The organism is Paenibacillus sp. J53TS2 (assembly GCF_018403305.1).
GTDB classification, from domain to species: domain Bacteria; phylum Bacillota; class Bacilli; order Paenibacillales; family Paenibacillaceae; genus Fontibacillus; species Fontibacillus rhizolycopersici.
Map to the genome: position 1 here is coordinate 1 of NZ_BOSK01000005.1, position 57,671 is coordinate 57,671.

The 57,671-nt window shown below is 53.1% G+C and carries 55 protein-coding genes, 9 tRNA genes and 1 rRNA gene (1 of these 65 running past the window's edge); 49 read left to right on the plus strand and 16 right to left on the minus strand.

Features of this window, described 5'->3' with window-relative positions; all coding sequences use genetic code 11:
* From KJS42_RS12400 to KJS42_RS12470, 15 genes are all read left to right on the plus strand, one after another.
* Window positions 1-126 (plus strand): 23S ribosomal RNA (locus KJS42_RS12400); the annotation flags it as partial.
* A 64-nt stretch (window positions 127-190) separates the two neighbouring features.
* A tRNA-Ser gene (locus KJS42_RS12405) sits at window positions 191-282 on the plus strand.
* A 20-nt stretch (window positions 283-302) separates the two neighbouring features.
* A tRNA-Met gene (locus KJS42_RS12410) sits at window positions 303-379 on the plus strand.
* Window positions 380-388: 9 nt separating this feature from the next.
* Window positions 389-464: transfer RNA gene (locus KJS42_RS12415), tRNA-Val, on the plus strand.
* 37 nt (window positions 465-501) lie between these two features.
* A tRNA-Thr gene (locus tag KJS42_RS12420) sits at window positions 502-577 on the plus strand.
* 12 nt (window positions 578-589) lie between these two features.
* Window positions 590-666 (plus strand) — tRNA-Asp (locus tag KJS42_RS12425).
* Between the two features lie 83 nt (window positions 667-749).
* Window positions 750-822, plus strand: a tRNA-Phe gene (locus tag KJS42_RS12430).
* Window positions 823-873: 51 nt separating this feature from the next.
* Window positions 874-959 (plus strand) — tRNA-Tyr (locus KJS42_RS12435).
* A gap of 8 nt (window positions 960-967) precedes the next feature.
* Window positions 968-1,040: transfer RNA gene (locus KJS42_RS12440), tRNA-Lys, on the plus strand.
* Window positions 1,041-1,121: 81 nt separating this feature from the next.
* Window positions 1,122-2,267, plus strand: coding sequence for a PucR family transcriptional regulator (locus tag KJS42_RS12445; RefSeq protein WP_213623025.1), 1,146 nt, complete (start codon window positions 1,122-1,124; stop codon window positions 2,265-2,267).
* A gap of 127 nt (window positions 2,268-2,394) precedes the next feature.
* On the plus strand, window positions 2,395-3,516 hold the full coding sequence (locus KJS42_RS12450) for an ABC transporter ATP-binding protein (protein WP_155606901.1): 1,122 nt from the start codon (window positions 2,395-2,397) through the stop codon (window positions 3,514-3,516).
* A gap of 255 nt (window positions 3,517-3,771) precedes the next feature.
* A complete protein-coding gene (gene hprK / locus KJS42_RS12455) occupies window positions 3,772-4,713 on the plus strand; it encodes an HPr(Ser) kinase/phosphatase (RefSeq protein ID WP_155606902.1) in 942 nt (313 codons plus the stop codon).
* Between the two features lie 11 nt (window positions 4,714-4,724).
* Window positions 4,725-5,750: a prolipoprotein diacylglyceryl transferase gene (lgt, locus tag KJS42_RS12460; protein ID WP_213623026.1), complete on the plus strand. Its 1,026-nt coding sequence runs from the start codon at window positions 4,725-4,727 to the stop codon at window positions 5,748-5,750.
* 7 nt (window positions 5,751-5,757) lie between these two features.
* A complete protein-coding gene (gene ppaX / locus KJS42_RS12465; protein ID WP_213623027.1) occupies window positions 5,758-6,411 on the plus strand; it encodes a pyrophosphatase PpaX in 654 nt (217 codons plus the stop codon).
* Window positions 6,408-6,899: an acyltransferase gene (locus KJS42_RS12470; RefSeq protein WP_193417304.1), complete on the plus strand. Its 492-nt coding sequence runs from the start codon at window positions 6,408-6,410 to the stop codon at window positions 6,897-6,899. The genes ppaX and KJS42_RS12470 overlap by 4 nt, the downstream gene beginning before the upstream one ends.
* 371 nt (window positions 6,900-7,270) lie before the next feature.
* Here KJS42_RS12470 and KJS42_RS23160 read toward each other — a convergent pair whose 3' ends face one another.
* On the minus strand, window positions 7,271-7,747 hold the full coding sequence (locus tag KJS42_RS23160) for a sigma factor (RefSeq protein WP_244868468.1): 477 nt from the start codon (window positions 7,745-7,747) through the stop codon (window positions 7,271-7,273).
* A 217-nt stretch (window positions 7,748-7,964) separates the two neighbouring features.
* On the opposite strand from KJS42_RS23160, the gene KJS42_RS12480 reads away from it, so the two are divergent.
* The 6 genes from KJS42_RS12480 (at window position 7,965) to hisH (ending at window position 13,908) form a co-directional block, all read left to right on the plus strand.
* A complete protein-coding gene (locus KJS42_RS12480) occupies window positions 7,965-9,182 on the plus strand; it encodes an acyltransferase (protein WP_213623028.1) in 1,218 nt (405 codons plus the stop codon).
* A gap of 244 nt (window positions 9,183-9,426) precedes the next feature.
* Window positions 9,427-10,626 carry an ATP phosphoribosyltransferase regulatory subunit gene (locus KJS42_RS12485; RefSeq protein ID WP_213623029.1) on the plus strand — a complete coding sequence of 400 codons (1,200 nt, stop codon included), beginning with the start codon at window positions 9,427-9,429 and terminating at the stop codon, window positions 10,624-10,626.
* Window positions 10,627-10,689: 63 nt separating this feature from the next.
* Window positions 10,690-11,310, plus strand: coding sequence for an ATP phosphoribosyltransferase (hisG, locus tag KJS42_RS12490; protein ID WP_445259980.1), 621 nt, complete (start codon window positions 10,690-10,692; stop codon window positions 11,308-11,310).
* Between the two features lie 49 nt (window positions 11,311-11,359).
* Window positions 11,360-12,664 carry a histidinol dehydrogenase gene (gene hisD / locus KJS42_RS12495; RefSeq protein ID WP_213623222.1) on the plus strand — a complete coding sequence of 435 codons (1,305 nt, stop codon included), beginning with the start codon at window positions 11,360-11,362 and terminating at the stop codon, window positions 12,662-12,664.
* Window positions 12,657-13,271: an imidazoleglycerol-phosphate dehydratase HisB gene (gene hisB / locus KJS42_RS12500; protein WP_193417299.1), complete on the plus strand. Its 615-nt coding sequence runs from the start codon at window positions 12,657-12,659 to the stop codon at window positions 13,269-13,271. Before hisD ends, hisB begins: the two co-directional genes overlap by 8 nt.
* Window positions 13,272-13,275: 4 nt before the next feature.
* Window positions 13,276-13,908, plus strand: coding sequence for an imidazole glycerol phosphate synthase subunit HisH (gene hisH / locus KJS42_RS12505; RefSeq protein WP_193417298.1), 633 nt, complete (start codon window positions 13,276-13,278; stop codon window positions 13,906-13,908).
* A 25-nt stretch (window positions 13,909-13,933) separates the two neighbouring features.
* Here hisH and KJS42_RS12510 read toward each other — a convergent pair whose 3' ends face one another.
* Window positions 13,934-14,194 (minus strand): hypothetical protein, encoded by a 261-nt coding sequence (locus tag KJS42_RS12510; protein ID WP_213623031.1) that lies wholly within the window; start codon window positions 14,192-14,194, stop codon window positions 13,934-13,936.
* A gap of 55 nt (window positions 14,195-14,249) precedes the next feature.
* Here KJS42_RS12510 and hisA point away from each other — a divergent pair, with 55 nt between their 5' ends.
* Genes hisA through KJS42_RS12535 form a run of 5 tightly spaced genes read left to right on the plus strand, consistent with a single transcriptional unit; the run spans window position 14,250 to window position 18,313 of the window.
* A complete protein-coding gene (gene hisA, locus KJS42_RS12515) occupies window positions 14,250-15,005 on the plus strand; it encodes a 1-(5-phosphoribosyl)-5-[(5-phosphoribosylamino)methylideneamino]imidazole-4-carboxamide isomerase (protein WP_213623032.1) in 756 nt (251 codons plus the stop codon).
* Window positions 15,006-15,027: 22 nt separating this feature from the next.
* Complete coding sequence (gene hisF / locus KJS42_RS12520; protein ID WP_193417295.1) at window positions 15,028-15,786, plus strand: imidazole glycerol phosphate synthase subunit HisF; 759 nt, start codon at window positions 15,028-15,030, stop codon at window positions 15,784-15,786.
* Window positions 15,783-16,493, plus strand: a complete 711-nt coding sequence (hisIE, locus tag KJS42_RS12525) for a bifunctional phosphoribosyl-AMP cyclohydrolase/phosphoribosyl-ATP diphosphatase HisIE (protein ID WP_193417294.1) — start codon at window positions 15,783-15,785, stop codon at window positions 16,491-16,493. The genes hisF and hisIE overlap by 4 nt, the downstream gene beginning before the upstream one ends.
* Window positions 16,494-16,511: 18 nt before the next feature.
* A complete protein-coding gene (gene hisJ / locus KJS42_RS12530; RefSeq protein ID WP_213623033.1) occupies window positions 16,512-17,348 on the plus strand; it encodes a histidinol-phosphatase HisJ in 837 nt (278 codons plus the stop codon).
* A 17-nt stretch (window positions 17,349-17,365) separates the two neighbouring features.
* On the plus strand, window positions 17,366-18,313 hold the full coding sequence (locus KJS42_RS12535) for a ribose-phosphate diphosphokinase (RefSeq protein WP_155606916.1): 948 nt from the start codon (window positions 17,366-17,368) through the stop codon (window positions 18,311-18,313).
* Window positions 18,314-18,363: 50 nt separating this feature from the next.
* On the opposite strand, the gene KJS42_RS12540 is transcribed toward KJS42_RS12535, so the two are convergent.
* Window positions 18,364-18,756 (minus strand): iron chaperone, encoded by a 393-nt coding sequence (locus tag KJS42_RS12540; protein ID WP_213623034.1) that lies wholly within the window; start codon window positions 18,754-18,756, stop codon window positions 18,364-18,366.
* Window positions 18,757-19,111: 355 nt separating this feature from the next.
* On the opposite strand from KJS42_RS12540, the gene KJS42_RS12545 reads away from it, so the two are divergent.
* Together KJS42_RS12545 and trxB are read left to right on the plus strand one after the other, a co-directional pair.
* The gene (locus tag KJS42_RS12545) at window positions 19,112-20,848 is read left to right on the plus strand and encodes a tetratricopeptide repeat protein (protein ID WP_213623035.1); all 1,737 of its coding nucleotides are present in this window, start codon (window positions 19,112-19,114) and stop codon (window positions 20,846-20,848) included.
* A gap of 111 nt (window positions 20,849-20,959) precedes the next feature.
* A complete protein-coding gene (trxB, locus tag KJS42_RS12550) occupies window positions 20,960-21,916 on the plus strand; it encodes a thioredoxin-disulfide reductase (protein WP_155606919.1) in 957 nt (318 codons plus the stop codon).
* Window positions 21,917-22,203: 287 nt separating this feature from the next.
* On the opposite strand, the gene KJS42_RS12555 is transcribed toward trxB, so the two are convergent.
* The 4 genes from KJS42_RS12555 to KJS42_RS12570 are packed head-to-tail and all read right to left on the minus strand — an operon-like array spanning window position 22,204 to window position 25,684.
* The gene (locus KJS42_RS12555; protein WP_155606920.1) at window positions 22,204-22,806 is read right to left on the minus strand and encodes a response regulator transcription factor; all 603 of its coding nucleotides are present in this window, start codon (window positions 22,804-22,806) and stop codon (window positions 22,204-22,206) included.
* Entirely contained in the window at window positions 22,803-24,026 is a 1,224-nt protein-coding gene (locus KJS42_RS12560; protein WP_213623036.1) for a sensor histidine kinase, read from the minus strand. Before KJS42_RS12560 ends, KJS42_RS12555 begins: the two co-directional genes overlap by 4 nt.
* A 6-nt stretch (window positions 24,027-24,032) precedes the next feature.
* Window positions 24,033-24,770, minus strand: coding sequence for an ABC transporter permease (locus tag KJS42_RS12565; protein WP_213623037.1), 738 nt, complete (start codon window positions 24,768-24,770; stop codon window positions 24,033-24,035).
* A gap of 2 nt (window positions 24,771-24,772) precedes the next feature.
* Complete coding sequence (locus tag KJS42_RS12570) at window positions 24,773-25,684, minus strand: ABC transporter ATP-binding protein (protein ID WP_213623038.1); 912 nt, start codon at window positions 25,682-25,684, stop codon at window positions 24,773-24,775.
* 264 nt (window positions 25,685-25,948) lie between these two features.
* On the opposite strand from KJS42_RS12570, the gene KJS42_RS12575 reads away from it, so the two are divergent.
* The 3 genes from KJS42_RS12575 to KJS42_RS12585 all read left to right on the plus strand — a co-directional run bounded on the left by KJS42_RS12575 (window position 25,949) and on the right by KJS42_RS12585 (window position 29,263).
* A complete protein-coding gene (locus tag KJS42_RS12575; protein ID WP_239483722.1) occupies window positions 25,949-27,361 on the plus strand; it encodes an ABC transporter substrate-binding protein in 1,413 nt (470 codons plus the stop codon).
* A 75-nt stretch (window positions 27,362-27,436) separates the two neighbouring features.
* On the plus strand, window positions 27,437-28,405 hold the full coding sequence (locus KJS42_RS12580) for a carbohydrate ABC transporter permease (RefSeq protein WP_193417286.1): 969 nt from the start codon (window positions 27,437-27,439) through the stop codon (window positions 28,403-28,405).
* Between the two features lie 3 nt (window positions 28,406-28,408).
* A complete protein-coding gene (locus KJS42_RS12585) occupies window positions 28,409-29,263 on the plus strand; it encodes a carbohydrate ABC transporter permease (protein ID WP_193417285.1) in 855 nt (284 codons plus the stop codon).
* Window positions 29,264-29,377: 114 nt separating this feature from the next.
* Here KJS42_RS12585 and KJS42_RS12590 read toward each other — a convergent pair whose 3' ends face one another.
* The 5 genes from KJS42_RS12590 to KJS42_RS12610 all read right to left on the minus strand — a co-directional run bounded on the left by KJS42_RS12590 (window position 29,378) and on the right by KJS42_RS12610 (window position 34,086).
* Window positions 29,378-30,118, minus strand: a complete 741-nt coding sequence (locus KJS42_RS12590; RefSeq protein WP_213623039.1) for an ABC transporter permease — start codon at window positions 30,116-30,118, stop codon at window positions 29,378-29,380.
* Window position 30,119: 1 nt separating this feature from the next.
* Window positions 30,120-30,836 carry an ABC transporter permease gene (locus KJS42_RS12595; protein WP_213623040.1) on the minus strand — a complete coding sequence of 239 codons (717 nt, stop codon included), beginning with the start codon at window positions 30,834-30,836 and terminating at the stop codon, window positions 30,120-30,122.
* Window positions 30,833-31,747: an ABC transporter ATP-binding protein gene (locus KJS42_RS12600; RefSeq protein ID WP_213623041.1), complete on the minus strand. Its 915-nt coding sequence runs from the start codon at window positions 31,745-31,747 to the stop codon at window positions 30,833-30,835. Before KJS42_RS12600 ends, KJS42_RS12595 begins: the two co-directional genes overlap by 4 nt.
* 261 nt (window positions 31,748-32,008) lie before the next feature.
* A complete protein-coding gene (locus KJS42_RS12605; protein WP_213623042.1) occupies window positions 32,009-33,409 on the minus strand; it encodes a sensor histidine kinase in 1,401 nt (466 codons plus the stop codon).
* A complete protein-coding gene (locus KJS42_RS12610) occupies window positions 33,406-34,086 on the minus strand; it encodes a response regulator transcription factor (protein WP_213623043.1) in 681 nt (226 codons plus the stop codon). Before KJS42_RS12610 ends, KJS42_RS12605 begins: the two co-directional genes overlap by 4 nt.
* A gap of 195 nt (window positions 34,087-34,281) precedes the next feature.
* On the opposite strand from KJS42_RS12610, the gene KJS42_RS12615 reads away from it, so the two are divergent.
* The 15 genes from KJS42_RS12615 (at window position 34,282) to KJS42_RS12685 (ending at window position 50,734) form a co-directional block, all read left to right on the plus strand.
* Entirely contained in the window at window positions 34,282-35,568 is a 1,287-nt protein-coding gene (locus KJS42_RS12615; RefSeq protein WP_213623044.1) for a DUF438 domain-containing protein, read from the plus strand.
* Between the two features lie 351 nt (window positions 35,569-35,919).
* Window positions 35,920-36,870: an ROK family glucokinase gene (locus tag KJS42_RS12620; protein ID WP_155606931.1), complete on the plus strand. Its 951-nt coding sequence runs from the start codon at window positions 35,920-35,922 to the stop codon at window positions 36,868-36,870.
* 345 nt (window positions 36,871-37,215) lie between these two features.
* A complete protein-coding gene (rapZ, locus tag KJS42_RS12625) occupies window positions 37,216-38,106 on the plus strand; it encodes an RNase adapter RapZ (RefSeq protein WP_193417279.1) in 891 nt (296 codons plus the stop codon).
* A 124-nt stretch (window positions 38,107-38,230) separates the two neighbouring features.
* Entirely contained in the window at window positions 38,231-39,175 is a 945-nt protein-coding gene (locus KJS42_RS12630; RefSeq protein ID WP_155607041.1) for a gluconeogenesis factor YvcK family protein, read from the plus strand.
* 5 nt (window positions 39,176-39,180) lie between these two features.
* Complete coding sequence (gene whiA, locus KJS42_RS12635; RefSeq protein ID WP_155606933.1) at window positions 39,181-40,110, plus strand: DNA-binding protein WhiA; 930 nt, start codon at window positions 39,181-39,183, stop codon at window positions 40,108-40,110.
* Between the two features lie 109 nt (window positions 40,111-40,219).
* Window positions 40,220-40,489: an HPr family phosphocarrier protein gene (locus KJS42_RS12640; protein WP_155606934.1), complete on the plus strand. Its 270-nt coding sequence runs from the start codon at window positions 40,220-40,222 to the stop codon at window positions 40,487-40,489.
* A 149-nt stretch (window positions 40,490-40,638) separates the two neighbouring features.
* On the plus strand, window positions 40,639-41,394 hold the full coding sequence (locus KJS42_RS12645; RefSeq protein WP_155606935.1) for an SIMPL domain-containing protein: 756 nt from the start codon (window positions 40,639-40,641) through the stop codon (window positions 41,392-41,394).
* Window positions 41,395-41,932: 538 nt separating this feature from the next.
* Entirely contained in the window at window positions 41,933-42,907 is a 975-nt protein-coding gene (locus KJS42_RS12650) for an ABC transporter ATP-binding protein (RefSeq protein ID WP_155606936.1), read from the plus strand.
* Window positions 42,904-43,755 carry an ABC transporter permease gene (locus tag KJS42_RS12655; protein ID WP_155606937.1) on the plus strand — a complete coding sequence of 284 codons (852 nt, stop codon included), beginning with the start codon at window positions 42,904-42,906 and terminating at the stop codon, window positions 43,753-43,755. The genes KJS42_RS12650 and KJS42_RS12655 overlap by 4 nt, the downstream gene beginning before the upstream one ends.
* Window positions 43,752-44,558, plus strand: coding sequence for an ABC transporter permease (locus tag KJS42_RS12660; RefSeq protein ID WP_213623045.1), 807 nt, complete (start codon window positions 43,752-43,754; stop codon window positions 44,556-44,558). The genes KJS42_RS12655 and KJS42_RS12660 overlap by 4 nt, the downstream gene beginning before the upstream one ends.
* A 52-nt stretch (window positions 44,559-44,610) precedes the next feature.
* Window positions 44,611-45,654: a spermidine/putrescine ABC transporter substrate-binding protein gene (locus KJS42_RS12665; RefSeq protein WP_280516408.1), complete on the plus strand. Its 1,044-nt coding sequence runs from the start codon at window positions 44,611-44,613 to the stop codon at window positions 45,652-45,654.
* Window positions 45,655-45,790: 136 nt separating this feature from the next.
* Window positions 45,791-46,570 (plus strand): DUF3298 and DUF4163 domain-containing protein, encoded by a 780-nt coding sequence (locus KJS42_RS12670; protein ID WP_213623046.1) that lies wholly within the window; start codon window positions 45,791-45,793, stop codon window positions 46,568-46,570.
* Between the two features lie 386 nt (window positions 46,571-46,956).
* Window positions 46,957-48,369, plus strand: a complete 1,413-nt coding sequence (gene uxaC / locus KJS42_RS12675; RefSeq protein WP_193417278.1) for a glucuronate isomerase — start codon at window positions 46,957-46,959, stop codon at window positions 48,367-48,369.
* Window positions 48,370-48,388: 19 nt separating this feature from the next.
* Entirely contained in the window at window positions 48,389-49,396 is a 1,008-nt protein-coding gene (locus tag KJS42_RS12680; RefSeq protein WP_213623047.1) for a LacI family DNA-binding transcriptional regulator, read from the plus strand.
* Window positions 49,397-49,984: 588 nt separating this feature from the next.
* A complete protein-coding gene (locus KJS42_RS12685; RefSeq protein WP_213623048.1) occupies window positions 49,985-50,734 on the plus strand; it encodes a hypothetical protein in 750 nt (249 codons plus the stop codon).
* Window positions 50,735-50,831: 97 nt separating this feature from the next.
* On the opposite strand, the gene KJS42_RS12690 is transcribed toward KJS42_RS12685, so the two are convergent.
* The 4 genes from KJS42_RS12690 to KJS42_RS12705 form a co-directional block, all read right to left on the minus strand.
* On the minus strand, window positions 50,832-51,104 hold the full coding sequence (locus KJS42_RS12690; protein WP_155606943.1) for a hypothetical protein: 273 nt from the start codon (window positions 51,102-51,104) through the stop codon (window positions 50,832-50,834).
* Between the two features lie 262 nt (window positions 51,105-51,366).
* Window positions 51,367-53,163: an adenine deaminase gene (gene ade / locus KJS42_RS12695; protein WP_213623049.1), complete on the minus strand. Its 1,797-nt coding sequence runs from the start codon at window positions 53,161-53,163 to the stop codon at window positions 51,367-51,369.
* Between the two features lie 610 nt (window positions 53,164-53,773).
* A complete protein-coding gene (gene clpP, locus KJS42_RS12700) occupies window positions 53,774-54,373 on the minus strand; it encodes an ATP-dependent Clp endopeptidase proteolytic subunit ClpP (RefSeq protein ID WP_280516406.1) in 600 nt (199 codons plus the stop codon).
* A gap of 223 nt (window positions 54,374-54,596) precedes the next feature.
* Window positions 54,597-54,671 (minus strand) — tRNA-Arg (locus KJS42_RS12705).
* A 160-nt stretch (window positions 54,672-54,831) separates the two neighbouring features.
* Between KJS42_RS12705 and KJS42_RS12710 the strand changes: the two genes are divergently transcribed.
* From KJS42_RS12710 to KJS42_RS12720, 3 genes are all read left to right on the plus strand, one after another.
* The gene (locus KJS42_RS12710; protein ID WP_155606945.1) at window positions 54,832-55,842 is read left to right on the plus strand and encodes a LacI family DNA-binding transcriptional regulator; all 1,011 of its coding nucleotides are present in this window, start codon (window positions 54,832-54,834) and stop codon (window positions 55,840-55,842) included.
* A 97-nt stretch (window positions 55,843-55,939) separates the two neighbouring features.
* Entirely contained in the window at window positions 55,940-56,896 is a 957-nt protein-coding gene (locus KJS42_RS12715; RefSeq protein WP_193417275.1) for an ABC transporter permease, read from the plus strand.
* Window positions 56,897-56,912: 16 nt separating this feature from the next.
* Window positions 56,913-57,671, plus strand: partial view of a carbohydrate ABC transporter permease gene (locus KJS42_RS12720; protein ID WP_155606947.1) — the 5' portion only. The gene runs 129 nt beyond the window's last position; only the first 759 of its 888 coding nucleotides appear in the window; it begins with the start codon at window positions 56,913-56,915; the stop codon falls past the right edge of the window.

The window sequence follows — 57,671 nt, forward strand, 5'->3', positions numbered from 1 at the left end:
GCCCCCCTCAAGATGAGATTTCCCAATTAGTAAGACCCCTTGAAGACGACGAGGTTGATAGGCCTGAGGTGGAAGTGCAGCAATGTATGGAGCTGACAGGTACTAATCGGTCGAGGGCTTATCCAAAAATCTAACACGCAAAACCGTTTCGTATCCAGTTTTCAAGGATTAAACCTTGAATTTATGGCTTGGAGAGATACCCAAGTGGCTATAAGGGGACCCTCTGCTAAGGGGTTAGACTGCGTAAGCGGTGCGAGGGTTCGAATCCCTCTCTCTCCGCCATTTGTACAAGCTTATATTGTGGCGGCGTAGCTCAGCTGGCTAGAGCGTACGGTTCATACCCGTGAGGTCGGGGGTTCGATCCCCTCCGCCGCTACCATAACATCTCGGAGGCTTAGCTCAGCTGGGAGAGCATCTGCCTTACAAGCAGAGGGTCGGGGGTTCGATCCCCTCAGCCTCCACCATCATCGACACCTTGCAAACAAATCATTTTTACACCGTGCCGGTGTAGCTCAACTGGTAGAGCAACTGACTTGTAATCAGTAGGTTGGGGGTTCAAGTCCTCTCGCCGGCACCATTTACTTCACGCGGAGCCGTGGTGTAGAGGCCTAACATGCCTGCCTGTCACGCAGGAGACCGCGGGTTCGAATCCCGTCGGCTCCGCCATTTATTTAAATATTTCCACCGTAAAGTGGGAAAGTGACCAACTTCACCGCTTTATTTTTTTGGAATTTTTCTGTAAAACCTATGGCTCGGTAGCTCAGTCGGTAGAGCAGAGGACTGAAAATCCTCGTGTCGGCGGTTCGATTCCGTCCCGAGCCACTTTTATGCTCCTACATTATTTTCGGGTAATTCGGGTAGCATAATTCATATGGAGGCTTAGCGAAGTGGCCAAACGCAGCAGACTGTAAATCTGTTCTCTGACGAGTTCGGTGGTTCGAATCCATCAGCCTCCACCAGTTTTTATGAGCCATTAGCTCAGTTGGTAGAGCACCTGACTTTTAATCAGGGTGTCGAAGGTTCGAGTCCTTCATGGCTCATATCCAAAGCCGTTGACCTTAGGGTTGACGGCTTTTTTGCGCTAAAGCGGGATTTACGTTTACACCAGCGGGTATGATAAAATGAATTTAATCAACACTAAAATGCATGGAGAGAAAGGCAACGCTATGGAAATCAAATGGCTGATACAGCAAGTGGAGAGCGTTATCGGTACGTCATTATCGGAGAGCGTGTGGCAATTACAGGCCTGGAACGACGCCATTCCGAATTCAGATGGCCGGAGTTCCGGTCCTTTTCGTATCGAGCATCGGTGGGTATGGCTCGTGGAACGCCAGCAAGGAAACGTTCGCGTGCTTGAGACGGAGCTTTCCCAGGTAACCGAGGCGGAGGCGCAACTCATTCAATTGCTTTTGTCCGCGGCTCGAGAATCGTCTCATATGATACCAAGCCCGAAGCGAGACGATGAGACACGCAGCATTCAACTAGGGGAATGGTTGCAGGAGCGTATAGAGTTGGGAGAACTAAACCAGCCGCTTCCCGAGCATTATTCCATGAAGCCGAAGCTGAAGGGACGAATGCTGCCCTTTTTGCTGAATTGGGAGAGTTCGGGGCAAGGTCAGGCCCTTTCTTTTTCGAAACTGAACAAGCTCTTGAAGAGTTATTTCGGCGGTGAAGTGATCTTAATCCCGCTGAAAGAGGATTGGCTGATCCTGCTGGCCGAAGAGCTGTTTGTGAGCTTGCGGGAAGAGAGCGAAGAAGCGGCGGAGACAGAACGAGACCTGCTGGGCGCGCTTTGCCAAGGGCTATACGAGCTCGTAACCAACGAATGGGTCGGGGGATTTCATCTGACGGTAGGGGGCACATTAATCGGGGAGACAGAGTTGGCATCCGCCACGTTGTTCTTGCGTCAGACACTGGCCCTCGGTCGAGTGTTTAATATTACCGATCAAATCCACTTGCCTTGGGAGCTGAAGTTGGAGAGGCTCGTATACAGTATCCCGGAGGAGCAACGCCGTCAGTTCACCCTGGAGCTTGGGGACCGTGCCGGCCTGTTGCAAGACGAGGAGACGTTGACGACGCTGGAGACGTTTTTTGCGTTGGACTGTAATGTTAGCGAAACCGCCAAACGGCTTTATATTCACCGGAATACCTTATTATATCGGATTGATAAATTCAAACAGGAGACCGGACTGGATGTGCGGACGTTTAACGACGCTGTTTTGGTCAAGCTGGAGCTCTTATTGTATAAAGTGACGAAAAGGCCATGAGTTTTTTGTGCAGTATGTGGATGGATGGGTGAACTCCTATCGACTAATATATAAATATAAAATGTATCCGATTTCATAAAGGTCATAGAACCCTTACCAACAAATTTACTTATGGGAGGCCAAACACATGGCAGGCGTACGCTTAGAACACATTTTCAAAAAATACCCGGGTGCTGCAAAAGCAACCGTAGAAGACATCAACCTTGATATTGCGGATAAAGAATTCCTCGTACTGGTAGGTCCATCTGGTTGCGGTAAATCCACAACTCTTCGGATGATCGCTGGTTTGGAAGAAATTACTGAAGGTAAATTGTACATCGGCGACCGCGTCGTGAACGACGTTGCTCCGAAAGACCGCGACATCGCGATGGTATTCCAATCCTACGCGTTGTATCCGCACATGAACGTTTATCAAAACATGGCGTTTGGTTTGAAATTGCGTAAAGTGAAGAAAGACGAAATCGACCAACGCGTTCGTGAAGCTGCAAAGATCCTCGACATCGAGCATTTGCTGGATCGCAAACCTAAAGCTCTTTCCGGTGGTCAACGTCAACGGGTTGCCTTGGGCCGCGCAATTGTCCGCGATCCTCAAGTGTTCCTGATGGACGAACCGCTTTCCAACTTGGATGCTAAACTGCGCGGTCAAATGCGCGCGGAAATCACGAAACTGGTTAAACGTTTGGAAACCACTTGCATCTACGTAACCCATGACCAAATCGAAGCTATGACGATGGGTGACCGCATCGTGGTTATGCACGACGGTATCATCCAACAAGCTGCTTCTCCAGAAGAGCTGTACAACCAACCGGGCAACATCTTCGTTGCTGGATTTATCGGTTCCCCTACGATGAACTTCGTAAACGGTACTCTGGCAGAAGAAGCCGGTACAGTTCGTTTCAAAGCGAACAACATGGACGTTGTTGTGCCTCAAGGTAAAGCAACCGTTCTGAAAGAAAAAGGCTACATCGGCAAAGAAGTCATCATGGGTATTCGTCCTGAGGACATCCATGAAGAGCCAGTATTCCTGGAAGCTTCGCCGCAAACTGCATTCACCGCTAACGTGTACCTGACGGAAAACCTGGGTCACGAAATGCAATTGTACCTGAACGGTGCTGGCGGCGACGGCCTGATCGCTCGCGTAGACGGCCGCTCCAACACGCGTGAAGGTGACAATGTTAAACTGGCGATCGATATGAACAAAATTCATATCTTCGACAAAGAAACAGAACGCAACGTATTCTTCGGCTAAACCGTTAAGCGTTGAAGAAACCGCCCTTCGGGGCGGTTTTTTTGTTAAGCGGGAGGATTGACAGCTCCGAAACATGGAACCCGGGGTTGCTCCCGGGGCAATGATTGATTTACGTGACAATTTCCTTTACGATGAATACATTGAGTGATCCTGTAACAAGATGAATGAATGCCGTAATGGCAGCTTATATTGGAGCCGGAGCTTGTTGAGACGAGGAACCCGTTGGGGATGCCGGCAGGGGAAAGGAAGAGCACCATGGCTAAAAAAGTGAAAGTATCCGAATTGGTTAACCAGTTCGGGCTCGAGGTGGTTTCCGGAGAGCAGGGCTTAAAGCGTGCGATCACGGTGGATGATCTGTATCGTCCGGGTCTGGAAATGGCCGGCTATTTTGAATACCATCCGCCGGAGCGCGTTCAGATCTTGGGGAAAACGGAGTTGGCTTTCTTTGAGATGCTTCCGGAGAAAGAGCGCAGAGATCGTATGGAGCGTTTATGCAGCAGTGAGGAAACTCCCTGCATTATCGTCACTCGGTCTTGGAATGTGCCGGAAGAATTAATTGAAATCAGTTCGGAGAAGCAAATCCCGGTTCTTCGCAGCAGCATGGCCACAACCATACTCTCGAGCCGGATCACGAGTTTTCTAGAACGGAAGCTGGCGCCAACGGCGACCATTCACGGGGTTCTCGTCGATGTTTATGGCGTAGGGATGCTGATTACGGGCAGCAGCGGTATCGGGAAGAGCGAAACCGCACTTGAGCTGGTGAAGCGCGGTCACCGTCTGATTGCGGACGATGCCGTAGAAATCCGGCAAACCTCGGACAATCAATTGCATGGTTCGGCACCCGAACTGATCCGTCACCTGTTGGAAATCCGCGGTGTCGGGATTATCAATGTCATGACGTTGTTTGGCGCCGGGGCGATCCGTAACAATAAGCGGATTACGCTGGTGGTCAGATTGGAAGCTTGGCAGCAGGAGAAGCAATATGATCGGTTGGGGCTGGATGAGGAGACGACGCGAATCATCGATACCGATGTGCCGTTGGCCACGATTCCTGTACGCCCGGGGCGGAACTTGGCTGTTATCATCGAGGTGGCTGCGATGAACTTCCGTTTGAAGCGGATGGGGTATAACGCCGCGCTGCAGTTTACGACAAAACTGACCGAAACGATTGCGGAAGATATCGACGATTTGGATTAGGAGCGTGAACGATGGGCACTTTGTTATTGGACCCGATCGCATTTTCCATCGGGGGCTTGAAAGTACACTGGTATGGGCTGATTCTAGGAAGCGCTGCATTGGTTGGCCTTCTGTTAGCGGTATGGGAAGGGAAGCGATTCCGCATTCCCCAGGAATTCTTTATGGACTTGCTGTTGCTGGGGGTGCCGTCGGCAATTATTGCCGCGCGGATTTATTACGTCGCATTTATGTGGGACGATTACAAAAATAACTTCTGGGATGTCTTTAAGATCTGGAACGGCGGTATCGCGATTTACGGAGCGCTCATCGGTGCGATTATTTGCGCGGTGATCTTTGTTCGGCGCCGTGGATATAATTTCTGGAGAATTGCTGATATTTGTGCCCCGGGGCTCATTATCGGGCAAATGATTGGGCGTTGGGGGAACTTTGTCAATCAGGAAGCTTATGGCGGCCCGACGACCGAAGAATTTTTGCGAAATAGCCTGCACCTGCCGTCGTTTATCGTAAATCAAATGAATGTGCAGGGGACGTTCCATCACCCTACGTTTTTATATGAATCGTTATGGAACCTGGTGGGATTGATCTTGCTTCTCATCTTGCGCAGACAGAAGTTTCTGCGGTCTGGTGAATTGTTCGCGTCGTATTTCATTTGGTATTCGATCGGACGGTTCTTCATTGAAGCGCTGCGGACCGACAGCCTGGCTTTCCAAGGGGCTGCTTGGCTCGCTTCGTTCGTGAACGGGCTGTGGTCGCCGATGACCTGGTTCGGCTTTGAGTTGGGCTATCTGGCCCCGTCTTACGGTAACGTCCGTATTTCGCAACTGCTCGCCATTGGGATTGTGATTGCCGCTGTTATTTTCATTATTGTGCGACGCCGTACGGTAAGTGATTTGCCGTACTACAGCGATCCGATTATTTCCACGAAGGTAGCCGCTGTGGAGGTGCCAGGAGCAGTTGGAAATGCCGAACCGGTGAAGGTGGAGCCGGCCAAGACAACGGAGGAACAACCGGAAGTTCCGGAAGAGAAGAAGGAGTAGCGACTGCATGATAGACACCGTGTTATTTGATTTAGACGGAACGATCATTAATACCAACGAACTGATTATTACGACATTTGAGCATGTCATTGAGAAGAACGGCTTGAAGCCGCATACCCGGGAAGAAATGATCCCACATATGGGGATGACGCTGGAGCATCAACTGCAGACTTTCTCGGGTAGGCAGGACGTCGCCGATCTGGTGGCGGATTACCGGAAATACAATCGGGAACGTCATGATGAACTGATCCGTGACTTTCCGCATGTGAAGGAAGTGATCTCAAGGCTGCACGAACGGGGGATCACGATGGGCATCGTCACGACAAAGATCAAGGAAACAACGCTGCTCGCCTTGGACATGTTCGGGTTCAAACCGTATATGAAGGCAATCGTAACGGTGGAGGACGTGAAGCATCCCAAGCCGCATCCCGAACCGATTCTGACGGCGCTGCGCGAGTTGAACGCCGATCCAGCGCGAACGCTGATGGTTGGTGACAGTGCGGCAGATCTGCAATGTGCGAAGGCGGCCGGCGTGCAGTCTGCCGGTGTGGCTTGGTCTTTGAAAGGCGAAGCGGTGCTGCGTAAGTATGATCCTGACTACATCCTCCAGGATATGACCGATCTTTACGGTATCTTAGGTTGGGAGCCGGTGAAGTCGTGAGACAAGTCAAACGGTATCCGGTCGAAGGGCCTAACGCGCTTTGGCAGCTATACCGAACGGTAAGCCCGTGGAAGGGCGTCCGCAATTTTATTTTTATCCAAATTGCCCGGTACTGCCCGATTCTTTCCGTTAAGAATGCGATTTATCGACGGGTTTTGGGTATGAAGGTCGGCGAGCATACGGCGTTTGGGCTGATGGTGATGGTTGACGTATTTTTTCCGGAGTTGATAACCGTCGGGCGTAACTCGGTGATCGGTTACAACACAACGATCCTGGCCCATGAGTACCTGATCAAGGAATACCGATTGGGTGAGGTACGGATTGGCGACGAGGTAATGATTGGGGCGAACAGCACCATTCTCCCTGGCGTCACGATCGGGGACGGCGCAGTTGTCGCGGCCGGATCAGTGGTACATAAAGACGTGGCTCCGGGCACCTTTGTCGGCGGTAATCCGCTGCGGGTGCTGGAGCGGAAGAGCCCTAGTTGATGCACGCATGACCTAGGGAGCTCGAAGTGGCAGTAAGACTCGGCTAGTCAGGTTGCATGGAGGAGTAACTCGATCTCGATGTATCTTAACGAGCGAGACACATATGCTGGTGCGCTAACGCTAGCTGACTAGGAACGCTATTGTGACCAATTCGGCGCTGTTGAGATTCTAACGACGCTGAGCAACGCTATTTCGAGGAAAACACCTGATTACGGCAGAAAATAGAGACAATAAGCATTGTGGTCAGTGTTAGAATTGCAAAACGGTGATTTTGGCGGATATAAGCATTGTGGCAAGCGTTAGAAGTTAAGCTGAATTAAAAAAAGCGGCCTCGAACCGGCGACTTGCCGATCGGGACCGCTTTTTGCGTATTATTTGAGTGGGATCTTGAATTGTTGGGGTTTGTAGTCCAAGGTTTCCGTTAGCGTGAAGTTCAGCGGTTGGGAATATTGACGCGACTCCAGTTTGAAACTGATCGTCTCCACGTCGTCATCAAGACGATACGAGGGGAAGTCATTTTCGCTCAGAATTCGATAGGTGTTCCCTTTATCGTCCGTAAAATGATCCTCAACGCGGTATGGCATCGCTATCTTGGATTCAGCACTTTGATGCATATACAAGCGTACCTCGATCGATTGTTTACCGGGAACGACTTCAGGATCCTTTAGGCGCCGGCATTTGATCCAAGCCTTGCACACCGTTTCCTGAATCGCCTCCAAGGCGTCCGCTTCGTTGCGCAGATAGCTGTAGGCGATGCCGTAGAGCTTTCGCCGATGGATGGATATCAACTGGTAAAAGGCTTGTTCGTCTCCGCTGCAGGCAGCGGCAGCCCATTCTCTCTCTTCCAATTCGGGCCCCTTCCTTCCCATATGAAATGCAGCGAATAGGGATTGCCGGCCGGTAATTTCATTCCCTGTAGTTAAAGACGGCGAAGAAGGTCAAACGGTTTTACGATGGACCAACTTCTGGTATAGTGAAAAGAGCACACGATAGAAACTTTTGCCAAAAACGGGCGTCTAGTACATAAATAAGGCTTCTTCTTAATTATGAATAGGGGTTGGTTGAGTGAGCAAGGTGGTCAAAGAGCGTTTGCCGCAGCTGGACATCTTTCGGGCATTAGCCATCATCAGCGTGATCCAGGTACATGCTTCCTCGTTCGCGGCGGCGGAACAAGCGTTGAATTCACCGGTCTACTACTTTTATAATTGGATGAACATTTTTTTCAAAATCGGAACCCCGTCGTTTATCTTCCTCAGCAGTTTCGTGCTCTTCTACAATTACTACGATCAGCCGATCAGTCGCAAGTTGGTGGGCAAGTTCTACAAGAAACGCCTAACTTATATCCTCTTGCCATATGTATTGGTCTCCTGCTGTTATTTTCTGCTTGTGGCGTTCTACCGCCATGATTTCATCAATAATTCCAAGATGTACGAGCTAAAGTCGCTGGGGACGGCGCTGCTGACCGGCACGGCCTACACCCATCTCTATTTCGTGTTTATCAGCATTCAGTTTTATCTGTTGTTTCCGCTCTTCTTGTGGTTATTTCAATCCTTTCGCAATCACCGCGTGCTGCTCGCTCTGATTCTCCCCTGCGGTCTCGCGCTGCAATGGGGATTCGTGTTCTTGAACAAATACGAGCTGCATTTGCCGAATAAAGCAAGCTTCGCGATTTCTTATATGGGTTATTACATGCTTGGTGCAGTATTGGCCATCTATTTTGGCAAAATCAAAATCTGGCTCACGATGGAATGGAAAGCGCTGCCGAAGCTCCAAAAGGGATGGACGGCTGCTTTATGGATGGGATGGCTGGCAATCGCCCTGGTTCATGTCCAGCTCTGGTATTCGTTCCGTCAGGGCCTCAGTTCGCCGAACTCTCTTTGGTTTGAGTTATTATGGAACGTTCACTCCTTATTTTCCGCATTGGTATTAATGAAGGCGGCATTTTATATCCAGCGAAAAGGCTCAGGCTTATGGACCCGATCGCTGACCCGACTGGGTGAGCTCTCCTTTGGCATCTATTTGTTTCATCCGTTTGTCCTGTTCGTTTATCGGCTTTTCTGGAGCGAACAAAGGCTGCCCGGCGCTTCGTTCGGCTATCTCTTCTATATCGTAGTCGGCTCATTGGGAGCGTTGTTCCTATCCTGGGCGTTCGTGCAGTTCTGCTTCCGGCGGTTGCCGTTCGCTGCGTGGTTTCTCGGGAATGTGCCGGCTTCCTTGCGCAAAAATAAACCGTCCGGGCGGCGGGAAAGCGGCCAAAGTTCCTCGGTTGGCGTAAATATGTAACTTTGAGCATCCTCTGCCGGTCTGGGTTACCAGACCGGTTTGTTGCGTTTTTTCGGCAAGGAGCAAGGGTTTCGGCACCGGCTTGGGGAATACTTTAGGGAAGGACATAGAGAGGAAGAAGCGATTGACGGTCCAAAAGAAAATATGATAAAATTGGGCTACTCTTTACTTTGGTAGTATGGTAGCACTTTAATATAATAAAGAAAAAATTGATGTATGACAGAAGAACGGTGAGGTGAAACACTTGTCGAAACCAAAAGGCTTTGAAAAACCGGCGGGTGTCCGCGACTATCTGCCTTTTGCCGTGGATAAACTGCGGGCCATCGAACGGCGCGTGCTGGATTGCATGGCCGGTTGGGGTTACCGGCAGATCATGACGCCAACAATGGAATATTACGATACGGTAGGCGTAGCCAGCTCGACGTCGGATCAGAAACTGTTTAAATTGCTGAATAATCGGGGCACCACGATGGTGCTCCGTTCCGATATGACGGCGCCGATCGCCCGTGTCGTCTCTTCTTTGCTCAAAGAAGAACCGCTGCCGCTCCGCTTGTCATATCACGCCAACGTGTTCCGGGCGATTGAGGAAGAGGCGGGACGGGAGGCGGAGTTTTTTCAAACCGGAGTGGAACTGGTCGGAGATGATTCCCCGGATGCGGACGCCGAGGTGATTGCCTTGGCGGTAGCTTCGCTGCAGGCCGCTGGCGTAAAGTCGTTTAAGATCGCCGTCGGGCATGTCGGCTTCCTGAACGGCCTGCTGGAAGATGTGGTTCCAGGCCGTGAAGATATTCAAGAGGCGCTCAAAGACGGGCTGCTGCACCGCGATTACGTCGGTTACCGAGAGACGCTGGCGGAATTATCCCTGTCGCCGCAGCAACGTGACGAGCTGGAGGGAATTCTCCGCTTGCGCGGTGGGAAGGAAATCTGCGGCCAAGCGTTGGAGCTGAGCGGAAATCCGCTCGCCCAAACGTCGATCCGCCATCTCTGCCAGGTGTGGGAGGCGCTGGAGGATTTTGGCGTAGCCGAACATGTGATGATCGACCTCACGATGATCGGGGACTTTTCCTATTATACAGGCATGACGTTTGAAGGATATGCGGCGGAGCTGGGTTTCCCGGTGTGCAGCGGCGGACGGTACGACAATTTGCTGCAGCAGTTCGGCCGCCCCGCGCCGGCGACGGGCTTCTCGCTGAAGACGAATCGGATTCTGGACGGAGTGGGGGGCCTTGCAAGCGAAGCGGAGTTGCCGGACTTGCTGCAGTATGATGCGCCGAACCGGAAGCGGGCGTTCACCGAAGCGGAACGGCTGCGCGGAGAAGGTCGCAGCGTGCTGATGCGCCGTGCCGAGGGTCCGGAGGATTTGCTAAGTGCGCCGGAATCCTCACGAAAGGCAGGACCGCTCGGAGCATCGTACGGCGATATCCTGACGTTTGTTAGCTTTTGACTCAAGGCAAGATAGTGCCTGCAAGGAGGTCGCAATCCATTGAAACAGATCATCAAAGTCGCCATGCCCAAGGGGCGTATTAATAAGAAAGCATCCGCCTTGTTCCGCGAGGCGGGCATTCAGATTCCGGACGATGTGGACGAAACCCGCAAGCTGGTCATTCCACTTCCGGATATCGGCATGGAGTTTATTCTGGCGAAGCCGGTTGACGTGCCGACTTATGTAGAATATGGGGTGGCCGATATCGGCATCGTCGGCAAAGACGTGTTAATGGAGGAGAACCGGGACGTTTACGAGTTACTCGATCTCGGCATTGCTCGCTGCCGCATGTCGGTCATCGCGCTGCCGGATTGGAAACCGGGGATCCAGCAGCGAGTCGCGACGAAATATCCGAACGTGGCATCGCAATTTTTCCGTGAGCATGGGCAACAGGTTGAAGTGATCAAGCTGAACGGCTCGATTGAGCTGGCGCCGTTGATCGGTTTGGCCGATCGGATTGTCGATATGGTTGAAACCGGGCAGACGCTTAAGGAGAACGGGTTGGTCGAGATGGAGAAGATTTTTGACATCACCAGCCGTTTGGTCGCCAACCGCGTCAGCTACCGGATGAAGAACGCCGAGATTCAAGCCGTATGCGATGCGCTGAGCAAGGTGATTCGGCGGGATGAGGTCAAGCAGGCTTAAGGTGCGACGAGAAACGATATATGTGAGGAAAGCAGGGGGATGCCGGATGATGAAACTGGTATCGGCAGAGGAGTTTGATTTGCGGCGGGAAGTGGAATACGGATCGCCAGAACAGAACGAAGCGGTGAAGACGATCGTCCAGGCGATCAAAATGGAAGGCGATGCGGCGTTGCTTCGTTACACAGAGCAATTTGACGGCATGAAGCTGGAAGCGTCGGGGCTGCGTGTGACGAAGGAGGAGCTGAAAGCGGCGTATGACGTGGTAGAGCCGTCGTTCGTTACCGCGATTCAGGCAGCGGCCGCGAATATTCGGGCGTTCCACGCCCGGCAGAAACGCAATTCCTGGATGGATTTGCAGCCGGACGGGAGCTTGCTGGGACAAATCATCCGGCCGCTGAAGCGCGTCGGGGTTTACGTTCCTGGCGGGAAGGCGGCCTACCCTTCCTCCGTGCTCATGAACGTGATCCCCGCGCAGGTGGCGGGCGTGCCGGAGATCGTGATGGTGACGCCGCCGGCGACGGGCGGCAAAGCCGGGATCGACCCGTATATCCTCGTGGCCGCGGCGGAAGCCGGCGTGCACGAAATCTACCGGGTCGGCGGGGCTCAAGCGGTTGCCGCGCTCGCGTACGGCACCGACACGATCCGGCCCGTCGATAAAATCTGCGGGCCGGGCAACATCTACGTCGCGTTGGCGAAACGCGAAGTGTACGGCGTCGTCGATATCGACAGTATCGCCGGTCCTAGTGAAATCGCCGTGCTGGCCGACGACAGCGCCAATCCCGCCTATGTGGCGGCGGATCTGCTGTCCCAGGCCGAACACGACGAGATGGCGTCGGCGATCCTCGTGACGCCGTCGGAGGCATTTGCGAAGTCGTGCCAGGCCGAGGTGGAGCGGCAGCTGGCCGCGCTGCCGCGCAAGGCGATTGCCGGAGCTTCGATCGAGCGTTACGGCGCGATTCTACTCGTCGATTCGATCGAAGAAGGAATCGACGTGATTAATCAGCTGGCGCCGGAGCATTTTGAACTGATCGTGGAGAATCCGATGGGTTATCTGGGGCGGGTGGAGAATGCCGGGGCGATTTTCCTCGGGCCGTACAGCTCGGAGCCGGTTGGCGATTATTTCGCCGGACCGAACCATATCATTCCGACCAACGGCACGGCGCGATTCTCGTCGCCCGTCGATGTGGACGATTTTATTAAGAAATCCAGTTTGATTTACTATAGCAAGGAAGCGCTGCTGGAGAACGGGGCGACCATTATGGAGCTGGCGCGGCGGGAAGGCCTGGAAGGCCACGCCCGGGCGATCGAGGTCCGGCTGCAGCAGGAAGGAAAGGCGGGGAACGAACATGGCTAATTTGAATAACGAGGGAACGGCGGCTCGACAATCGAGCGTCAGCCGCAAGACGAATGAAACCGATATCCAGTTGAGCTTTGCGGTGGACGGTAGCGGGAGCGCTCAATTGGAAACGGACGTGCCTTTTTTGAACCATATGCTCGATTTGTTCACCAAACACGGACATTTTGATTTATCGGTCCAAGCACGCGGCGATATTGAGATCGACGACCATCATACGGTGGAGGATATCGGCATCTGCCTGGGTCAGGTGATCCGGGAGGCGTTGGGCGACAAAAAGGGAATCAAACGCTATTCGAGCGTGTTCATTCCGATGGACGAAGCGTTGGCCCAAGTGGTGATCGACGTTAGCAACCGGCCGCATTTCGAATATCGCGCGGAATATCCTTCCGATCGGGTCGGCAGCTTCGATGTGCAGCTCGTGCATGAGTTTCTGTGGAAGCTGGCGCTGGAGGCGCGGATCACGCTGCACGTGATTGTGCACTACGGTCAGAACACGCACCACATGATCGAGGCGGTGTTCAAAGCGCTCGGGCGGGCGCTGGATGAGGCGACGAGCATCGATCCGCGAGTCAGCGGGGTGCCGTCGACGAAAGGAGTGCTGTAACGCAATGAACATCGCCATCGTGGATTACGGGATGGGCAACCTGCATAGCGTTAGCAAAGCGGTAGAGCGCCTCGGCTACGAAGGCCGCGTCACCGCGGACGAGGCGGAGATCCTGGCGGCGGACGGCGTGCTGCTGCCGGGCGTTGGGGCTTTCGGCGACGCAATGGAGCATTTGCGCGCGTCGGGTCTGGACGCCGTGGTGCGGCAGGCGGCCGGTCAAGGTGTGCCGCTGCTCGGCATCTGCCTCGGGATGCAGCTGCTCTTCGGCGAAAGCGAAGAGCATGGGCGGAACGAGGGGCTAGGCTTGCTGCCGGGCCGAGCGGTGCGGTTTGCGGGCACCGAAGGGTACAAGGTGCCGCATATGGGCTGGAACCGGCTGGCGTTCCGGCAGCCGGAGAACCCGCTGCTCGCGGGGCTGGAAGAGGGACATGTCTACTTCGTCCACTCCTACCACGTGTTAGCCGAGCAGCAAGAGGATGTGCTGGCCGTGACCGACTACGGCCATCCGGTGACCGCCATCGTCGGCCGCGGCAACGTGTTCGGGATGCAGTTCCATCCCGAGAAGAGCGGCGAGCTTGGCATGGCGCTGCTGCGCAACTTCCTGACGTTGGTGGAGCGGCGGCAGGTGGAAGCGTAGGTTTCACATTGCATCCGATCCGTTTTTAACGGTAATTTATGGCTTTATTTTTGCGGGTCGGCAGGGTTTGCGGGTGATTAGCGGTAAATAGTGGCGTTATTATGGGGCAAGTTGCTTCAAAACCAGCGATTTGGCTTAAATAACGCCAGAAAATACCGCTATTTTCGCTCAAACTGCATGAACGCGCCGAAATAGCGCCATAAATTACCGTTATTGCAGGTGTTGCTTCAAATCCGATTATTGCTGTCACCACATCAATTCCTACGATTGCAGTCAACGCAATCATTACACGATTACATCGCAGTTTTCAGATCAACTACGACGGGAGGTCGTTTTCATCCATGTCATCTTTTATGATTTATCCAGCTATCGATATTCGCGGGGGGCAATGCGTGCGTCTGGTCCAAGGCGATTATGATCGCGAAACGGTGTATAATGCCAATCCGGTGGAAGTGGCCCGTTCCTGGGAAGCGCAAGGCGGGTCGTTTATTCATTTGGTCGACTTGGACGGCGCCAAGGCCGGACATCCGGTCAACGACGAGCTGATCGGCGAAATTGCCCGCAGCGTGCAAGTGCCGGTGCAGGTCGGCGGCGGGCTGCGCACGTTGGATGACGTTAAACGCCTGCTGTCGCTGGGCGTAAGCCGGGTCATTCTCGGCACGGCGGCGATCGAAGACCGCGCGTTTACCGAAGCGGTGCTGGGCACTTACGGCGATCAGGTCGCCATCGGCATCGATGCCCGGAACGGCCTTGTCGCCACGCGCGGCTGGCTGGAAACATCCGAGGTCCAAGCCGAAGTGCTGGCGAAGGAGTTGGCCGCCAAAGGGGCGGAGACGTTTATCTTCACGGACATTTCCCGCGACGGGATGATGCAAGGTCCTAACGTTGAAGCGATCCTATCGCTGGCTCAGGCATCCGGCAAAACCGTGATTGCCTCCGGCGGGGTGACGGTGCAGGACGATTTGCTGCGACTCGCGGCGCATGCGGATCAAGGGATCGGTGGGGCGATCGTGGGCAAAGCGCTGTACACGGGAAACATCGATTTGACCCAAGCGATCACGGCGATTGGATCCTTGAAATCCTCGAACGTAGAATAGATAGAAAGGAAGTCGAACCAGCATGCTCGCAAAGCGAATTATCCCCTGCCTGGACGTGAAGGACGGGCGGGTCGTCAAAGGCGTGAATTTTGTGAACCTGCGTGATGCCGGCGACCCTGTAGAGCTGGCGGCGTTGTATGATCGGGAGGGAGCGGATGAGCTCGTGTTCCTGGACATTTCCGCATCGCACGAAGGACGGGCTACAATGGTCGAGGTCGTGAAGCAAACGGCAGGCGAAATTGCCATCCCGTTTACGGTTGGCGGCGGGATCTCCCAAGTCGATGACATGAAGCGCCTGCTGCGCGCCGGAGCCGATAAGATCGGCATTAATACGGCGGCGGTGGTGAATCCCGAGCTGATCTCGGATGGGGCACGGCGCTTCGGTTCCCAGTGTATCGTGGTGGCGGTAGATGCCAAGTTTAACGCCGAGTGGGGCGAGTGGGAAGTGTACACCCACGGCGGACGCAAGCCGACGGGGATCCGCGCCCTCGCTTGGGTGCAAGAAGCCGAGAAGCGGGGAGCCGGGGAAATTTTGCTGACGAGCATGGACGCCGACGGCACCAAGGACGGATTCGATTTGCCGCTGACGAGCGCGGTGAGCCGGTCGGTAGGGATCCCGGTCATCGCCTCCGGGGGGGCCGGAAAGGCGAACGATTTTTACGAGGTATTTACCGAAGGACAGGCAGACGCGGCGCTGGCGGCGACGATTTTTCATTATAAAGAAATTGCGATACCGGATTTGAAACAAGAGCTGAAAGCCAAAGGGGTGGAAATACGATGACCGTAGGAAATGAACAACCGCTGCAATTATCGCTATCTGTAGAGGGACTGGAGCAAGCGGTGAAATGGGATGCGTCCGGGCTGGTTCCGGCGATTGTGCAGGATGCGGGCAGCAAGGACGTGCTGATGCTAGCCTACATGAACCGCGAGTCGCTGCGAAAATCGGTGGAAACCGGATTAACCTGGTTCTGGAGCCGGTCGCGCGCTGAGCTGTGGAACAAAGGGGCGACCTCCGGCAACACCCAGCGGATCACGGCCTTGAAATACGACTGTGACGGAGACACGCTATTGGTCGAGGTGATTGCGAATGGGCCAGCTTGCCATACCGGGGAGCCGACTTGCTTCTATCGCACGGCAGCTGAGGCTGAGATAGCGGCAGCTTCAACTGGGTTAAATGGCGGGGCCGAGGATCGCTTCAAGGTGCTCGCAGAGCTGGAACAGCTGATCGCCGAGCGTTACGCGGAACGTCCGGAAGGGGCGTATACCACGTATTTGTTTGAGAAAGGTCTCGATAAAATCCTCAAAAAAGTCGGCGAAGAGACCGCCGAGTCGATCATCGCGGCCAAAAACGGCGATAACGACGAGCTGCGTTACGAAGTGAGCGATCTGATCTATCACTTGCTGGTGCTGCTGCGCGAACGCAACCTGCCGCTCGATGATATCATGCAGGAGCTGGAGCGGCGTCACGAACGGCCGCGGCGCGACTAGAGCGGGGTGCATAAACGGATGTTGATCGATTACCATACGCATCATGAACGCTGCGGACATGCCGTTGGCGCGTTGGAGGAGTACGTACGCCGGGGGATCGATATCGGTTTGTCCCAGCTGGGCGTCTCCGACCATATGCCGCTGCTGCATGTCGATCCGGCTACCTATTATCCGGAAATGGCCATGCCGATGGAGGAGTTGCCTCGTTATGTCGAAGAAGCGTTTCGGCTGAAGGAGAAATACCGCGGGCAAATCGATGTTCGGGTTGGTCTGGAAGGCGACTATATTGAAGGCTGGGAGGCGCGCATCGAGCGAATCATCACGGCTTATCCGTGGGATTATGTGATCGGTTCGGTGCATTTTCTCGGGGAATGGGATGTATCGGATTTCCGCCAGGTTCACAACTGGGAAGGCCAGGACGTGTTTGCAGTGTATGAGCGGTATTATGATGCCGTGACGAAGGCCGCGCAGACGGGGTTCTACGACTTCCTCGGCCACCTGGATGTAATCAAGCGCTTTGGCTATAAACCGGGTCCGGAGCGGGAACAAGAGACGATCCAGCTGGAGCGTAAAACCTTGACTGCCGTTAAGAAGGCCGGGATCGCGATGGAGCTTAACGCCTCAGGACTCTCCAAACCATGCGCGGAGATGTTTCCGAGTGAACGGATTTTACAGGCGGCGATCGAGATGAAGATTCCGCTGACGGTGGGGTCGGACGCCCATGATCCGCAGAAACTGAGCGAACACCTGGATCAGGCACGTACCCTGCTATATAACCTGGGCGTACGGGAGTTGGCGACCTTTGAAGGACGCCGGCGGACGATGATTCCTCTGGAAGAGGGAAGTCGTAAATAAGGATTCGGGAGGATATTATGGAAGCCAAAATGCGTGTGTTTTCCGGTTCGTCCAATCCGAAGTTGGTGTCAGATATCTGCGGCCGGTTAGGTGTCGAACCCGGAAAAGTGAAGTTGTCGCGATTCAAAAGCGGAGAAATTTATGTGCATTATGAAGAGAGCATCCGTAATTTCGATGTGTTTCTCGTTCAGTCGTTAGCCCATCCGATCAATGAGCTGTTCGTTGAGCTTCTGGTGATGATCGATGCGGCGAAACGGGCCTCTGCTCGAACGATCAACATCATTATGCCCTATTACGGTTACGCCCGGCAGGAACGCAAGTCTGCGCCGCGGGAGCCGATTTCGGCCAAGCTGCTCGCCGATGTGCTGACGACGGCGGGGGCGAACCGGGTGGTAACGATCGATTTGCACGCGCCGGCGATTCAAGGCTTCTTCAACATCCCGGTCGATCATTTGACCGCGCTGGACTTGATGACCGACTATCTGAAGGCCCAGCAGATCCCGAATCCCGTGATCGTCTCGCCGGATGCGGGACGCGCTTCGATGGCCGAAAAGCTGGCCAATGGGCTGGATTCGCCGTTCGCGATCATGATCAAGAAACGCCCCACGCACAACGAATCGGTGATCACGCACGTCATTGGCGACGTCGCCGGGCATACGCCGATCATTATCGAAGATTTGATCGATACCGGGACCACCATCGTTAACGTTGTGGAAAGCCTGAAAGAACGGGGGGCGGCGGACCCTTACGTGTGCGCGACGCATGGGCTCTTTTCCGAAAATGCTCTGGATAAGCTTCAGCACCCGAACATCCGCCAGGTGGTGGTCACCGATTCGATCGCACAGCCGGAGCTGCATTCGCCCCATGTACAGGTGCTCTCGGTCGCGCCGATGCTGGCCCGGGCCACGCAGTTTATCCTGGAAGGCGGATCCATCGCCGCTTTGTTCAAAGATCGAGGAATTTAGTCTAAAACGATTCGAGTAAAAGCCGCCTTAGGGGCGGCTTTTTTTATGTTCTAACGTTTCTTCGCGGCTTTCTCTTCCGCGATCCGTTGGTTTTCCGCCACGCGGAAGAGAACGATGCGGCGAATCAAGTCCAGCGGCAGCGGCTGATTCAAGGGGAACTGTACGGACCCTTTGCCGCCCTTATAAATGGACAACTCCTCTGCAAATTCCTCCGTACCGCTAGGCGTTGGGTAAAAGCCGATATGCTTCTTAAAAGCCGCGAAATGCACCAGATTTTTGCCATTCGTTTCAAACGTCGGCATTTGGTAGCTGATTTTCTCTTTCGCGTCAGGCGCAACCTCCCGAACCAGCTTGCGGATTTGCTGCAGTCGGTCCTGAATCTCCGGCTGGAATTGGGCGATATATTCATCGATTGTGGCAAACGAGGGGTTATTCGCTTCCATCGTTTTACAAGGCCTCCTTCTCATGATTGCAGATATAGGGCGGTTTTTATTTTCGATGTCGCATATTTCTGAATATGGACCAGACGGCAAAGACCACAAGAGCGAGTGCTAATGCAGCAATGATCATGTTCTCCCAGACGAACCCCATGATGGGAATAACTCCTTTCTCTGCAAATATCTTATTTATTCGGCCGTGAGAGGCGGTTTTCCTCCCCCGCTTTGCCACATCCGTTATTTTCCGGCAGGATTCCCCGTGGGAGGACAGCTTCTCCTATGTTATACTGTGGAATGGAGAGTTTACCTGAGTGTACGGGAAGTAGACTTATCAGAAATGAAATCAAAGGAGGTGCCTTGCTTGAACGAAAAAAAGCGACCAACCAAAACCAAACGGGGAAAAGTGCTGCCCTTCTCGATGGATGCGGGGTTTTTCTTCGAGAGAGCTGTCTCTTCGTTGGACCGCTATCGCTATGACAAGGCATTGAAATATTTTCGAAAAGCCGTGGAATACGAACCGAGCAACCCGGTGAATCACTGCAATATGGCCGGGATTTTATCGGAAATGGGAGATTACGAGGCTTCCAATGAGGTGCTACAGACCGTCTTGGAAGAGGTTGACCCAGCCATGACGGAATGTTATTTCTACATGGCGAACAACTACGCCAATATGGATATGTTCGAAGCGGCCGAAGAGGCGCTCGTCAGTTATCTGGAGCAGGATGAGAGCGGTCAGTTTTTAAGCGAAGCCGAAGAGATGATCGACCTGCTGCAATACGAACTGGACCGGCCGACGAAGTTAAAAAGTATCAAGTCTCGGCATGGCGTATACGAGCATGATCAGGCTCGCGCGTTACTGGAAGAAGGAAAATTCTCGCAAGCCGTCAAAATGCTGGAGGAGTTGGTGCGGAACCACACTGATTTCTTAGCAGCCCGCAATAACTTGGCCTTAGGGTATTACTACCTAGGGTTGTTCCGCAAAGCGTTGGATACGGTGGGGGAGGTATTGGCACAAGACCCCGGGAACTTGCATGGTTTGTGTAATCTGGCGATTTTTTACCAGCATGAAGGGAACCACGAGGCGCTGGAGGAGCTGGCCGGACGATTGGAAAATATCGTGCCCTTCCACCAGGAGCACGTATTCAAGCTGGCGACGACGATGGGCATTTTGGGCCGTCACAACGCGGCCTTTGGCCATTTCAGACGGCTGCTGCGCGGGGAGGATGCGTCCTTTGAAGCGAGCCTCTATCACTACGCGGCTGTGGCAGCTTATTATACCGGACGGCGGTCTGAAGCGGAACAACTTTGGAATGCGGCCAAAAGGCTGGACCCCGGCTCGAGCGTGTCGGACTATTATTTAAACTGTCTCGCCCAGGAGCGTGAGCATCCCGAAGCGGGGCCGTTTCCGGTGAATTATCAGTACCTGCTGCCGTTTGAGGAGCAAATGAAGCGCTGGGAGGTCACGGATCAAGGCATCCCAACCGAGTTGAAGGAGAATCCGTTGATCCGCTCTTCGTTCTTCTGGGCACTACGCCACGGGGATGCGAAGACAAAGCTTCAGGTGATTCAGGCGTTGGGCCTGATCGCTGATCGGGAAGTCGAGGAAGCGTTGCAAGGCTTTTTGCTGGAGCCGGAGGAAGATGCCTATCTGAAGGAAATGGCTCTGTTCGTGCTCCGGAATCTCGGCGTAAGCAATCCGCTGCCCGTTCGAACCGGGGCGACGACGACCATGGTCGATCCCAGCCGTGTGTCGACAGAGCTACCGGTATGGCAGAACGAATGGCAGGCGGTCGTGGATTTGGCGATGGAGCGGATGAAGCGGAGCTTCGATCTTCAACAGCAGCATGATATGGAGACGTTGTGGGCGGATTTTCTCACCCGGTTATATCCGGATACGCCAACGATTTCTCATTTGGAAGGTTGGGCTGCGGCACTCGAGTATTTGACGGCCAAAATGCACGGCCTGGCGGTCACCTACGAACAGGTAGCGCAGAATTACAATATTTCGGCATCGACGGCACGCCGTTACGTTCAACGTGTGGATGAGGTGTGTGGGGTGAAAGAGAAGATCGAGGCGATTTTTCCGTCGGTCCAATAGTTTGTTTGCGGGTAAAGCGGGTCCAACTTGGGGAAAATTTGATGGAGCATTCCATTTACATAGGAATCGAGAGGTCGAGCAAATTCCTAGGAACCAAGGAGGTACGAACGAATGCATAAAGTGTTGGTGATTGGAACGGGGCCGGCCGGACTGACGGCGGCGATTTATTTGGCGCGGGCGAGCTTGAGCCCGGTGGTGATCGAAGGCCTGGAGCCCGGCGGGCAACTGACCACGACGACGGAAGTGGAGAACTTTCCAGGCTTTCCGGAAGGCATTATGGGGCCCGAGCTCATGGACAACATGCGTAAGCAGGCGGAGCGCTTTGGCGCTGAGTTTAGGAACGGTTGGGTCGAGGCGGTTGATTTTTCGAAACGGCCGTTTCAAGTGACATTAGAGGGCGGCGAGAGGCTGGAATCCGAAACGGTCATTTTGTCGACGGGAGCGTCGGCTAGGTATTTGGGGATTCCCGGCGAGCAGGAGAACGTTGGCCGGGGGGTCAGCACCTGCGCAACTTGTGACGGATTCTTCTTCCGCGGCAAGAAGCTTCTCGTTGTCGGAGGCGGCGACTCCGCGATGGAGGAAGCGAACTTCTTGACCCGATTCGCCACGGAGGTGACGATCGTGCATCGCCGGGGAGAGCTGCGCGCTTCGAAGATTATGCAGGATCGGGCCAAGGCCAACGAGAAAATTCGCTGGGCCTTGAATCGCACGCCCCTGGAAGTGGTGACGGAAGACGGCGGCAAGGTGAAGGGCCTAAAAGTACGCAACAATACCGGCGATCAGGAACAGCTGCTGGAAGCCGACGGGGTGTTCGTGGCGATTGGCCATACCCCGAACACCAAGTTCCTCGGCGGCGCGGTCGCGACGGATGAGCACGGGTACATCGTCGTCAAGCCGGGAACAACGGAAACGAATGTACCCGGAGTCTTCGCCTGCGGTGACGTGCAGGATACGCGGTACCGCCAAGCGATCACCGCGGCCGGGTCTGGATGCATGGCGGCGATGGATTGCGAGAAATTCCTCGAGGGCAGCATGGTGCACGATTGGAGCGGTCCGACGGGGAGTTGAGCGAGTGAATGGACAGGGGCGCAGAGCAGATTGTGTTGTTCTGGTCAGAATGTATGCGAAAAATCGATTACAATGTGGGAGTTTTCGGCGATTTCAAAGGAATGTATACGAAATTTCATACAGATTTAGGCAACCTCCAAACGAAGTCCTAGAATCTATATGAAAAACCGAATATATTTCGGACTTTTCGTCGTCTGCGCCCTATTGTATGCGAAAAATCGTATATAACTTTAAAAGGACGCCGATCTTCGGCGTCCTTTTGTGTGTCTTCGTGTCCAGCGAGCTGCTCAAATCCAGCCGTTCTCCTCCGCGAGGCGTACCGCTTCAATACGGGTTTTGACCTCCAGCTTGTTCAAAACTTCCGAAATATAATTGCGGACGGTGCCGTAGGACAAGTGCAGGGATCCGGCAATTTCCCCAGCGGTACGGCCTTCGGCAGCCAGCCGTAGGATCTCCTGCTCGCGAGCGGTCAGGGGGTTATCCCGGCGGAGGCTGCCGAAGACAAGCTCCGGCGAAGCTTCGCGGTGTCCGGCCATCACCCGGCGGATCGCTTCCGCCAGGCGATCGCTGGACTCGTCCTTGAGCAGATAACCTTGAACGCCGGTCTTGACAGCTCGCTCGAAGTAACCCGGCCGGGCAAACGTCGTCAGAATGATCACGCGGCACGGCGATCCCTGAGCTTGCAGCTTCTCGGCAACCTCGAGTCCGCTCATCAACGGCATTTCGATGTCCATCAGGCAGACATCCGGGCGCAGGGTCTCGATAAGCGCCAGCGCCCCGGCCCCGTCTCCGGCCTGGCCGACGACCTCAAGGTCGTCCTCCAGATCGAGCAGAGAGGCTAGCGCTCCCCGCAACATGCGTTGATCCTCGGCAATCACGATGCGGATCATGCTGTTTCCCCCTCTTTGTTGGCTTCCTTCACGATGAGCGGGATCGCGATCCGCAGCCGGGTGCCCCGGCGGGAGCCGGATTCGGGAGTGTCCGAGCGCCCCGGGACTCCTGGACCAACGGTTAATGCGCCGTCGATCAGCGACAGCCGCTCGGCCATGCCCTTCAGGCCGTTGCCCGCGACGCTGTCGCCCGGCGGCGTGAACGGCCCGTCGCCGTTGCCATCACCATCGCCCGCGTTCCGCGCGGCCAACCCAATGCCGTTGTCCTCGATTTGGAGCCGCACCTCGGCCGGGGCGATCTCGACCGTGACGGAGCATCGCGTAGCCCGGCTGTGCTTGACGATGTTCGTCACCGCCTCTTTGATGCAGAGGCTGACGATGTTCTGCGTCAAGTCCGACACGCCGGTTAGCCGCGGATCGCCCTCTACGTCAATGGCGATGTCGGCCGCCCGCAAGATTTCGCCGGCTTCGGCCAGGGCCTCCGCAACCGTAATCGCCCTCATGTCGGAGACGAGCTCCCGCACCTGACGCAAAGCTGCTCGGGAAGTTCGCTGGATTTCACGCGCTTCGGCCTGGGCCCGCTCGGAGTCTTTGCCTGCGAGCTTCTCGACCAGCTGACTCTTCAGCGTGATCAGGGACAAGGTATGCCCCAACGTGTCGTGCAAATCGCGGGCGATCCGCATCCGTTCCTCGCGCTTGATCAGCTCTTTGATTTGTTCGTTTGCCCGGTCAAGTTCCTGCTCCAGATGCTGCCGTCTTGCCATGGAACGGATGCCGTACGGCATCACCAGCATGATGAGCAGAAAGGGCACCAGGAACGGTAGGTCAGTAACCAGCAGATCCCGGGAGCCAATCAGGAGCGACAGCAATTCCACTGCAGCAAAGCAAGATATCGCGATATTAAATTTCTTATGGTCGGTGTACCAGCCGATAAAGTTCGAGGTGAAGAAACCCAGATAGAAATTGTATGGACTATAGAATGCGCAGAGCGCGAGAATCAGCCCTAATTGAAGCGCAAGCCATAAGTTAAATGTTTGACCGGTAGCCCAGTATAACTGGCGGTATGTCACCGCAAAGAGGGCAATCATGGCACAGCCGATAAACAGTTTGACGCCTTCCTCTCCGCGAATATTAACTATGGGAAGAGCGAGATAAATCGGCCAAATGTAAGGAAACCAGCCGTATTTTTTCGGAAATAATTCGAACTTGCCGAACCTCATGTGAAATTACACCGCTTCCTGTTTTTTTCGGATATATGTGGATAGTACCATAAACAGGAAGAGGTAGCCCAGCAAAATCAACACGTTGCGCCAGCTCGGTGCAACGCCCTGAACGATCGACCAGGCACCGCCGCCGAACTGGTAGGAGGGTAGCCATTTGCCGATGGCCTGCATCGCTTTAGGCAGCACTTCGATTGGCATCCACATCCCGCCCGTGACAGCTAGTGCGAGGTACAATACGTTACTGACACCGCTCGCCGTATCGACGCGTTTCATCAGACCGACCAGCGTGCCCAACGCGAGGAAAGGGAGCGAAGCCGCCACAATCCAAAGTCCGCTGTAGATCCACAGGTGCCAAGGCAACGATACCCCGTTAATCAAATACCCTGCGATAAAAATAAACACGACGGAAAACAGATGCATCATCGTTTGGCCGAACATTTTGCCGAAGAAGTATACCGGCCCGGGGAGCGGCGTGACTCGCATGAAGGTGGACCACCCTTGGGTTCGCTCCTGTACCAGCCGGATGCCGAGTGTCATGATCGCCGAACCCATGACGCTGAACGTTGTCATCGACATCAGGTAATGCGCTTGCCACTCGCCCGGATTGTCGGCTCCGGTATTGACAACCCGAGTAAAGATAAAATAGAACATGACCGGCATTAACAGCGACCAGAAAACATAATAGGGATTGCGAAATACCCGTAGCATTTCCGCTTTGCATTGCATCGTTATCGTGCGCATCGTTAGACCGCCTCCTCTTCATGATTGGCCGTAAGCTGCTCGAATGCTTCGTCCAGACGACCCTGTTCGATTCGTATGTCGTGGACGGGAAGTCCGGCTGTAAACAAGGCAGCGAGCGCCGCATCCGTGTCGTCCGTCGTCACATGGATTCGGCCGTCTTTGTTGAAGCACTCCGCGACTGGGGAGAGCGCCAAAAGCTGGCTTCGCAGTTCGGTACCGTCGCCGTCGGTGAGGAAGGAAACGGAACGCTTGACGATACGCGATTTAATCGCTTCCGGCGTGCCGTCCGCAACCAGGCTGCCCCGGTTAAACAACAGGATCCGATCGGCGATATCGTCAGCTTCCTGCAAGTAATGCGTCGTGAAGACGATCGTCTTCCCTTGCTCGGCCAGTTGACGGACGCTGTCCCAGAAGCGCCGCCGGGCAGTGATATCAAGCCCGACAGTCGGCTCGTCGAAGAACACCAGCTCGGGGTTGCCCGCCAAGGCGAGGGCGAAGCCGAGGCTACGCTTTTGCCCGCCGGACAACTTCTCGGCATACCGGTTTAAATCGGTAGCCCCGAGCCCGGTCAGGCGGACGAGCTCAGCCAGCTCCATCGGGTTCGGGTAGTAGCTGGAGATCAGCTCGAGAACCTCGCGCACCTTAAGCCGGTCCATGACGCTGACCTCTTGGAGCATGGCACCGGTCCGCTCCCGGACCGTTCGATCCTTAGGCGATTGACCAAACAGCTTTACGGTTCCGGCGCTAGGTTCGAGCAAGCCGAGAAGCATCGAGACCGCGGTTGTCTTCCCGGCTCCGTTCGGACCGAGAATCGCGGTGATGGAGCCTTTGGGAATGCGGAAGGATAGGTGATCGACCGCCTTTTTATCTTTGAAACTTTTGCTGACGTCGTGCATTTCAATGATGGATTCCACGTTAATTTTCGCCTCCAATTTCTGGTTTTTTATCGGTTAACTCTAGGATAATGGAACGCTCCGAACCTCGTTAGTAAGGATTGTCATGAGTTAAAGATGACAATTGTCACAAGGGGTTAAGCGGTTACAGGCTTCCTCCTGGCAAGACCCAAAAATAGTTGAACTTTTCCCAATAAGCGCTTACTTATGGAGAGGGGCAAGATGTATTAAAATATGAATGCGGTTACAAAATACCGAGTAGAAAACAAAAAGGGGAGGCAAAGCATGAAACGCATGAAACGCATGAAACACCTGTTGATCGGGATCTCTGCATTGCTGGTGATGACGACAGCCCTCACGGCTTGCGGAGGCAACAACTCCAAGAACGAATCGTCCTCGAATACGAATACGCCGACGGAATCGAATTCTTCCGCGGGTACAGGTTCTAAGGGTGAAAAGGTTACCATCAATCTGTGGAGCTTTACGGATGAAATTCCGAATATGACAACAAAATATTTGGAACTGCATCCAGATGCAAACGTTGAATTCAAAACCACAGTTATCGCTACTACTGATGGCGCTTACCAGCCTGCGCTTGACCAAGCTCTGGCCGGCGGCGGCAAAGACGCTCCGGACATCTATGCGGCTGAAGCAGCATTCGTCCTGAAGTATACGCAAGGTGATGCTTCCAGTTATGCAGCAAACTACGCTGACCTGGGCTTGACTGACCAAATGGTTAAGGACGCAGGCATCGCTCAATACTCTGTAGATATCGGTAGTAAAGAAGGCGCGTTGAAAGGCCTTGGCTACCAAGCAACTGGCGGCGCGTTCATCTACCGTCGTTCGATTGCGAAGGACGTATTCGGAACAGACGACCCAGCTGCAATCAAAGCTGAAGTTGGTCCTGGTTGGGATAAGTTCTTCTCGGCAGCTGAGAAGCTGAAAGCTAAAGGCTACGGCATCGTATCCGGTGACGGCGATATGTGGCATGCGATCGAGAACAGTTCCGAACAAGGTTGGATTGTAGACGGCAAACTTCATATCGATCCAAAACGTGAAGAGTTCATTGATCTCTCCAAAAAGTTGAAAGACAACGGTTTCCATAACGATACACAAGACTGGCAAGAAGCTTGGTTCGCGGATATGTCCGGAACCGGCCCTCAACCGATCTTTGGTTTCTTTGGTCCTGCTTGGCTCATCAACTACACAATGAAAGACAATGTAAAAGATACGAATGGTGACTGGGCAGTTACTGAACCACCAACAGGCTTCTTCTGGGGCGGTACTTGGCTCTTGGCTAACAAAGATGTAACCAAAGACGAAGCGAAGAAAAAAGCAGTTGCAGACTTTATCAATTGGGTAACGCTTGACTCTTCCGAAACGGGCCTCCAATATCTGTGGGCTAACGGCACGATGAAAGAGGGCGAGCAAGGGACGAAGGATAGCGTAGCTTCCTCCGTAGTTATGTCGAAATCGAATGGCGAAGTTCCATTGCTCGGCGGCCAGAACATGTTTGACATTTTCGTACCGGCTAACGCGAACGCTTCCGGTAAGAACTTGACGCAATACGACGAAACAATCAACAAACTCTGGCGCGATCAAGTTCGTGATTACACGGCAGGCAACAAATCCCGTGACGATGCGATCAAAACCTTCAAACAACAAGTGAAAGACCAACTTGGCATCGAAAGCGAATAAGAAGTTATAAGCGGTAGATGCGAAGGGGCGGGGTGTTTCCCGCCCCTTTATATCCATTAAAAAGAGGTGAGAGCCATGCGTCACAAAGGAGTTAATTATTCGAGATACGGGTATATTTTTTCTTTACCCTTTATTTTGATTTTTTTAGTTTTCTCGCTGTATCCCATTGTGTACACTCTAATCATCGGTTTCACGAATATGCAAGGTATTATCCCAAAACCGCTTGAAATTCTCGATAACCCTTTTCAAAACTTTAAAGATCTGATCCTTGAGAATGCTTCATTTAAGAAGTCTCTCGTTAATACAGGGCTGCTATGGGCTATCAACTTTGTCCCACAGATTGGCCTAGCACTCTTGCTCACCGCTTGGTTCACTAACAAGCGCCTAAATATTAAAGGACAAGGTGCATTCAAGATCTTGCTCTATATGCCGAATATTATCACTGCAAGTACGATTGCAGTGCTTTTTAGCTCCCTGTTCGCTTATCCAATGGGACCAATGAACAGTCTATTCCAAATGTTCGGTTGGTCCGATGCGCCGATCTTCTTCCTTCAGGACAAGACGACGGCGCGGGGGATCGTGGCATTCATCCAGTTCTGGATGTGGTATGGGAACACCATGATCATTCTGGTAGCAGGCGTTATGGGCATAAATCCTGCTTTATTTGAGTCCGCGGCAATTGACGGCGCGAACGGTTGGCAAACCTTCTTCCGCATCACGTTGCCAAGTCTTCGTACCATCTTGCTCTACACATTGATTACATCGATGATTGGCGGTTTAACGATGTTTGATATTCCGCAATTGTTCCTGCAAGGTGGACCTAGTGATGCTACACTTACGACTTCCGTCTTTATCTACACGCAAGCGTTCAAGGGAAGTTACATGTACAACAAAGCTGCAGCAGCAAGTATGATCTTGTTCTTGATCGCGGCCCTCTTGTCCGCAGTCTTGTTCTACCTGATGCGTGATCGGGATGCGGCGAAATTGAAAAAAGCACTGAAACAGCAGAAAAAGGCTGATCGTGCAGCTCAAGGGGAGGTGTAAGCCGTGGAAAAAATTAAAGAGGGTAGTGTCGTCGCGTTAAGAGTGAACCGGACGATTATTTATATCGTGTGTATCTTGTTGGCTCTACTCAGCATTCTTCCTTTCTGGATCATGTTTGTGAACGCCACACGTTCCACTCCTGAAATCCAGAGCGGCCTCTCGTTGCTTCCTTCATCTCATATGATGAACAACTTGCGTGTGCTGCTGGACAAGAGCTTTGACCCGATTCAAGGGTTCGTGAACTCGTTTACGATCTCGGGTGCTGCAACCATCCTGACGGTGTATTTCTCGTCCCTGACCGCTTATGGTCTTGTGGCTTATAACTGGAAGTTGCGTCAACCGTTCTTTACCTTTATTATGTGCGTGATGCTGATCCCAGCCCAAGCCAGCTCCATCGGTTTTTATCAGTTCATGTATAAATTACATTGGACCAATAACTTCCTTCCGCTGATTTTGCCAGCGATTGCAGCACCGGCTGTGGTATTTTTCATGCGTCAATACTTGCTTGCTACGTTGTCGTTGGAGATCGTCGAGGCAGCACGCGTAGACGGTTCCGGCGAATTCAAAACGTTTAACCGAATCATTCTGCCACTGATGATGCCGGCGATCGCAACTCAGGCCATTTTTGCCTTCGTAGCGAACTGGAACAACCTGTTTATGCCGCTCATTTTGCTGACGGATAAGAGTAAGTATACGATGCCGATCATGGTAAGCTTACTTCGCGGTGATATTTATAAGACGGAGTATGGTTCCATCTATATGGGGCTAGCGTTGACCGCGTTACCATTGTTCATTGTGTACTTCCTATTGTCCCGGTACATTATTGCCGGTGTCGCTTTAGGTGGCGTCAAAGAATAACCTGGTGTTTTAGCATTTCATAATACCCCCCCTATAAATAGAGGCCTCTAGATTGGCTTGGATGAGTAATGGCTCATCCGGCTAATCTACAGGCCTTTTTGTAGTTGTGTGTTCCTACACCGCTTTGCGTCGGAAGTACAGCATGCCGGCTGCCAGGAACAATAGGAAGCTGCCGAGAACGGTGATAAACAGGCTCTCATACGGCAGATTAAAGGCGCCGTAATCCGCCTGACCGCGCGGCATCATGGCCAGTAGCGGCTGGGCCCATGGGTAGTAAGGGCCAATCTTGGACGAATTGATGATCAACAGATTCGGGATCGTCAGCGAGACATTGACCGCGAGCGGGGCGGCAAAGCTGGTCCAAACCAGCGATACGCCCATCTGCAAAGCGACCAGCGGCAAGCAGGCAATCAGGCCGCCGAGGAGGCTTGTGGCGATCATTCCCCATGGTACCGGGCCGGATATGCCCTGGACCTGCGCCACGATCAGCAAGGCGGCTAAGAATAGCACCTGTGAGATGGCCAGCAGCCCGAGGACGACGGTGAATTTGGCCATGTACACCGCGCTGCGCGAGACAGGCAATACGAGCAACTGCTTCCATCCGCCGCCGGTATGCTCGTAGCGGCACAGGAACGACGGGAACAAGCCGGACATAATCGGCAGGAACAGCAGCCCGTGCAACATCGACATGCCGCTGATCAAGAGTGGCCAGGCGCTCGCATCCAAGCCGTCCGGGAGATCAACTAAGACGCCGATCAGGGCGGACAGGGCCGGGCTGGCTAACAGGACGAGCCATACGCGAGATCTTGCCATTTTCAGGCGTTCGGCGGCCAGGGCGTTTAGGAAGGTTCTCATCTTAATCCACGTCCTTTCGATTAAAGTGAACCAGCCCGATCAGGAGGATAACGGCACCAACGGCTAAGCCAGCGGCCACGAACCATTCGCGGTGCGGGCCGAAGAGCCCGAACATGGGCCAGTTCAGGGGGAACCATTCCGAGAGATTCATCGTAAACGGCGAGATGATCGAAATGGTCACACCGAGGGACACCGGAAGCGCTTGGTTGCGATAAGCCAGTGAAAGCCAGAGCTGCAAGGCCAGAAGCGGAAGTACGGCAAACAGCGGATAAAATCCCAGGCGTGCCAAATCCGGAAAAGGGATCGAGCCGGGTTTGAAGCCGAAGGATACCCCAAGAATCACTGTGGCGATTGATAACAACACGCACGATACGCATAGCAACAGGAAGCACAGCAGGAACTTGGCGCTGAACACCGCGGTTCGGGAGATCGGCAGAGCGAGCAGTTGCTTCAAAGAGCTCACCTGATGCTCCACATTGGCGACCAGCGAGCTAATCAGCGTGCATCCGAGATAAAGGGCAATGGGAACAAAAAACGAGATGTTCTCTAATAATCCGCCCCATGGATCACTCGCATGCTGCTTCATCATCCAGTCAAAGCGCAGCCCATAATTGAGCGCCTGCATGACGATCAGCCCGATCGGAGCCAGGAAAATCAAGAACCAAATGCCTTTGCGTCGAATCTTCAGGAAGTCGGAGGATAGGGAGCGCAACATCATAACGCTGCCCCCTCCCCGATCACCTGCATGAAGATGTCCTCGAGCGATTTTTTCTTCTGTTCAACGCGATAAACGGAATGTCCATTTTCCACCAATCGTTTGACCAGATGGGCCACCTGGGCATCAGCCATGCCCGGAAACGAGAGGGTTCCGTTCTGCAGCTTGCCGGCTGCGCCCAGATCGCGGGCGATCCAGAGCGCCTCGTCCGGCTCCGATACGACGAGTTCCATATCATGCGCAGATCGGAGCCGCAGATTGTCGATTGTATCCTGAAACACCATCCGGCCTTCGCGGATGATGCCCACTTTACTGGCCATCAGTTCCATTTCGCCGAGCAGATGGCTGGATACCAGTACGGTGATGCCGTACTTCTGAGGCATGCTCTTGATTAATTCACGAATCTCGTGAATGCCGGAAGGATCCAGCCCATTGGTCGGCTCGTCCAGGATGAGCAGCTCGGGATTGCCGAGCAACGATGCCGCGATGCCAAGACGCTGCTTCATCCCGAGGGAGAAGCCCTTCACGGGCCGGCGTGCTTCGCTGGTTAGCGAGACGATCTCCAGCACCTCGTCGATCCGCGATTTCGGCACCTGCAAAATGCGGCGAATCGCCTCCAGATTATCAATCGCGCTAAGATGGCCGTAATAAGACGGGGATTCGACCAGCGAGCCGATGCGGCGCAGGATGGCCAGCTTGTCTCGTTGCAGCTCGCGGCCGAAAATGTGGATCGAACCAGAGGTCGGCTGAATTAAGCCAAGCAGCATGCGGATCGTCGTTGTTTTCCCAGCGCCATTAGGCCCCAGGAACCCGTAGATGTCTCCTTTGGCGATCTCCAGGTTTAAATGGTCTACCGCGGCGCGGCCACGGTATTTTTTCGTTAAGCCTTCTGTTTGAATGATCATTTCATTCACGATCTATCACCTCGGAAATGATCATATCGTCCGGAGTTTAAAGACATAGACAGAGGAAGTTTAAGATTCGTTTAATTTTCGGGGGGATCGAAAAAAGGGACTGCGGACAGTCCCTTGCTAATTTAGTCACTGCTGCTGTCACTAGAGCTTCGCGAGTCCCCGGAGTCGCTCCCGCCAACATCGCCATCATCGGCACCATCATCGTAATCCTCATCGTAGTCGTCGTCCTGGTCGTATTTCCTGTTGATCCTCGTTCAACCACTACGGCTTCTCTACGGGGAAAATATATATCTTCGTTCCCTCATCCGTGGATACCGTGTCCCGGGTAAGCCCCATTTCCCGCAGCAGCAGATCGACGATCTGCAGGCCTAGCCCAGCTCCTACAGCGGCTGAAGCGGACTCCATCCCAGGGCCGCGGTCCCCGATCACGAGGGCTATAGCATCGCCACGAGGCTCTACTGTAATCCCCGCATAACGTCCGGAACCCGCATGCCGTACGAGGTTCTGGAACAGGTTATCCAGCACGCGGCGGAAGCCCTGGGCATCAATGTTCCAGTAGAGCGGCTGCTCCGGCAACTCGACATCGGCCGTGATCCCGGCCTTCTCCCAAACGGGATACCAGGCGGCGGCACTCTCCCTTACCAGCCGCATAACATCAAGCCGCTCCAAGGACATGGCATAACGCCCGCTGGAGAGCAGGTTATACGATAATAGATGGTCCATCAGGCCGGACAAATCGCTGATTTTGGTCTCCATCAAAGTCAGCGATTGCCGGCCCTGATCACTTAATGACTCTTGGCGGAGCGAATACAAATGGCTCCCCAGCACAGTCAGCGGCGTACGCAGGTCATGCGATAAATGGCTGATCAGGCTCTTGCGCAGTTCTTCTTCCTCGCTTTCGCGCTGGCGGCTGTCCTTCAGTTCGAATACCATGTGGTTAAAAGCTTGCTCCAACCGGCCGATTTCGTCCGGTCGCCCTTCATGGATAAGAGAGGGAAGCCCATCGGGGCCCGGACGGGTCATGCCGGCCTCCAGTCGCAGCAGCCGTTTGCGAATATCGCTGAAGAACAGATAGGACAGCAGCACGAACGCCCCCAGTAGAATCGCTAAAAAAACGCCGTAGAAACGGCTGTCGCTTTGCCGGTCCACATCTTGGATCACCATAAATTTACGCGGGAGCTCCAGTACCATGAAGCCCTGCTTGGCCCGTTCGTTCCCGCCAATGAAAGCGACGACCGTAAAAGGGTCGGCGTCCACGCGTTGCTTCATGAAGGCGATGGTGTCTTCCAGGGACCACTGCTTCGGCACCGTTCCCTGTTCCGGCAGCTGCAGACGGGTTTGTCCGGCTGTGTCGACCCAATACAGCGCGGCGTCGGGATAACGCTTCTTCAGCTCCTTGAGTTTCCCGTCGATGGTTTCGACAGAAGCTCCTTTCAGCCCGGCGGCAGCCTGGTGCCAAGTGGTCTCGATGTCCATACCCGTCCCGTAGGGGCGTTTGGTTTGTTGCCATAAATGTCCCGGATTCATCAGCAAATTGATACTCCAAGACGCGAAAAAACTAACCGGAATAAGAACGGGGATGAAGACAAAAGCGATTACCAGGATCAACACGTATCTCGTGAGCAGCGATTTGCGGAACTTGCGAACCGGACGGAATCTCATGCTCTCACCCGATACCCGATCCCGCGAATCGTCTCAATGACTTCGGGATTCGCGGGATCGCGTTCCAGCTTCTCGCGCAGGTGGCGGATATGGACCATCAAGGTTTTGTCCCCGTCCAGATAGGGTTCATTCCATACCGCTTCGTAGATCTGCTCTTTGGTCAGGATTTGCCCGAGATGGCGCAGCAGGTAGGCAAAAATATGAAACTGTTTACCGGTCAACACGATTTCTTCGCCGGTGTTCTGATCGATGATCCGATTTTCTTTTTCATACACAAGCAAATGTTTAAGGCGCAGCGGCTCCGGGTCGGTGGAACCCCCGCTGCGGCGCAGCAGCACCTCGATCCGGGCCGCCAGCTCGTCGGGGTGGAACGGCTTCGTCAAATAATCGTCGGCGAATTTGAGCCCCTGCAGCTTGTCGTCGATTGAGGTTCGGGCCGACAGCATCAGCACCGGAAGCTCAGGGTACTGCTGCTTTAAACGTCCTCCTATGGTGAAGCCGTCCAAGCCAGGAAGCATCACATCGAGAATGACCAGCTGGCACTCGGCAGCCTTCTCCACGGCTTGTTCCCCGCTCTTCAGCCAGGTAACGGCGTAACCGCGCTCCTGCAAATTTGTGCTGACCCATTCGCCGATTTCGAGATCGTCTTCAATATATAGCAAATTTGTTATAGGCATGATGGCATTCCTCCTCCTTCTATTTTGGCAAAAGACGGAGAAAAAAGAAACGGGAGGAACCATGATTCGCTCGGAATATTTGTGATTGCAATCACAAGTCGGCGATTTTCCCTGTGCTACCTTGTTCTTGAGAATGGTTATCAGCGAGAGAGTCGGAAGAGACAGAAGTTAAACCCTATAAGGAGGGACTGGACCATGAGTGAATTGATCAATAATCGGGAGTTTGGCGCTCCGGAACTGAACCGGCGTCAGCAACTGCTGAAAGAAATCATTAAAGAGCTGCATCAGGGCAAGAGCGTAGACGAAGTAAAGGCGCGGTTTGAAGCGGCGGTCGGCGACGTGACCGTATCGGAAATCTCCGCGATGGAGCATGCGCTGATGGAAGAGGAAGGCATCCCCGTTGAGGAGGTGCAGCGGTTGTGCTCGGTCCATACGGCGATATTTAAGGGCTCGATTGAAGATATTCACCGCTCGTCCAAGCCGGAGGAACAGCCAGGCCATCCGGTGCACACCTTTAAGCAGGAAAACCGAGAGATCGAGCGACTGGTCAATTTCAAGCTGCGGCTGCATCTCGACAAGTACCGGAGGGAAGCCGGCGAGGAGCTGGTATTCAAGCTGTTGGAGGATTTAAGCCTGCTTCTGGACCTGGATAAGCACTACAGCCGCAAAGAAAACCTGCTGTTCCCGTATTTGGAGAAGTACGGCGTCTACGGACCGACGAAGGTGATGTGGGGAATTGATGACGGAATTCGCATGATGATTAAGGAAACAAAGGGCAAGCTGGCGAACGGCAGCGCAGATCAGGAGACGATCCTCCTGGATCTCGAACGGATCATTAAGGAAGTCAACGAAATGATCTTTAAAGAAGAGAATATTTTGCTGCCGATGGCCCTTGAGAAGTTAACGGAAGACGAATGGGTCAGCATCGCCAGGGAAAGCGAACAAATTGGCTTCTGCTTGACGGCACCGGAGCACGAATGGATTCCGGAGCGTGTGCCGCTTCAGCCTTCAGACGGCGAATCGGGAGGAACTGCGGCCGAAGCCGGGGGAACCGCCCCAGAGGGGACGGCAGTCCCGCAGGGCTTCGTCAAATTCGAAACCGGCATTCTGTCGATGGAGCAGCTGGAGGCGGTGATGAACCATCTCCCGGTCGATTTGACGTTTATTGACGAGAACGATGTCGTCCGTTATTTCTCTCACGGTAAGGAACGGATATTTGCCCGGACGAAGGCGGTCATTGGTCGAACCGTGCAAAATTGCCATCCGCCGCAAAGCGTCCATGTCGTCAACCAATTGTTGGAGGATTTCAAAGCAGGGCGGAAGGATGCCGAGGATTTCTGGATTCCGATCAAGGACAAATTCGTTTACATCCGCTATTTTGCCGTTCGCAGCGAAGATGGCCGTTATTTGGGAACGCTAGAATTCACGCAGAATATCGCTCCCATTCGTGAGTTGGAAGGGCAAAAACGGATTCTATCCTAAATCCGCACGGCACGCGACATACCCCCGGCATTCGTATTGCGAATGCCGGTTTTTTTATGGGCATTGTTGAGGTGACGAGGTCAAAGGGAATTAGTGGGTTTTGGGGTCGCATCCACCTGTCTGTGATCTACGTCATTTACGCAAAATCCCTTATCGTTACTGGGATTGCCGTTTCCCCCCTTCTCTTGACCGAACCGAAGGGTTCGCTTATAGTTGGTACGTAGGAGTAAACTACTTGCGAAGGCGTTTTCAGTCATGGCGCGGTCAGCGTGGTGATGGATAGAGAATGGCCTTTTTGCACGTATGGACACGTAAATTATCTATTATTTAAGAAAAAGGTGGCTTGTGAAAATGTCTGAAAAAATCTACATTGGCGTTGACTTGGGCGGTACGGCAGTCAAGGTTGGCATTTGCAATGAAGAAGGTCAACTTCTTCATACGTATGAAGGCCCAACCGAAGTCGATAAGGGCGCGGATACGATCGTCGCGAACATCGAGAAGTACGTCCGGCGCGTCGTGGAAGAATCGCCGTTCGCCTGGGAGCAGGTCGCGGGGGTAGGCGCTGGCGTGGCTGGGTTTACGAATGTCCGCGAGGGGATTATTATTTTGGCGCCGAATGTAGGTTTGAAGGATTTCCCGATTCGTGAGATTTTGGAACAGCGACTGGGCAAGCCGATCAAAATAGACAACGATGCCAATGTGGCGGCGCTGGGCGAAGCCTGGGGCGGAGCCGGCAAAGGAATCGAGAACTGCGTATGCTACACGCTGGGCACTGGCGTTGGCGGCGGCATCATCATGAACGGTAAAATTTATCAAGGGTTCTCCGGGATGGCCGGCGAGCTTGGGCATATGTCCGTCGTTCCGGACCTGGAAGCGATCGGCTGCGGCTGCGGACAAATGGGCTGCCTGGAGACCGTCTCTTCGGCTACGGGCATTATCCGTATGGCTAAGGATGCCGTGGCACGCGGGGACCGGACGTCGCTGTCGCATGTGGAGAACATTATGGCCAAGGACGTCTTTGATGCGGCTAAAGCCGGTGACGAGGCGGCGATCCGTATCGTGAACCGTGCAGCCTATTATCTGGGCAAATCGATGGCGGCGGTTGCGGTCGTTCTGAATCCAGAACTGTTTATCGTCGGTGGAGGGGTATCCAAAGCAGGCGACATTCTGTTTAACGAAGTCCGCAGCGTATTCGCCAAATTGACGCCGGAGCCGGTGCAAAGAGGCATGCAAATCGTACCGGCTACGCTGGGCAACGATGCGGGGATGGTTGGCGCCGCCGGCCTCTTCCTCCGCTCCTAATTATTAAGGAAGTTCAAAAAGTCGTCTTTCCATCACGAAGCTGAGTCAGTGCGATGTATACCTGCAGGCTAACGGACACCAGAGATGCTATTCGTCCGTTGCAGACCCATTGCGGATTCTAACGGACTGAGGAGACCCTATTTCAGGCAAATGCAGCGAAATGGCCGACCTACGAGCCCAATAAGGTCTCTGAGGTCCGTTACAGCGGGAAACCGCCGGAAAATCGGCCAATAAGGTCATTACGGTCCGTTAGGATCAGTGACGTTCAAGCAGGTCAGGCTAATGGTTTTCTGAGGAGAAAAAAAGAACATGGGACAAGGAGAATTTCGCGAGGAGGGAACAACAATGCCGGAGAAGGAAACAGGTTCGGTCGCCAATCTGATCATTATCACGGGCATGTCGGGGGCAGGTAAATCGCTGGCCGTACGGAGTCTGGAAGATCTCGGATTTTTTTGCGTGGATAATTTGCCTCCGGTGCTGATTCCCAAATTCGCCGAATTGATTGAGCAGTCCAAAGGGAAAATCGCCAAGGTCGCGCTCGTCATCGACTTGCGTGGCCGGGAATTCTTCACGGCGCTGTCGGAGTCGCTTAGCTTTATTAAGGAACATTTCACCATCAAGTGTGAAATCCTGTTCCTCGATGCCACCGACTCGATTCTCGTACAGCGGTATAAGGAAAGCCGCCGCCGTCATCCGCTAGCCCCAGAAGGTATGCCGCTCGACGGCATTCGGCTGGAGCGTAAAATGCTGGATGAATTGCGGATGTCGGCAACCCAGGTGATTGATACCAGCAACATGAAGCCGGCGCAGCTCAAGGAGAAGATCATTTCCCGCTTCTCACATCTGGAGAGCAGCAATTTATCGGTAAATATTACTTCGTTCGGATTCAAATACGGCATCCCAATCGACGCTGACCTGGTGTTCGACGTTCGCTTCTTGCCGAATCCGCATTATATCGAGCAGCTTCGTCCGCACACGGGACAAGACAGCGATGTATATGAATATGTTATGAAGTGGCCGGAGACCCAAACGTTCCTGGCCAAACTGCTGGATATGCTGCATTTTCTGTTGCCGCAGTACCATAAAGAGGGGAAAAGCCAGGTGATCATCGGGATCGGCTGCACCGGCGGGAAACACCGCTCGGTTGCGATTGCCGAATACCTCGGTCGGATGCTCGGCGTCAGCGAAACGGAAACGGTTCGCGTGAGTCATCGCGACGAGGGTCGAGACCGTTAATCTAGCTCCCCTGCAAGTATAGAGGCTATTCAGAAGGAGAATCCGATCTCCTTTGAACCCTCATTAAGAGGTGAACCAAGTGATACATCGGGCTAAGGAGAACAGAGTTCCGCGGATCGTCGTGATGGGCGGGGGCACCGGATTGTCTGTCATGCTTCGCGGGTTGAAAGAGAAACCGCTCGATATCACGGCTATCGTAACCGTAGCCGACGATGGGGGCAGCTCCGGGATTTTGCGCAACGAACTGCAAATGCCGCCACCCGGCGATATCCGAAACGTATTAACCGCGCTGGCCGACGTCGAGCCGCTGCTGTCGGATATGTTGAACTACCGGTTTGCCTCGGGTTCGGGGCTGGCCGGCCATAGTTTGGGCAATTTGATTTTGGCCGCGATTACAGACATTTCCGGCGATTTTGTGACGGCCGTTCGCGAGCTCAGCCGTGTCTTTGCCGTGCGTGGGCGCGTACTGCCCGCTGCCGGTCAGGCGGTGGTGCTGCATGCGGAGATGGAAGACGGCACGATCGTGACCGGGGAATCGAAGATTCCCGAAGTGCGGGGCCGAATTAAGCGTATCTTCCTTGAACCGGAGGAAGTCGAGCCGTTGCCGGAGGCCGTTGAGGCGATCCGGGAGGCCGACGCGATTCTGATCGGACCGGGCAGCTTGTATACCAGCATCATTCCTAACTTACTCGTACCGAAGCTGGCGGAGGCCGTATTGGAGAATACTTCTGCGATCAAAATATTCATATGCAACGTCATGACCCAACCGGGCGAGACGGACGATTACACGGTCAGCGACCATTTGCAGGCAGTGTATAACCATGTCGGCAAGCATTTGTTTGACTACGTGATCGTGAATGACGGCGAAATTCCGCCGCAGGTTCAGGATTTCTACGCAGAGAAAGGTGCTAAGCCCGTCCAGGTAGACTGGGATAACGTGACGGGTCAAGGTTACAAGGTCATCGCCGATACGTTGGTGTTGTTCCGAAGATACCTGCGGCATGACGCTGATAAATTAAGCCATCATATTTACCAACTGGTTGATAACTGGATTTTACGAAAGAGGTGAGTCCCTTGTCATTTGCGGCGCAAACCAAAAAAGAGCTGACGATGGTCGAAGCCTCGGACTGCTGCGAGCAGGCCGAATTATCCGCCTTGATCCGGATGAACGGATCGGTGCAGGTTTCGAACAAAAAGATCATTTTGGATATCTCCACCGAAAACGCCGCGATCGCAAGGCGGATCTACTCCTTGCTGAAGAAGCATTTCCAAATTCATACGGAGCTGCTGGTCCGGAAAAAGATGCGCCTCAAGAAAAACAACGTCTACATCGTCCGCATTCCGGCGCGGGTTGAGGAGATTTTACGGGAGTTGAAAATCGTCTCCGAAGGGTTTATTTTCAACTCGGGGATTAATCCGGAGCTCACCCGGAAAAACTGTTGTAAACGGGCTTATCTGCGTGGGGCATTTATGGCCGGAGGTTCGGTCAACAATCCGGAGGGTTCTTCGTACCACCTGGAGATTGCCTCGATGTACGAGGAGCACTGCAAGGCGCTAGTCGATTTGGCGAATGAGTTTCATCTGAACGCACGCTGCATCGAACGGAAGAAAGGGTTTATTTTCTACATCAAAGAAGGCGAAAAAATCATCGAGCTCCTCAGCATCATCGGCGCGCATCAGGCGTTGTTCAAATTCGAGGACGTGCGGATCATGCGTGACATGCGGAATTCCGTGAATCGCATCGTGAATTGCGAGACCGCTAATTTGAACAAAACGATCGGCGCTGCCGTTCGGCAGATCGACAACATCAAGCTGCTTCAGAAGGAAATGGGTTTGGAGAACTTGCCGGAGAAGCTGCGAGAAGTTGCCGAGGTCCGCTTGGCCCACCCCGATATGAACCTGAAAGAAGTGGGCGAGCTGCTCAAAGGAACGGTAAGCAAATCGGGAGTGAACCACCGGCTGCGCAAAATCGACGAGCTTGCCGAAAAAATTCGCGGGAGCTAAAAAGGTTTTGCTGCTAGTGTCTTACGTACTCCGTATGCTATAATGATAGAAATTATAATGTCTACGAATATGATGATGTGGATTGAATTCGTATAGGGGGTAAGTTTTCATGGTTAAACACCCGGTTACCGTTCGTCTGAAGACGGGGCTGCATGCCCGGCCGGCTGCGCTTTTCGTTCAGGAAGCGAATAAATATTCTTCCGAGATTTTCGTTGAGAAAGACGATAAAAAAGTCAATGCCAAGAGCATTATGGGGATTATGAGCCTCGCGATCAGTACCGGTACTGAGATTTTCATCAGCGCGGAAGGTGCGGATGCTGAGCAGGCTGCAAACGCTTTAATCAATTTGGTCAGCAAAGAGGAGTTGGAGAACCAGTAAACGCTGGTTTTGCCATTCGGAACAAGGGGATGTTTCCGTGGATTTACTGCGGAATCATCCTTTTTTTGCGTGAACTGCAACATTTGTACGCGGTTTGCGTTTAGAAGGGTAAATTACCAATGTCTATCAAATAAATGGAGGTCATGAACATGAGAACATGGATGAAGCCTGCGGCATCGCTGCTGGTTGCGGGGACACTGATTGCCGGAGGAATGTTTGTAAGCGGTACCCTGAATGCGCCGACGCCGGTCTATGCGGATGGCGAGATGCAGAAGAATGTGGTTACGGTTGTGGGCAGTGGCGAGTTATCCGTGAAGCCGGATGTAGCGTATCTATCGATTGGCGTAGTGACGGAAGCCAAGACGGCGAAGGAAGCCCAAAGCGCCAATGCGACCAAGGTTGCTGCACTGACCAAGCTGTTGAAAGAGACATGGGGAATTGCCGATAAGGATATCCAAACCGGCCAATTCTACGTACAGCCGAATTATACGTACAGCGATAAGGAAGGCCAGCAAATCAAGGGGTATTCCGCTCAGCATTCGCTTGAAGTGACCTACCGCGATTTGGCGAAGGTTGGACAGTTGCTCGATGCGGCATCGGCGGCGGGAGCTAACCGGATCGACAATATCCGCTTCAGTACCGAAAATCCGGATCAATATCAGGATCAGGTGATCCAAAAGGCGATGAATGACGCCAACAAGAAAGCGGCGTCGATCGCCAAGGCAGCGAACCGCCAGGTGGGCATCGTACTGAGCATCAGCCAGGCTAATGCTAGTACGCCAATCTTCACGCAGAATTATAAGATGATGGAAATGGCCGCGGCCGATTCCGCAGCTAGCACGCCGGTGGAACCGGGCGAAATCGACCTGCAAACAACATTGACCGTGATGTACGAACTGAAATAACCTATATGCAAATGAAGCTGCCTCCGGGTGTTTGTCGGAGGTGGCTTTTTTTGTAAAAATCGGCGCTCGACGAGCGAGGTGGAACCAAAGGGTTCGCTTGCCCCGTGGGTTTTTGTCTAACGCTTGCCAGGAAGCTTATTTGGGCGAAAAGAGGGGAGTTTCATTTCTAACGCGGATCAGCGAGCTTATGGGTACGAAACCGCCCCTTTTCTGCAGGAAAATCGGGAAATAAGCGCTCCTGTAAGCGTTACATCTCGCACATCCCTGTTTCGGACCCAATAGCGACGCTCACAAGCGTTGGATTTTCGTCTTATTCCTGTTAGCGCATAAATGCTTGGACAAATCGTCCATTGAGTTTCGCCTCGTTCATCCAACGCCGGTCTCGCTCCCGAGATCCCAGAAAAACTATTGTAACCCGCGCCAAAACAAGGTATAGTGAATATGCGAAAAAATGATCTAGGACCTGTTAAGCCATACCAATGGATATGGCTTTTTTTTCTTAGGAAGACAAGCCTACATTGAAGGAGTTGATGCAAAGATGATAGAACTGGCCGCGGTGGAAAAACGCTTTGCGGGACAGGTCGCCTTGCATCCGCTAACGCTCACGATTAAGGAAGGGGAATTCCTCACCTTGCTGGGCCCGAGCGGCTGCGGCAAGACGACGATTTTGCGCATGATCGCCGGGTTCGAGCAACCGTCCGCTGGAAAAATCCTGCTCGACGGACAGGACCTGACGAATTTGCCGCCAAATCGCCGGGATTTGAACCTTGTTTTTCAACATTATGCTTTGTTTCCTCATATGACCGTGGAAGAGAATGTCGCCTTCGGGCTTAAGATGAAGAAGATGCCAGCCAAGCAGCAGCAGGAACGCGTGCGGGAGGCGGTCGAGATGACGCAACTGACCGCGCTCACCAAGCGTTACCCGCATCAGCTGTCCGGCGGGCAGCAGCAGCGGGTGGCTATCGCGCGGGCGATTGCCAACAAGCCTCGGGTGCTGCTGTTGGATGAGCCGTTAGGTGCGTTGGACCTACAGCTGCGCAAGAGCCTGCAAGGCGAGCTCAAGCAGCTGCAGCGCAGTCTCGGCATCACGTTTGTGTACGTGACGCATGACCAGGAAGAAGCGATGATGATGTCCGACCGCATCGTGGTCATGAACAGCGGTCAGGTGGAACAGATCGGCACGCCGCGGGAAATTTACGCACAGCCGGCCACGTTGTTTTCGGCCACCTTCGTTGGCGAGAATAACATCTTCTCCCGGGACGGGCGGTTGTTCGCCGTGCGGCCGGAGAAGCTGAAGGCCGTGCGGGGCGGTGAGAACGGCGAATCCAAGCGAAGCGGCGAGCTGCAAGACGTGCTGTATCTCGGCGGGGTTCACAAGCTGATTGTCCAGCTCGACAACGAACCGATGACCGTCTCGGTGGTGCTCGACGTAAACGATGAGCGCACGTGGCAAATCGGAGAGACGGTTGGGGTGGATTGGAAGCCAGAAGACGAGGTGGTCATCGGATCATGAAGAAATCTGGCTTGAGCATGCTGCCGGTGCTCCTGTGGTTATGCCTGTTCCTGGTCGTGCCGATGCTGATCGTGGTGGGGATCTCCTTTATGGGACGCGACGATCTTGGCAATGTCGTGCTGGATTTTAATCTGGATGCCTATGCGTTATTTTTCGACCCGTTATATTTGGGGATTTATTGGGACACGATTCTGTTATCCGTATTGACGACTGCATTATGCCTACTGCTCAGCTACCCTTTGGCCTACTATATCGCGAATGCCGGCCCGAGAATGCAAACCTGGGGCCTGGTGCTTATTACCGTGCCGTTCTGGATTAACTTCCTGATCCGCACTTATGCCTGGGTGCTGCTGCTGCGTACGCAAGGGATTGTCAACGAGCTCCTGCTTGGCATCGGGCTGATCTCCGAGCCGCTGCAGATGCTGTACACCAAAGGGGCTGTGTTGCTCGGCATGGTGTATACGTTTATTCCGTTTATGGTGCTGCCAATTTATGTGGCGCTGGAGCAAATGGACAAGAAGTTGCTGGAGGCAGCCAGCGATCTTGGAGCAACGCGCTGGAGATCGTTCTGGCACATTACGCTGCCGCAAACCAAGTCCGGGATTATGACCGGTTCGGTGCTGGTGTACGTATCGACGACGGGGATGTTTGTCGTAACCGATATCCTGGGCGGGGCCAAATCGGCTATGATCAGCAACATCATTCAGAGTCAGTTCCTTGGAGCCCGAAACTGGCCGTTTGGTTCGGCGCTGTCGGTGATCTTCGTGATCACGTCGCTGATTCTGATTGCGCTGTTTAATCGGGCGATGACCTCGCGATATCAAAAGGTGCGGGAGGTGCGTTCATGAAAACCAAAAGCCATCCGCTGCTGGGTGTTCATTCGCTGGTGATGATGATTTTTATCTATGTGCCGATCCTGTTTATCGTCGCTTATTCGTTTAACAGCTCTAGGTTGGCGGCGGATTGGAGCGGGTTTACATTCGATTGGTATATTTCGTTGTTCGATAACCGCCATGTCATGGAGGCGCTGGCCAACAGCTTGACCGTGGCGGTTGTCTCGACAGTAATTTCAACGGTGCTTGGCACGCTGGCGGCGCTGGCGATGCGGAAGCTGGGTCGCCGCTTTAAGGCGGGAATGGGCAGCCTGTTGTATCTGCCGATTATTATCCCGGACATCATTATGGGCCTATCCTTGCTGGTCTTGTTCAATCAATTGAATATGCCGCTAGGCAAAATAACGATTATCATCGCGCATATTACGTTCAGCTTGTCCTACGTCTACGTAGTTGTCACCACCCGTCTGTCCGGCATGGGAGGGCAATTGGAGGAGGCGGCACAGGATTTGGGAGCAAGCTCGTGGCAAACGTTCCGACACGTGACCTTGCCGCAAATCGCTCCAGGTATCATCTCCGGGGCGTTGATCGCGTTTACGCTATCGCTGGACGACTTCATGGTGAGCTTCTTTGTCAGCGGGCCGAATTCGACCACACTGCCGATTTACATCTATGGACAAGTCAAACGGGGTATTTCCCCGGAAATTAACGCATTATGTACGATTTTGATCCTGGTAACGGTGACCTTGATTTTCCTGGCGCAATTTGTGCTGAATCGTGGCAAGGGCCAGAAGAAACAATCCGTGCTTCCGTTCTAGGAGGATTCTTATATTCGGTACGACGAAACAGAAGGGAGATTGGGAATTGAACATAAAAAACAAGAAATGGGCTAGCCTCGTACTAGCAGGATTGATGCTTATCGGGTTGCTGTCCGGCTGCGGATCTTCGAAGGAGACGTTGAACATTTACAGCTGGGCCGACAATTTTGACGAGGAAGTGCTGAAGCAATTCGAACAAGAGTTTGACGTGAAGATCAATTATGACGTGTTTGCGAACAATGAAGACCTGCTGGCCAAAATCAAGGCGGGCGGCGGCGGTTATGACCTGATTCAACCGTCGGATTACATGGTGGCTACGATGATCAAGCAAGACCTGTTGGCGCCGCTGGATATGAACAATATTCCGAACTTCGCTAATGTATCCGACGCCTATAAAGACCCAGCATACGATCCAGGGAATAAATACTCGGTCGTATACACCTCAGGGGTAACGGGGATCGCCTACAACACGAAATACGTTAAAGACGAGATCGACAGCTGGGAGGACCTGTGGAATCCCGAGTACAAGGGGAAGGTCATCTTGCTTGACGATAACCGCGAGGTGATCGGCATGGCGTTGAAGAAGGCCGGACGCTCCAACAGCTCCACCGATGAAGGCGAGATCACGGCTGCCGTGGAGGATCTGAAGAATTTGCTGCCGAGCGTTTTGGCTTTTGATACCGATAATATTAAGCAAAAAATGATTCAAGAGGAAGGCTGGATCGCCACCGTCTGGTCGGGCGATGCTTCCTACATCGCACAGGATAATCCGGACGTGGCTTATGTCGTTCCGAAGGAAGGCGGCACCATCTGGTCGGACAACTATGCGATTCCGAAGGATTCGAAGCATAAAGAACTAGCCGAGAAATTCATCAACTTCATGCTCGATCCGGAAGTGAGCGCAAAGAACTACGAATCCATTGGCTACAGCGATCCGAATACAAAAGCGACGGAGTTCCACAGCGAAGAGTATCGGAACGACAAAATGATTAATCTGTCCGAGGACGAATTGTCCCGTACCGAATGGCTTGGCGACGTGGGCGACAAGCTGCAGCTGTATGACCGCTTCTGGACCGAATTGAAGAGCGGACGGTAGGATTTTTACAATGGCATCTCTGAAAAGCGCCAGGCGCTTCCCATTAGGGAAGGCGTGCTGGCGCTTTTTGCGTACATGAATTATTGCCACCAGGGTCATAATTTAGGTATTAACTTGAAGAGGGTGGCGATATCCAATGAAGCGTAACGCGGTAAAAATGATGACATCGCTAATGACCGCAGGGCTGATGGTTTCCGGTGTGGCTGTCGTTCCGACGGAAGCTGCGCCGCAGTCGCCGGTAGAGCTTAGCGGGGAGATGGGGGCGGCGAAGCCGACACTCCAGCAGGAGCAGCAGGGCGTCAAGATCACGAACCATACGATCGAGAAGAAAATCCCCGAAGCCTCGATTAAAGTCGATTATCCGCAAATCAGCGGGTTGAAGAACAAATCGGTCCAGAAGAGGATGAATAAGCTGCTCAATGAGAAGGCGGAAACGTTTGTGGCAAATGCGCTGAAGGAAGCGAAAGCGGGACAGCCGACGACGCCCAGCGGGAACCCTTACGAATATGTCGGCGTCTACAAGGTGACCTACAATCGCGACGGGGTGCTAAGTCTTTACGAGGATCTGTACTCTTACACCGGCGGTGCGCATGGAATTACCGTGCGGGAGGGTCTGACGTTCCGATTGGATAACGGAAAGCTGCTGACGCTGGACGAGCTGCTCCGGGCGAACCCGAATTACCGCAGTATCGTTGACCCGGCCATTGCCAAGAAGCTGCAGGAAACCGACGGGTATTTCGGCAACTTCAAGACGATCGGCCCGAATCCTTCGTATTTTGTACAGGATGACGGCGTCACGATCTTCTTCCAGCTGTATGACTATCTGCCTTATGTGTTTGGCTTCCCGGAATTCCACTTTCCGTTCGCCCAGTTGCTGCCGCCGGGTACGAATCCGTTTGATTTTAAAACGCGTTAAAGCGTTCGATTCCTTTTTACCGTCCTCTTCGGCTGGATGCTGCCGGGAGGGCGGTTTTTGTATGGGGCGAGGCGAGGGCAGATCCTGCATTTTGTATAACAAATTCGTTGGGTTCAGGGCGTTCAAGACCCCATCGTTGTACAAAGTGCAACATCATTGCGGCAGCAGGTCGGAACGAGCTAGGCCCATTCGGGTCAAGTATGTTGCAGGAAATCCAACAGTAATCCCCTCGATGTTGCACACACACGGAGGTTATTGACAACGTCTTCCCAGCACCTATAAATCTCCTTGCGTTTTACCCGGAAACGGTTACAATGGAATCAGCATAATGATGTTAACGTGAACAATAGGAGAGGCAACGATCCAATTGAAGGGAGAATGGGAATATGGCGAAGAAGTTTTTGGGGAAAAATTTTCTGTTGAACAGCGATACGGCGGAGGTGCTGTACCATCAATATGCGAAGGATCTGCCGATCATCGACTACCACTGCCATTTGAGCCCGCAGGAGATCTACGAGAACAAGACGTTCCGCAACCTGACGGAAGCCTGGCTGGGCGGCGATCATTACAAGTGGCGGGTGATGCGGGCTTGTGGAGTCGACGAGGAGCTCATTACCGGCGGGGCAGATGACTATGACAAGTTCCTTGCTTGGGCCAAGGTTGTGCCGCAGCTGCTGGGTAATCCGTTGTACCATTGGACGCACCTGGAGCTGCAAAGGTTCTTCGGGATTCAGGAGCTGCTCAACGAGCAGAGTGCCTCGGCTATCTGGGATAAAGCAAATGCCAAGCTGCAAAGCGAAGGGTTTGGCGCACGCGATCTGATTACGAAGTCCAAGGTCAACGTGGTTTGTACCACCGACGATCCGGCGGATTCACTTGAATATCATTTGAAGATCAAGGAACTGGAGGGCTTCGACACCGCAGTTCTGCCAAGCTTCCGCCCCGACAAGTTCTTAGAGATCAACCGCGATACGTTTAAACCTTGGTTGGCGAAGCTGGAGGCGACGACGGGCAAGCCGATCCCGAATTACGGGGCGTTAATAGACGCGTTGCGCGAGCGGATCGACTTCTTCCATGAAATCGGCGGTCGTGTGTCCGATCATGCGCTAGATACGCTGGAGTATCGCGAGACGACGCTGAAGGAAGTGGAGGCGATTTTCGCCAAGGCGTTGAGCAAGGGCTCCGTGACTCCGGTGGAAGAACGGAAATACAAATCGTATACGATGCGCTTCCTTGGCAAGGAATACGCTGCGCGCGGGTGGGCGATGCAGCTGCATATCCATGCGCTGCGGAACACGAACACGGCGATGTTCAAGCGGCTGGGCCCCGATACGGGCTACGACGCGATTAACGATGGGCCGCTGGCCGAAGCGCTGGCTGGGCTGCTCGACGCCCTGGAGCAGGATGGCGGGTTGCCGAAGACGATCCTGTATTCGCTGAACCCAAATGATTACTGGGCCCTTGCCAGTATCATGGGCAGCTTCCAGGGTGGCGGCGTGCCGGGCAAGATCCAGTTCGGTACCGCTTGGTGGTTTAACGATAACAAGGACGGGATGACTCAGCAAATGCGTACGCTGGCCAACTTTGGCGTGTTGTCGCAATTCCTCGGGATGCTGACGGACTCGCGCAGCTTCCTATCGTATACACGGCACGAGTATTTCCGTCGTTTACTTTGCGATGTGCTCGGCGATTGGGTCGATCGCGGTGAGGCGCCGGAGGACTTCGAGTTGCTGGGACGGATCGTTACTGACATTTGTTATGGCAATGCCAAGCGATATTTTGCTTTTCCGGAACAATAGAAAGGATTGACGCTGCTTCATGTCCGCTACGATTAAAGACATCGCCCGGGCGGCGAACGTCTCGCATATGACGGTTTCCCGGGCGCTGAACAACAGTCCGCTCATCAAGGAGGAGACCAAACGCAAGATCCTAGAGATTGCCGAGCAGCTGCATTACGTGCCGAATTATAACGCGAAGAGTTTGGTGTTGCAGCGCTCCCATACGATCGGGTTGTTTTTTACGAGCATGGTCCAGGGGACGTCCTCCAGCTTCCTCGCGGAGGCCATCCGCGGTGTGGGTCAGGAGGTTGGCGTCCAGTATAATTTGTTTCTCCGAGGGATCGATGATTTCGAGGATTTCAGTTCGATTCATCACCGTCGGTTTGACGGCATTCTGCTGATGAGCCAAAGCGAACTTGATGATGCGTTTATCCGCCATGTACGGGAGCAGGGGATTCCACTGGTTGTGTTGAATCGGAATGTGGGCGATCCTGGCATGATCAATTTTGTGTCCAACGACCGGGAGGGTGCCTACTCGATGACACGCCATTTAGTCGACTCGGGCCATACATGCATCGCTCTGGTGGAAGGGATCGCCGGCTACAAGTCGACGCAGGAGCGCAAGGAGGGGTATCTAGAAGCCATGACGTCCGCTGGCCTGGAGGTCAGGAGGGAATGGATGGTGGAGGGCCGCTACGACGTGGAGAGCGGGTATTTGGCGATGGGGAGGCTTATGGCGCTGTCGCTGGAGGAACGGCCGACAGCGGTGTTCTGCTGCAACGACGATATGGCGATTGGCGCGATGAAGGCGGCCGCAGAGGCGGGATTGCAGATTCCTGCGGACGTCTCGATCGTCGGCTTTGACGACATCGGCTTCTCGCATTACACGAATCCGCCGCTCACCACGGTGCAACGGCCGATCGAGCAGCTCAGCCGGATGGGCGCGTGCAAGATCCTCGAGCTGATTGAGGCACACGCGACCGGCGGGGAGCTGGTGCTGCTGGACACGCGACTCGTGTACCGTGAGTCGGTTGGGGCGCTGCATTAATCCGTGAGGCAGGTGAGTTGCGGGGAGGCAGAAGCAAACCGGCCCGAACGCGCGGCGATGGGAGCGACGAGTGTTGCAGGGAGCGCTGCCCTATTGAGTTGAGGGTGTGCTGAGAATACTAGAAAAAACGCTATTAAGAATATTTGGGGCTGTGACGAAATAAACTAGAAGCTGGGCATAGAAAAAAGGGCTAGTTGTGTTGTTGTGTAAAGAAAAACCGCTGAGAAAATTTTGGTGGTTTTTCTTTTTGATATATTAGATAGAAGTGGTTTTCGATTCTACCAGGAAGAGCTCAGCCCCGTACAGCGGCATCCTTCAAGGGAGACGTGGAATGGTATATTAAGCTCGCTTACTTTGTAACAACCGTATTATCTGAATCAGGGGCATTCTCGCCCACTATAAACAGTTTCGACAAGTTGAGCCATCACTGGTATTTTAGTTTAAACCAAAACTCTACAAGATGATGGATCGCAAATAGAATGTATTTATACATAAAAAACTTCAATAATAGAAAAATATGGTGGACAAATACCTAAATATAGGATAAATTAACATATGATAGAAAATATTCTATAAGGAGAGATTATATTGAAACAACTAGCAAGTCTTGTTATGTCACTTGTTTTTTTGTTAACTCTAGTTGGAAATACCAGCTTTGCTCAGTCGACCTCCTTTGATGAAAAGATTATTTATAAGGCTAAAGAAATAACTGATATCAATTTGCTTTATGAAAGGGCAAAAAATGGAGTCACAGATAAAAAAGATGATAATTTCAAAGAGGATGTATCAATAATGGGAGCGGTTTCGGAAAATGATGAAATAAGAAAATTCTCTACAACCCAAAAATTATTAGAGGTGGAGAAGAATAATGAGACGACTGAAAGCTTTAAAACTGTCTCATTTGTGGTTGTTTCTGAAAAGCATGATAATGGTATTATTCGACCGTTTGGGAGTAAAGATGAGGAGCAATGGGACGGGGCATACGGCATCAGGGCTTATTCAACTGTATACTATACTAGATCAACAAATGGGAATTTATATACTTATACATTGAATTCTGTATCTGGTGGATGGGATAATATTGACAGCCAATATAGCTTGTCAGGCCGCCATGTTAGATATGGTGTATCAGGAAATAGGGCAGGGGGAGGAGTTGTGTTAGAGCACGAGGATAAATATCCAACGGGTAATACTTTCTCTTATACCGCCACTTCTGCTATGTCCTATCCTGTTGAAAGTAGGGTTATAATGGGCCTGAATTCATATATTACAATTAAACGTGGAACTAGCTCAACGTGGGAGCTTCATCATCAGAATAATCTTGAATATAATTGGTAATTATTTATTCAGTACAAGAATGATTTTGTAAATAAATGTTGAACAACTCCAGTCTTTATTTTTCAGAGACTGGAGTTGTTACTGTTATAGGTTAAAGCTATTTCAAAATTAAGCTCTCCTCAATATCATCCCACTTGATTGTGATTCTTATAGAAGTATATTTGTTTGATATTGCACAGCCAGAGCAGGACACAGGCACTCTTATTACCCCTTTTTGTAGAGAAATATCAGTAACTCTAGTATTTTTACTTTCACTTTCTATTACTAGCTCATCAACAGTATTATCTTTCATCTTTTTGCCTTTAAAACGAAATTCATAAGTGCCTTGCTCACTATTTGTTTTCGTATTAATCGTTGGGTTATACTTCACTTTCCAATTGGTACTCTCACCACTAAAGTTAAGAGTTGAACTACAACTTATCAGTAATATGAACACTGAAAAAATGAGAAAAGTTTTCTTTATCGGATCTCACTCCTTTCTTCGCACCTAATTTTATATCTTTTTCTAGAATTATGCAATTTACTACACCTGTTCTTTTAGAAAATTTTCAATGCTGTCATGGCGGAACTAGTGAACTCTGACGGTTTATCGTATGGAGATTTCAATAACAGATTTCAAAAGATATAGTTCCTTAATTAATTTCCACCGGAACGAGCTTGAACTCGTTCACGTCGGCCAGGCCGCGGTTGGTGATACGCAGCTCGGGAATGACTGGCAAGGCGATCAGCGAAAACGTCATGAACGGTGCGTTCAACTGGCAGCCGAGTTGCTTCCAGGCCGCCTCCAGACCCTTCACTTGGGTGACGACGGTCTCCAGCGGCTGATCGGACATCAGGCCGGCGATAGCCATCGGCACCGCCGCGAGCACCTGGCCGTCCAGCACGGCAATCATGCCGCCGCCCAACTTCGCCAGCTCGTTTGCCGCGAATGCCATGTCCTCGGGATTCGTACCCATGACGAGCAGGTTGTGGCTGTCATGCGCGACCGTGGAAGCTACGGCCCCTTGCTTCAGGCCGAAGCCCCGCGCGAAGGCGAGCGACAGCTCGCCGGACCCGCGATGACGGTCGATGCAAGCGAGCGCCGTGATATCCTGCTCGGCGGCCAGCCGCACGATTCCGTCCCCGTCAACCTTGACGGTTGCCGTCCCCTTCGCCGTGCGGGCGCTGTTCTCGATCACGTCAATGACGTGGATCGTCGTTTGCTCCTTGCCGCTGGCGCTGCGGTAGAGGAAATCGGCGGCGGTCAACGGACGCGCCAATTTCACCGAGGCACGCGCCTGCGGCGGATACGGGTACGCCGGGAACGGAACGCGGAGCTGTCCGTCGTCGTAGGCGACCTTGCCGTCGGTGATAACCGTCGACGGCTCCATCCGCCGCAGATCGCCGATCAGCAGCAGGTCCGCGCATTTACCCGGCGCGATCCCGCCCAAGTCGCCGTCGACCTTGAAGTACCGCGCCGTATTGATGGTTCCCATCTGAATCGCGGTGACCGGATCGACGCCTTCTTCGATGGCTCGGCGCACGACATGGTTCATGTGGCCTTGCTCGATCAACGTCTGCGGATACACGTCGTCAGTGACCAGCAGGATGTTCGAAGGGTTCACCTTATCTTCGGTGACTACCTTGATCACTTCTTTAACGTCATGCCAAGCCGAGCCCTCGCGGATCATTAGGTGCATGCCGATACGCAGCTTGGCCAGCCCTTGCTCCCGGGTCACCGTCTCGTGACAGGAGGTAACGCCCGATGCGGTGTAAGCCTGGAGCATCCGCTCGTCATCGCTCGGAAAATGCCCGGTTACCGTTTTTCCCGCCCCCATCGTAGCTTGGATCTCGCCGTGCATTTTCGGATCTCCGTACACAACGCCGGGGAAGTTCATGACTTCTCCCAATCCTTCGACCCCGTCCCAGGTCATCCCTTCGGCAATATCGCCCGTATTCAGCGAGGCTCCAGCATCCTCCAAATGATCGGTGGCCGGCACGCAGGAAGGAAACGTGGTATAGACCTTAAGCGGCAGGACTTGACCTTCCTCGTGCATCCAGCGCACGCCCTCCGCGCCAAACACGTTGGCGATTTCGTGCGGATCCATAAAGATGCCGGTCGTCCCTTTGGCCAGCGCCGCCTTGGCGAACTCGGCCACCGACAGCATGGTGCTCTCAACGTGCATATGCCCGTCCAGAAGCCCGGGAACAATGTGGCGTCCCGCCGCGTCGATCACGACGGTGTCCTCGCCGATCGTGTGCTCGGCATCCCCCACGAAGGCGATTCGCCCTTCGGCAACGGCGACGTCCGTCAGCGGCAACAGCTCCCCGGTGTAGACATTGACCAACGTACCGCCCTTAACGACCAAATCGGCCTTCGCTTTACCCATGGCGACATTCGCCAACGTACGGCTTACTTCATACAGCTTCTTCCTTGCGGATTGTTTCATCTCCCGATTCACTCCTTTAATTATCCGTTGATTAACCAAGCCAAGTCACACCTAACCATCCCAAGCCGTCCAATGACACAACTAATCAATTTGCGCCTAGCCGTCCAATGACACAACTAAATGGCCATCCCAACCGTCGCACCTGAACTAACTTTAGCGCTAACGCTTGCCACAGAGCTTAAGTGGGCCAAAATCGCGGCATTCCGAGTCTAACGCTTACCACAGAGCTTATTGTTCATTTTACAGCGGTAAACAGGTACTTTTGATGAAAATAGCGCCGCTCAGCGTCGTTAGAATAGAAAAACCCCCGAATTTGCTAGTATAGCGTTTCTCATCAGCGTTAGAGCGGACGGTGGCAGAATTCACGCTTGATCGGCCGGCGCCCAGCGTCCTCGCAATCGCACTGCATGCCCCATGGCCTCCCACGGCGGCCTCGAGATCCCACTGCGTGCCCCCATGGGCTCCCCCGGCGCCTCCTCGCAGTCACCGTGGCTGCCCAGCGCCGGGCTGGCTGGTGCCTTCCCTCGCTTTATTTAAAAATAAATATAACAAGAAAGGCCGCCCTTCGAACAGAACTTTCTGTTCGAAGCGCAGCCTTTCGTCTTAAGCCTTAGGCTTTGGCGGTTGGATCCACTTTCTCGATGACTTTGTCGACCAAGCCGTATTCCTTCGCTTCCGCCGCGCTCATGAAGTAGTCGCGGTCGGTGTCCTTCTCGATCCGATCCAGCGGTTGGCCGGTCCGTTCGGCGAGGATTTGGTTTAGCTTATCACGCATTTTGAGGATACGGCGGGCACGGATTTCGATATCCGTTGCCTGGCCCTCGGCTCCGCCGAGCGGCTGATGGATCATGATTTCGCTGTTCGGCAGCGCATAGCGTTTGCCTGGTGCGCCTGCATTCAGCAGGAAAGCGCCCATCGAAGCGGCGAGCCCGACGCAAATCGTGGAGACGTCGGATTTAATGAATTGCATCGTATCATAAATCGCCATACCGGCAGTAATGGAACCGCCAGGGCTGTTAATGTATAGGGAGATGTCCTTCGTTGGATCTTCCGCGTCCAGAAACAGCATCTGGGCAATGATGGAGTTGGCGACGACATCGTTCACCTGGGAGCCCAGGAAGATGATCCGGTCCTTGAGCAGACGGGAATAAATGTCGTAAGCGCGCTCGCCGCGATTGCTTTGTTCAACGACCATAGGAATATAACTCACCAATAAAACCTCCTTAAATTTAGGGCGCTCGCATGGAACGACCCACCCAATGGAATAGTCTGCAAAAATCGCCCCAATCAATCTAAGAATTGACGGAAACGAAGAAGATTAATCTCATCATAAACAATTTAATCGAGAAAGTCAAAGAAAGTCAAACTCAAGAGAATAAAAAAAGTCCAATCGACTAAAAGTCAGGACTTGTTCATGTAAATCAAATATAGAATGGCGCGCCCGCGAGGAATCGAACCTCGATCTCAGGCTCCGGAGGCCTACGTCATATCCATTGGACCACGGGCGCAAATTTAGCGAACAAAAATTATTATATGATATTTCAAATCAAAACGCAAGGCGAAATCCTTAAAGTAAAAAAGGCCCAAAAAAAGGATTGTCATGAAAGCGTTTCTATGATAACTTGATGAATATATAAAAACGTTTTTATAGATAGGGTGTATCGAGAGATGGGGAAAGTCACCATTAAGGATGTAGCTAAAGCGGCGGGCGTTTCGATCTCCACGGTTTCTAACGCGTTAAATGACGTGGACGTACTGAACCCGGAGACCAAATCCCACGTGCTGAAGGTTGCCAAGCAACTGAACTACGTTCCGAATTTAAACGGGAAGCAGCTGAAGTCGAAGAAGACGAATATGCTCGGCTTTTTCACGACCAGCGTCTCGGGACCTTATTTCTACATTCTGGTCGAGTCGATGGCGCGTGAGAGCGAACGGCTTGGATACGGTTTGCACGTGATGGTTACGGCCGACAAGCAAACCATTATTAGCAATATCATGGGTCGACGAGTCGACGGCGTCATCATTTACGAGGAATTACGGGTTGATGATCAAGATATCGCAATGATGGAGAAAGACAAGATCAAGGCGGTATTTCTCGATCGGGTCATTCAGAAGGAAACGATGGGAACGGTCATTTTCAATTCTTATGCCTCCTCTTACGAAGCCACTAAATACCTGATTAGCCTGGGCCACAAGAGAATCGCCTACCTGTCCGGCGTGGATACGATGTACGACAGCGTGCAGCGGAAGGAAGGGTACCTCGCCGCTTTACGAGAGCATCAATTGCCGGTGGACGAGGATTTCATTGTGCAGGGGTATTTTGAAGAAGAGAGCACCTATAATGCGGTTCGGGCTTTTGTTCACAAACATCCGGGCAAAATACCGGACGCGATTCTGGCGGGCAACGATCTGAGTGCGATCGGGTGCATTAAGGCTTTGCGCTCGTATGGACTTGAAGTTCCAAGGGACATCAGCGTCGTCGGGTTTGACGATATCGATATCGCTCAGTATTTTACGCCGCCTCTAACCACCGTACGAAATCAAATTGCTCGGCAAGGGATTTTGGCCGTCAACCATTTGGTGAACATGATCAAGAAGCAGGAGCAGGGGAAGGTGCAAAAACTGGACGGTGAATTGATCGTGCGGGGCTCGAGCCATGTCCGTTTAAGGCGAGACTAGGCTCGGGCGCGTTTGAAAGATTCTGACGATAGGGAACTTTTTGATTAAAATAAAAACGTTTTTATTCCTTCCTGAGGAATAAAGAGAGGAGCGCAAAATGGCGAAGTCAGCTGCGGCAGCCAAGAAACCGGTGGGATTAAGAATGAAGCAATTCTTTATCGACTTCGGCAGGCAGTGGGAAATCCAGTCGATGATCTGGCCGGGGATTATTTTTATGATTATTTTTTGCTACGTCCCTATTTACGGATTAACCATCGCCTTTAAGAATTACACGGTCATCGATACGCTAAGCTCCGCCCCATGGGTGGGATTGGATAACTTCAAGATTATCGCAAGCGATCGGTACTTCTGGGATTCGGTGGTGAACACGCTGGGGATCAGCTTTCTGAAACTGGCGATCGGGTTCGTGATCCCGATTATCCTGGCGATCATGATTTACGAACTGAGCATGGGCCGGTTCAAAAAAATCGTACAGACCATTTCCTATCTCCCGCACTTTTTATCCTGGATCGTTCTTGGCGGGATGTTAATCACCTGGTTCTCGACGACCGGCATGTTCAATCAGCTGCTGCTGGACCTGGGAATCATTTCGAAGGCTCAGAACATCATGTTGGATCCGGGCAAATATTGGTGGATCGCCGTGTTGTCCGATGTCTGGAAAGAAGCGGGTTGGGGGACGATCCTCTATCTCGCCATCATGGCCAAGATTGATCCGACCTATTACGAGGCGGCCAAGATCGATGGGGCGAGCCGGCTCCGGCAAATTTGGAACATCACCTTACCGAACATGAAGATGATTATCAGCTTGAACCTGATCCTGACCGTCAGCGGCCTGCTGGGCTCCAACCTGGACCAGACCTTAGTGCTGATCAACTCCCAGAACCGGGAAAAAGCCGAGGTCATCAACTCTTACGTGTACCGGATGGGGATGACGCAAGGGGATTTCTCCTACGCGACCGCCGTCGGTCTCGGCGTTTCGATCGTCTCCGTCATTCTGTTGGTGTTTGCCAATAAGGTGACCAGCAAACTCAACGATAATCAATCTGTCCTGTAAGGAAGGAGCAGCAGCTATGAATCGAAAGGCGGTCAAACAGGATCTCGACAGCCGAATTTTTGATACCGTCAATGTCACGGTCCTGATTCTATTTACAATCATCATTGTCATTCCGCTCTGGAACGTCATCGTTTCTTCCTTCAGTTCGGGGCGATCGCTGGCGGAAGGCGGGTTCGTCTTCTGGCCCAAGGAATTTTCTCTGGAGAACTACGAGGCGGTGTTTCGGGACGATACGATTTGGCAGTCGTTCCTGATCTCGGTCCTGAAGACGGTCATCGGCGTGGTTACCCACGTATTCTTCTGCGCGATGATCGGTTACGGCCTCAGCAAGAGCAATGTGCGCGGCCGCAAGCTGTACGTGACGATGGGCGTCATTACGATGTTCTTCTCGGGCGGCATGATTCCGACGTACTTGCTCATTAAATCGCTGGGTCTGCTTAACAGCTTCTGGGTGTACATCATCCCGGCCTTGTTCAGCTACTACGACGTCGTGATTCTCATGAACTTCTTCCGGAACGTGCCGGATTCCCTGGAGGAATCGGCCAAGATCGACGGTGCCGGAGACTGGAGAATTTTCCTGAAGATCTTTATTCCGTTGTCGATGCCGGCCATGGCTACCATCGCCTTATTCAACGGCGTGAATCAGTGGAACGACTTCATGACGACGAAGTTGTACATCACCGATCAATACCTCTATCCGCTGCAAATGAAACTGTACGAAATCATCGTTCAATCCCAGACCCAATCGATGCAGAACGTCGCGGGTTCCGTCGTG

Coding starts and splice junctions, on each gene's coding strand:
- KJS42_RS12445 (WP_213623025.1), top strand. CDS start 1,122: ATGAATTTAATCAACACTAAAATGCATGGAGAGAAAGGCAACGCTATG.
- KJS42_RS12450 (WP_155606901.1), top strand. CDS start 2,395: ATGGCAGGCGTACGCTTAGAACACATTTTCAAAAAATACCCGGGTGCT.
- hprK (WP_155606902.1), top strand. CDS start 3,772: ATGGCTAAAAAAGTGAAAGTATCCGAATTGGTTAACCAGTTCGGGCTC.
- lgt (WP_213623026.1), top strand. CDS start 4,725: ATGGGCACTTTGTTATTGGACCCGATCGCATTTTCCATCGGGGGCTTG.
- ppaX (WP_213623027.1), top strand. CDS start 5,758: ATGATAGACACCGTGTTATTTGATTTAGACGGAACGATCATTAATACC.
- hisG (WP_445259980.1), top strand. CDS start 10,690: ATGCCCAAGGGGCGTATTAATAAGAAAGCATCCGCCTTGTTCCGCGAG.
- hisD (WP_213623222.1), top strand. CDS start 11,360: ATGAAACTGGTATCGGCAGAGGAGTTTGATTTGCGGCGGGAAGTGGAA.
- hisB (WP_193417299.1), top strand. CDS start 12,657: ATGGCTAATTTGAATAACGAGGGAACGGCGGCTCGACAATCGAGCGTC.
- hisH (WP_193417298.1), top strand. CDS start 13,276: ATGAACATCGCCATCGTGGATTACGGGATGGGCAACCTGCATAGCGTT.
- KJS42_RS12510 (WP_213623031.1), bottom strand. CDS start 14,194: ATGATTGCGTTGACTGCAATCGTAGGAATTGATGTGGTGACAGCAATA.
- hisA (WP_213623032.1), top strand. CDS start 14,250: ATGTCATCTTTTATGATTTATCCAGCTATCGATATTCGCGGGGGGCAA.
- hisF (WP_193417295.1), top strand. CDS start 15,028: ATGCTCGCAAAGCGAATTATCCCCTGCCTGGACGTGAAGGACGGGCGG.
- hisIE (WP_193417294.1), top strand. CDS start 15,783: ATGACCGTAGGAAATGAACAACCGCTGCAATTATCGCTATCTGTAGAG.
- hisJ (WP_213623033.1), top strand. CDS start 16,512: ATGTTGATCGATTACCATACGCATCATGAACGCTGCGGACATGCCGTT.
- KJS42_RS12535 (WP_155606916.1), top strand. CDS start 17,366: ATGGAAGCCAAAATGCGTGTGTTTTCCGGTTCGTCCAATCCGAAGTTG.
- KJS42_RS12540 (WP_213623034.1), bottom strand. CDS start 18,756: ATGGAAGCGAATAACCCCTCGTTTGCCACAATCGATGAATATATCGCC.
- trxB (WP_155606919.1), top strand. CDS start 20,960: ATGCATAAAGTGTTGGTGATTGGAACGGGGCCGGCCGGACTGACGGCG.
- KJS42_RS12555 (WP_155606920.1), bottom strand. CDS start 22,806: ATGATCCGCATCGTGATTGCCGAGGATCAACGCATGTTGCGGGGAGCG.
- KJS42_RS12560 (WP_213623036.1), bottom strand. CDS start 24,026: ATGAGGTTCGGCAAGTTCGAATTATTTCCGAAAAAATACGGCTGGTTT.
- KJS42_RS12565 (WP_213623037.1), bottom strand. CDS start 24,770: ATGCGCACGATAACGATGCAATGCAAAGCGGAAATGCTACGGGTATTT.
- KJS42_RS12575 (WP_239483722.1), top strand. CDS start 25,949: ATGAAACGCATGAAACGCATGAAACACCTGTTGATCGGGATCTCTGCA.
- KJS42_RS12580 (WP_193417286.1), top strand. CDS start 27,437: ATGCGTCACAAAGGAGTTAATTATTCGAGATACGGGTATATTTTTTCT.
- KJS42_RS12590 (WP_213623039.1), bottom strand. CDS start 30,118: ATGAGAACCTTCCTAAACGCCCTGGCCGCCGAACGCCTGAAAATGGCA.
- KJS42_RS12595 (WP_213623040.1), bottom strand. CDS start 30,836: ATGATGTTGCGCTCCCTATCCTCCGACTTCCTGAAGATTCGACGCAAA.
- KJS42_RS12605 (WP_213623042.1), bottom strand. CDS start 33,409: ATGAGATTCCGTCCGGTTCGCAAGTTCCGCAAATCGCTGCTCACGAGA.
- KJS42_RS12610 (WP_213623043.1), bottom strand. CDS start 34,086: ATGCCTATAACAAATTTGCTATATATTGAAGACGATCTCGAAATCGGC.
- KJS42_RS12615 (WP_213623044.1), top strand. CDS start 34,282: ATGAGTGAATTGATCAATAATCGGGAGTTTGGCGCTCCGGAACTGAAC.
- KJS42_RS12620 (WP_155606931.1), top strand. CDS start 35,920: ATGTCTGAAAAAATCTACATTGGCGTTGACTTGGGCGGTACGGCAGTC.
- rapZ (WP_193417279.1), top strand. CDS start 37,216: ATGCCGGAGAAGGAAACAGGTTCGGTCGCCAATCTGATCATTATCACG.
- KJS42_RS12630 (WP_155607041.1), top strand. CDS start 38,231: ATGGGCGGGGGCACCGGATTGTCTGTCATGCTTCGCGGGTTGAAAGAG.
- KJS42_RS12640 (WP_155606934.1), top strand. CDS start 40,220: ATGGTTAAACACCCGGTTACCGTTCGTCTGAAGACGGGGCTGCATGCC.
- KJS42_RS12645 (WP_155606935.1), top strand. CDS start 40,639: ATGAGAACATGGATGAAGCCTGCGGCATCGCTGCTGGTTGCGGGGACA.
- KJS42_RS12650 (WP_155606936.1), top strand. CDS start 41,933: ATGATAGAACTGGCCGCGGTGGAAAAACGCTTTGCGGGACAGGTCGCC.
- KJS42_RS12655 (WP_155606937.1), top strand. CDS start 42,904: ATGAAGAAATCTGGCTTGAGCATGCTGCCGGTGCTCCTGTGGTTATGC.
- KJS42_RS12660 (WP_213623045.1), top strand. CDS start 43,752: ATGAAAACCAAAAGCCATCCGCTGCTGGGTGTTCATTCGCTGGTGATG.
- KJS42_RS12670 (WP_213623046.1), top strand. CDS start 45,791: ATGAAGCGTAACGCGGTAAAAATGATGACATCGCTAATGACCGCAGGG.
- uxaC (WP_193417278.1), top strand. CDS start 46,957: ATGGCGAAGAAGTTTTTGGGGAAAAATTTTCTGTTGAACAGCGATACG.
- KJS42_RS12680 (WP_213623047.1), top strand. CDS start 48,389: ATGTCCGCTACGATTAAAGACATCGCCCGGGCGGCGAACGTCTCGCAT.
- ade (WP_213623049.1), bottom strand. CDS start 53,163: ATGAAACAATCCGCAAGGAAGAAGCTGTATGAAGTAAGCCGTACGTTG.
- KJS42_RS12710 (WP_155606945.1), top strand. CDS start 54,832: ATGGGGAAAGTCACCATTAAGGATGTAGCTAAAGCGGCGGGCGTTTCG.
- KJS42_RS12715 (WP_193417275.1), top strand. CDS start 55,940: ATGGCGAAGTCAGCTGCGGCAGCCAAGAAACCGGTGGGATTAAGAATG.